Origin of the sequence: Neorhizobium sp. 2083, from assembly GCF_031455615.1 — a bacterium.
Classification (GTDB): Bacteria; Pseudomonadota; Alphaproteobacteria; order Rhizobiales; family Rhizobiaceae; genus Neorhizobium.
In genome coordinates this window covers 1-57,671 of the sequence record NZ_JAVDTC010000012.1, presented here as the reverse complement: position 1 = coordinate 57,671, position 57,671 = coordinate 1, and the positions used below count along the sequence as shown (strand labels likewise).

Genomic DNA, 57,671 nt, shown 5'->3' with positions numbered 1-57,671 from the left:
CATCGCCTCTGGGTTCGGCAGCAGCTCGAACTTGGCTGTGATGAAATCGCCGCCGAAGGCGCGGGCGAACATGACCGGGAAGACGGCGAGGTCGCTTGCCAGCACCATGCCCGCGACCGGCGTGCCGGCCTTGGAGGTGAAGGTGAGTTTCTGTGCCTGTTCCATCAGTTCTTCGAGTGTGCTCGGCGGGGCGGTGATGCCCTGTTCTTCGAGAAGCGCCTCGTTATAGAACAGGCCCTGGGTCGCATGGCGGACCGGGATGCCAATCAGCTTGCCTTCGACGGTCATGCCCTGGACGAGGCCCGGTGCGATATCACTGAAATCCTCGATCGCATCCTTCTTGAGATAGGCGTCGAGCGGCTCGAACATGGCGGCGATCTGCTTGGTCGGCCGGTTGTCGACGATGTAGCCGACGTTGAAATCGGTGGTGCTGAGGCTCGCCTCGCGGAACAGGCGGTCCTGCAGCGGATTGGAATCGAACGTCGTCCAGACGACGTCGGCATCGTTGGCGGCACGCCAGTCCTTGAGCAGATCACCGTCGCCGGTGCCGAGCACCGTCTGGTGCACCTTGTGGCTCAGCACATTGACGGTCTTGCCTGCGGCAAACGATGGCCCGGCGGCGAGCATCGCCGCTCCCCCCATCGCGGTGCCCAAGAAGCCGCGCCGTGTGATGTTGGTAAGCGATTTGTCTGACATGATTTCCCTCCCTTGCAGACAGTTGAATACCCTTGGTGACTAACCCTTGGTCGCGCCGGCGGTCAGGCCGGCGACGAGATAGCGGTTCATGAAGATGACGAAGAGCAGAACCGGTATGAGCTGGACCGTCGAGGCCGCAAACAGCACGCCCCAATCGACGCCGTCGATCGATCCGATCATCTCGGAGATCACCAGCGGCGCGGTCTTGGCCTTGGTCGCGGTGAAGATGAAGGCGAACAGGAACTCGTTCCAGGCAAAGACGACGACAAATACCGCGACCGCGAGGATGCCGGGTGCTGCGAGCGGCACGATGACGCGCCTCAGGATGGTGAGCCGCCCTGCGCCGTCGATCTGCGCCGCCTCGTCCAGTTCGCGCGGGATCTGGTCGATGAAGGTGCGCATCAGCACCGTGCCGAGCGACACGAAGAAAGTCGCATAAAGCACCATCAGCACGATATGCGTGTCGTTGAGGCCGATCGCATTGATGATCGGAAACAGCGGCAGCGTCACGACGATCGGCGGAATGAGGCGCACGATGATCAGGAACATCACGCTCGCACCCAGCATCCGGCTGCTGTAGCGCGAATAGACGTAACCCGCCGCCGTGCTGGTGGTGATCGCGATGATGGTCGCGCCTGCGGTGATGATCGTGCTGTTCAAAAGCCCGGAGAAGAACACACCCCAGCCGTTCCACAGCTGGACATAGTGCTGGACCGTCGGCGAAAAGACGAATTTCGGCGGAACCGCGAAAATATCCTGGCCGGGCTTGAATGACGACAAAACGATGAAGGCGATCGGAAACAGCGACCAGGCGAGGATGACCGCGACCGCGACTGTTTTTCCAAGGCCGATGGCGAGCTTGTCAGTGCGCATTGCCGGCCACCTGCTTGCGAAGAAGGAAGACATAACCGGTCGCCAGAAGCAGAGACGCGAGGACCATGATCCAGGCGGTCGCGGCCGCCGTGCCGAAGGCGTTGAAGCTGAACGCTTCCTGATAGAGATAGACCGCGACCACTTCCGTCGAACGGGCCGGGCCGCCCTGGGTCATCAGCCAGACTTCCGAAAAGATGCGGAAGGCAAAGATGTAGCGGAAGAGCAGCGCCACCACGATCGCCGGCCCGAGCAGTGGCATCGTTACGCGGCGGAAGGCGGCGAAAGGCGTCGCGCCGTCGATGCGGGCTGCCTCATAGAGATCCTTCGGGATCGCCAGGCGCGCCGCATAAAGAATGATGAAGGTGAAGGGCAGGTGCAGCCAGATGGTCAAGAGGCCGATCATGATCAGCGCATGCGACGGCTCAAAGGACCAGTCGAGCATCGGCAGGCGGAGCCATGTCAGCATCGCCGTCACCGGGCCGACATCCGGATCGAACAGGAAACGCCACATGGCGACTGCGATGACCTCGCTCACGGCATAGGGCGCAAGGACCGCGACGAGGAGAACGCGTCGGCACGGCAGGCCGCTTGCAAACAGCAGGGCCATCCCAAGGCCCAGCGCCAGTTCCAGATGCACGGCGAAGATGACGATGAGGACGGTGTTGCCGAGGGCCAGCAGGAAGGCCGGATCGGTCAGCACCTTGATGTAGTTCTGAAGGCCGACGAAGGTCGCGGACTGCCCGAAGCTGGAGGCATGCAGGCTGAGCCATACGACATAGAACGACGGTATGACGATGACACTGAGGATCAGTATCTGCACCGGCGCGAGGAATGGCACGACCTCGGTGATCTTGTTCAAACGCAAAATGCTCCTCCCATGCGAGCTTAGTCTTTTGGCTGACGTTCTTTTCCGACGCCTAGTGGATGCTGTTCGGCCGCTCCTCGGCCTTGTCCGGTGTGTCGGCCACCTGTTCCTCCGCGCCCTTGCGAAGTTCCTCCACGGGCGACGGCACGAGGCGGCGGGTGGAATCCCGCACCTGGAGACTGGTGTTGAGAATGCTCGGCGCAGGCGCCGAGACATCGCCCATCATCCTTTTCTGCAGTCTCTCCCAGGCAAGGTGGGCGATTTCGTCGACCGGCTGCCGGATCGCGGTCAGCGCCGTCTTGCGGGCGCTCATCCAGGTGTAATCGTCGAAGCCGATGATCGAGACCTGGTCGGGAATGTCGATCCTCTGCCTTGCAAGCGCGGTGAGCACGGCAAGCGTGGTGACGTTGGTCAGGGCAAAGACGGCAGAGGGGAGCGGATGCCGCTCCAGCCAGTGCGCGAAGATCTCGGCGCCCCGTTCGGCATTGGAGCCGAGCGCAATCGCTACCGGCTCGCGGCCGATCATCTTCTGCACGACCGAGGTTGCGCCGCGGACACGCTCGCGGATCGGCGCGATATCGAGATGCGATGCCGCCAGCACGATATCCGAATGGCCCATTTCGACGAGGTAACGCCCGGCGATCTCTCCCGCCTCGAAATTGTCGATCGTCACCGTATCGGCGGCGGCCGATTGCGGGATCACGCGGTCGACGAGGACGGTGGGCAGGTGCCCGACTTCGCCGGCAAGTGCTGCCGGCACCGTGTCGGAGCAGGGCACGGCGATGATGCCCGATGGCCGCCAGCCGAGCAGCGTCTGCAGGCGCGACTCTTCGAGCTGCTTGTCGTCTCGCGAGCTTGCAACGATGACGTCGTAACCGTCCTTCAGCGCCATCACCTCGACGCGCGAGATGAGCGAGGTGAAGAACGTGTCGTCGAGATCAGGCACGAGGACACCGACCACCCGTGCCTTGCCCGATTTCAGCTGTGAGGCGGCGCGGTCGATCTGGAAGGAAAGGTCCTTTGCCGCCTGCTCGACCTTTTCGCGCAGGTCGTCGTTCACCGGCTTGCGACCACTGAAGACGTTCGACACAGTCGCGATCGACACGCCTGCGCGTTCGGCGACTTCCTTGAGCGTTGCACGTTTGCGGGACACCGCAGCCTCACTGTTAAACGTTTTACCGTTAAACGTTTAACACATCTAGAAGCATTAGCAAGAGGCCGTAAACTTTGATATTCGATACAGTACGAAGGTCATCAAGGTGCAACTGTGTGAACCGAATTCGTCTGGGTTCGAGGGAGTCATCCTTGCTCCCCATTCATCTCGGTCGCATCAGAATTCTGGCGGCGGCCAGGACGAGGTCGTTTATCTTACCGGCCGTCCGGTGAAGGCGCTCTATGCCTGGCTGGCAGGTCAAAAATCGACAGCGCAATGCGTTTGGGAGGATCGATCGTTCCTCTTTCTGCTCGTTTGTTACTTTCTGATGTTCTGATCGATCGTTGCAGGAATGCACTCGACTCACACCTTGGACATGTTTCACTCCGCAACCGTGGCGTGAGGGAAACGACTATGGTTTACGAGTGGGATGTGCGTCGGGCACGACGGGCGAACGCGCTGAAAATGATCTCGGCGTTGCTTGCCGGCGTTATCGTGGCTGGCCTACCGGTTTGGATCGTCACCTTGGCAATCGATTTCTAGCAAACGGCGTCAAAGCTCGACTTGCTGTTAGAACCCATCGATCTGCGCTCAAAAAGCCTTGCAACACACGTGAATGACGATCTGAAGCAAGCGGCTCGGCTCCAACCGGTATTCGACCGCCTTCCGTTTTTCGGGGGATCGCAACCCACTTCTGCCCCTCTCGACTCTTTCAACATTCAGATGCAAAGTGGAACAATCTCGAACGCGGGCTGGATCCGAGATACTTTTCTCCATCGACTTGAATTCTCATGCTCAGTTTATTCCAGGAATGACATGAGACTACCTGGGGGATGAATTGGTTGACGGACAATTTTCGATCCGCTGCTGGATCGACCCGAACCCTGAGAAGCCTTGTGACGCCGAGGCTTATTTCGACGACATCGGCAGGTTGGAGCACTCGGTCGTGAACCTCCTGGAGCGCGGAAGATATAGGTTAATTGTCGTCTCCGAATGGGAGACCGCTACCCGAGAACACAAGAAGCTCGGCACTTACACCCTCGACAACATCAAAGACATCGCTTCAATCGGAAGGAAAGCTCGGGCTTAAACCGGCCGACCGAATACGAAACGCGGATCCGGAGCGCGCCATGAAGCAACGCGTCGTTCAACAAAAGCCCGCCGCGAGGACGGGCTGATGGGTGGGAATGTCGCTTGTGATGCGTTCAGGAACCCAGATTGTGGTCGGTTGTCCGCCTCGCAACGAGCGGCACTTCATCGATGTTCGCGAGCATGCCCTGCTTCATCAGGAATCGCCGCACGTTCTCCCGGATCGCAGGCAGTGGGAAAACCCCCTGGGCTGCCATCCGGCATGCCTTTAACAGCACTTCGTATGTGCCGTCCTTTTTCTCCGCCGGCCAATCCTCCAGCAAGTCGAAGACGTCTTCCAGACTGCCGAGTTCCTGAACATAGCGAGATTTCTTCACAAACAACGGGTTGTCAAAAAGTGTGTTCGCCATCGCTACCTCCTTTCTCAAGCGAGCGGTTGACGGCGCGAAATTTAGGAGCAGAAACAGAATATTCAAGATGGTACAGCCTCCCCTGAACACGGGCGGCTTCCTCGGTCGTGTCGGCAAGGACATCCAGGGAGAGTGCCACACCCGCGCCAGCCACGACCGCAGCGACGGGCAAAGCGACCGGAGCGGTCGCCAGAGCGACGGCGCCAGCTCCATAGAGGGCCAAACCGCCAAAAGCAGCTTCCGACCCGATCTTGAAGCCGCGGACGGATCTCGCGGCCGAGTAAAAACTTTCCTGTTTGGCCGCATACTCCTTGAGCGTCTGTTCTATCAGCACGCTCTGCCGCTCAGGCGGTAAATTAGAGCGCGGTACAGTCGTTTTGTTCGCGTTCAAATAGAGTTTCGCGCCCTCGACACCGGCCTTGGTTATGAGTTCAGCTGTGCCCTCGCATCGATTTCCGCCGCAGAAACCGGCGCCACCAAGAATCCCCAAAAGACACAGCAGTAAAGATGCTTCCTCATGACGCCCCCGCCCATCTGCTACCTATAGTTTTGTCAAAACCGTATGAAGCGCGAGAGAACAGACCATGTCCAAGTAAATGTTTCGACGATGCATGTCCTCGGGCCGTCCTCGCAAAATCCAAGACGGTTCATGCCAAGTAGGAATGCCCAATAGGATAGCAGCGGTTTTCACCTCGCATTTCTAAGCCGGAGAATCAGGATAAAGCCATGGGCGAGATTTCCGGAATACTCGTCACGCTAACGGCCGCCGCGGGAGTCGCAACATAGTGGCCGGAGTGGTCGGTGGGACCGACTGCCCCGCCCGTGCGTCCTTATGCTCTGGAGCAATAATAACCGGCTTCATAACATATCGTCGCTATCGACTCTGAGTTGTTGCCCGGCGTGGAGGACGCGCAGCACCACCACTTCGCCGTTCATCAACGATGAAGGCAATGCTGATACGCCGTTCGAAACCGACAATGCGCATGCCGTCGTGCTGGTTACGCGGACGCAAATCGGGCTATTGACGCCTTGGACTCGCTCTCGCCGCGCAGTGAAAGAAATTCGACCATTGCGGCACCTCAAGCACCGATTGCACGCGAAAAGGCGAGTCTCAGCATTGACTTTAAGTGACGAGGAATCAAAAGCTTGCCCGCCTGACAGAGGAGAACACTGATGGCCGACGAAACCACGATTGACACAGCTGCAACGACCGAAGCGCCGGCCGTAGCCCCCACTGAAAAGAAGACTCGCAAGCTACGGATGCCGAAAGCTGCTGCTGAAGCCAGCACCGTCGATACTACCGCTGCACCTGTTGAAAAGCCGGCCAAGAAGACGCGCGCGAAGCGTAGCTCCAAGACGGTCCCTGCCAAGGCCGAAAAGTCGGTTGCCGCACCGAAGACGACCACGCCTCGCGCCCCCCGCGCTGCTGCTGTATCCGCTCCGATCTCTACAGCTGCTGACGTCATCGACGATATCGCCGATCTCATCAAGCTCGAGGAAGAGAACAAGCAGCTTCGTAAGGAGCTCTCCGAAAAGCTGCGGGCAGAGAATGCGGATCTGCGCAAGCGCCTTGGAAAGGCCTGAGTTCCGGGCTTGAGCGGCGCCACGCATTTACATGCGGCGGCGCCGTCGATCTTTCGCCTGACTGAGCCGAGATCAATGCTGTCCGGGTGACAATAAATGACCGCGGCTATTCCCCGCCGCCATGCTTTGAAGGTAAAATGATGAGAACACCATGGAGATTTGTGGCTGACCTGGTGTCGCGTAAACCGAAACCACACAGCCTTGATCAGAGCCCAGCAGTCGCCCCGAAGACCATTGCGCTCGAATACAAGCCTGTTCCTGAAGAGGCCCCACCGGGCATCGAACCGGCAGCGGTCGACCGCTCCGTTGAGTCCAATGCCGAGGCGAGCCTGCTCCAACCAGATATCGGCGCGACGGACGCCGAGACAGAGGCCCAAATCGCAGGAGAACCTCCTGCGGTAGCCGCCAGTATCGAGGAGCTCGCAGCCCTCCCCACCTCGGAACAGCCTGAGGAAGAAGCGCCCGCTCCTTCGCAGAACAAAGCTGCCAAAACGCTGGTAAAGCGAGCGCCGGCACGCCGAAAGAAGGTCGAGCCGATCGCGGAGCCTGTGTTTTCCGTCGATCAAACAGATGATGTCGCTCCTGCCGTTTCCACCGGCCCGAAATCCTTCAGCGATCAGATGGCCGACCTTGACGCGGAGGTCGATGCGTTGCGGCGCCAGCTTGCGAAGAAGCTTAGCGAGCAGAACGCGCAATTGCGCAAGATGCTCGCCAGATTCGATCCGCGTTAATCGCGGGCCGCCACTCCGACAGAGGGGAGGCTCGGTCGGTAGCGGAACCTCGTGATGCAATCAGTCCGGGTTCGGCCGGGACTAGAGGAGATGGAGGCCATCTTCCCCTTCGACCTCGGCCAACCGATGATAGCCCTCAGTGTGTGCCTGCTGGGAACCTTGAACCAGCGCCGTGGTTAGCGCGGGTCGCATCAACAACGGAGAGACCAATGTACCGCCGCACCATGATCACGGCAGCTGCAGCTATTGCAGCCGTCCCAACTCTGCTTACTTCGACCGCATTTGCCCAGACCGGCCCTGCGATGGGCGAGGCGGAAAAGAAGCACGCGGAAGCGACAAAGAAGGTTGGCTCTCTGTCACTTGCCACCAGCCGCCTCGCCGTGGAGAAGGCGTCCGACCCGATGGTTAAGGCGTTCGCGAAGTGGGAGGTCGCCGAGCAGGAAACGATCGCCGGCATTTTGAAGTCGATGGAAATGGGCGGTAAGGCGGAAGGAGCCCTGAAGCCGCCATCAAGTCAGGAAATCGAGGCGATGCTCGACCCGGAAGGCAAGGCGTCGCTCGACAAGTTGAAGACCGCAAGCGGGGCGGAGTTCGACAAGGCTTACGTCACGGCGCAACTCGACGGACACAAAAAGCTCCTGGCGATCCAGGAAGACTATCTGAAGGTCGGTCAGGATCGCGAGCATCTGAGCGTTACCAAGCTCGCGCGTGGCCAGATCAAGGAACACATCGACCACCTCGACATGCTGAAGTCGAAGCTTGGTTGATCGAGCTGTAGCGGTGACCACGGATGTACTGGCACCCTACACGCCCGTGAGGCCGGCGACATGTCGGCCTCACGTCAATGGCGTTTGCCGAGGCAAATGAGCATTGAAGAACCTTGTGTGGTTTTGATCCGCTCGTATCCACTTAAGCTGTATGGGCCGCAACGCTCACGGAGGGCGATCCGCTCTGATGATTGACCCGCGCACCCTCCTGACCGCCCTCGCCTTTTTGGCCTTCATCAGTCTCGGGCTTCCAGACGGGGTGCTCGGCGTATCGTGGCCCTCGATCCGCTCGCAGTTTGGGCTTCCGCTGGACCGGCTTGGCCTCCTTGTCGCCGTCACGACCGCCGGCTATCTGACCGCAAGCTTCATGAGCGGCTATCTCTTGTGCATACTTTCCATCGGAACGGTGCTCGCCGTCTCAACCTTTGCGGCGTCGACAGGACTTTTGGGTTTCGCGGTCGCGCCTACGTGGTCTCTGATGATCGTACTCGGTTTTGTCGCAGGACTTGGCGGAGGCGCCGTCGATGCCGGGTTGAACTCCTATGGCGCGAGACATTTCAGCCCGCAGACCCTGAACTGGCTGCATGCCTTCTTTGGGCTGGGCACCACGATCGGTCCCGTCATCGTCTCTCTCGTTCTTGGAAGCGGCCGTGCCTGGTGGCTGAGCTACGCGATCGTCGGGTCGGCCCAGTTAGCCCTGGCAATGACGTTCCTCTTCCTGCGCCGCCGATGGGAGGAGGTCGGCGAATTGAGCGCTGGCAACAAGGAAGAGGCCGTTCCTGCACCAGCGCTGGAGACACTCAAGAGACCCATCGTGTGGCTTGGGATGCTCGTTTTTTTCTTCTATTCGGGCGTCGAGATATCGGCCGCACAGTGGAGCTACTCCCTTCTGCTTCTGGGCCGAGGCTTTTCGGAGGGCGCGGCCGGCACGGTCGTGAGCCTCTACTGGGGCAGCCTGATGGTCGGCAGGATTGCCTTTGGCTTCGTCGCGAACGCCGTTCCACTTATACGGACCCTGCGCCTCTGCTTGTCGGGAAGCATGGCAGGGGCGTTGTTGTTCTGGCTGGACATCTCGCCCGTGGCAACCGTCGCCGGCTTGATGCTCATGGGCTTTTTCTTCGCTCCGGTTTTCGCATCATTGATCAGTTTGACGCGGGACCGCGTCGGTCGTGACCATGCGGATAGTACCATCGGTTTCCAGATCGCAGCGGCAGGCCTTGGCGGCGCTGTTCTAACGGCTCTCTTCGGCATGCTGACGCGCTCGTTCGGGCTCGAAGCGATCGGAACATCGATTCTGGTTTCGACCGCGCTGCTGCTGGTACTTTTCGTAGGATTCACGACGGGGGTCGCCCGAAGGCCGTCCCAGTAGCTGCCATATCACCACCCGGATCCTTTGTCGTCGCGATCGAAATGGTCATGACCAGGGCTCAGCGCCCACGAATGCTCAGAAATGCTCGCGACACTCGTGGCGCGATCAGGATCCAGTCTGCGAGTGTGGAGCAGCTACCGGCTTCGATTCCGGTGAACCGCGAAAACGAAGAAAGATTGACAGGACCACGATCACAGCCGTCGAGAGGAACTCCGACTGCCAGTTCTGAAAGGATTCGAACCAGAATTGCGCGCTTGCGAGATGGTTTAGGATCGGCTCAGCCGGCTGACCGTGCTGAAGTGCTTCGGCGTTTGCTGCTATGGCGCTGTAACGAAGGTGAAGAATGAAGCTCGCGAAAAACAGGACGGCAAGCGCGATCCCAAGCGAATAGGAATAGACTATGCGCAGGAGCCCGCCTTTTCTGACCGGCGTCGGCGCGTCGCCGTCGTCGCTCCGATCGGCGGGGTTCTCATCCTGCGAAGCTGGCTCGTCAGGATCTTTTGATTCCGCCGAACCACGCTGGAATAGTATCGCCGTCAGCATGACGTAAGCGGACATCTGCAGGAATTCGCTCTCCCAGTTCTCGAATATAGCAGAGAGGAAGTGCCCAGAGACTGCGTAGCTGGTCAGTGCCAATGGGTCGCCTCCATGTTCAACGAGCTCCTCGTTGTTGACACTCCATCCTGTCAGGAGCATCCCGACAATTGTCCCTACGGTCAGGACAACAAGGGCAATCGTCAGACCATTGTCTCGCAGCAGTTTCATTGTTTCCTCCGATGCACAAAAGCCCCAGCCGCGTCACGGGCTCAGATGAGCTTGGCTGTGAAGACTGCTCCCGACAGTGGCGAACGCTGCCGATCTGCATCTTCCATCCCAGCGTAAGCCGTAGTGATGAACAGCGCGCCCTCCGGTCCAAGAGCGCAGCTCGTCACGTTCAGAGCGGGGACATCGACCTTGTCGATCAGGTCACCGCGATGCGAATAGATCTCGACGCATGCGCCGCCATAGACGGCAACAAGCACTCTGCCTTCCCGATCGGAAGACAGACCGTCTGGATGCCAGTCGTCTTTGCGAACGAATACGCGGCGGTTCGAAATCGTACCCGCCTCGCCATCATAGTCATACATCCAAATTGCGCCGCGGTGGGTGTCGGCATGATAGATAATCTTGCCATCGGGGCTCCAGGTCTTGCCATTGGCGTTTACGTAGCCGCCTTCGACCTCTTCGAGCACGCCATCGCGTAAGACATAAAGCGCCGCGGTCTCGGACGGCTCCTGCGATGTATTGATCGTCCCGCCCCAGAGCCTGCCTGAAGGGTCGAGCTTGCCGTCGTTCAGGCGATGCTGGCTTGGAAGGTCCAGTGTCGCGATCGCGGTCTCAACTCGCGTTGCGAGATCGAAGTCATAGACGCCATCGCTCATGCCAAGCAGCAGATGGCCCTCCTCATCAGCCGGAAAGACAAAACTGACCTGCTGAGACACCTGCCAGGACCTATGGGTCCGAGCACACGTATCATAAGAGTGGACCATTCGCCCCTCGATATCGACCCAGTACAGCGTCGAGGACGCATTGTGCCAAAAGGCGCCTTCCCCGAGCTTTGAGAGCGGAAGATTCGGATCGAGAAGATCGGCATTCATGACCTGTTTTCCTGTATCGAATAGATGGCGTGAAGGAGGGCGAGATGGCTCAAGCCCTGTGGCAGGTTGCCGAGACCTGCGCCGGTGGCAGGATCAATCTGCTCGTTGAGGATGCCGAAATTGTTGCCGAGCGGTCCGAACAGGTCGTGGAGCATCTGTTCGGCGCGGTCCACTTCGCCCAGGAATGCGTAGGCTTCGACCAGCCAACAGGAGCAGGCGACGAAAGCACCTTCCTCGTCTGCCGCCCCGGAATAGCGATAGACCAGCGGGCCGACAACGAGTTCCCGTTCGATGGCGCCGCGTGTCCTCAGTAACCGATCCTCATGTTCGAAACCGAAGCGGGTCGTGAGCAGCAGCGCCGCATCAAGCCTTTCAGTTCCTGGGTAGAACGTGTAAGCTTGTCTCGCTTCGGACCAGCAATGTTCATCGATCCAAGCCAGGACCAGATTCCTCTCCTGCGCCCAATTAGCCTTCTTTGCCCCGTCGATGTGACCACCTTCAGCGAGCTTCACCGCCCGGTCGAGCGCCAGCCAGCAGCCAATCTTCGAAAAAGTATAGTGCTGCTCGTCTGGAAGCTCCCAGATGCCAGAATCCTTGAGGTGCCAACGCTCGACGACCTGGTCTGCCAGCGCCACGAGCAGATCGGCAGCCGCGGGATCGAGCACGTGGCCCATCTTCGCGAACAATGATGCGGTCTCCAGCAGATCGCCATAACAGCTGAGCTGGATCTGGTCTTTTGCCCTGTTGCCACGCTTCACAGGATGCGAATTTCTGTAGCCGGGGACGTCGATGTCCTGCTCTTCCGGGACATCCTCTCCTCGCAGGGTGTAGACGACTTTTGGCTCGCTTCCGTCTGCGCCAATCGTGCGGACCAGCCAGCCGAAGGCCGCGATCGGCTCACCAAGCGCGCCCGCGCGCAACAGGGCCTTGATCGTATAGGCCGCGTCACGAACCCAGGCGTAGCGATAGTCGTAGTTCTTGTCGCCGCCGATGCGTTCTGGCAGGCCAGCGGTCGCAGCCGCAGCGATGGCTCCGGTCTCGGAGAACAGCAGGAACTTCAACGACAGTGCGCAGCGGGTGAAATCCTTCTTGAAGGGCCCATCGTATGTCAATTGCGCCGACCATCGTTTCCACTCGTCATCACTGAGGTCGATCCGGGCATCGATATCAGCGAGCTCCGGTATCGCCAGCGGCGCGCCGTCGGCGACCAGGAATGCCAGACAGGTTGTACTGCCCTCGGAGCTCACGTATGAAGCCACCGTATGTCCGTCTTCCTCCTGCACGATCCCCACGTCGCCATCGTGGCAGAACGTGGTCGTCAGGTCGCCGATGTAACGGACCTCGGCGTTGGGATGATCTATCCTTTTGATGTCGCCTTGAGCATTGATCGGCAGCAGAACGATTTCGAACTCGACTGTTCCCGACACACCCTCAATGCGGCGCGCCAGCTCGCACCACGGCAGCCGGCCAGACACGCCGCTGTTGAGCGACTCTGTCAGACGGGCCTGGCCAGTGTCCGTTATGAAGATCGTCTCCAGGACGTTGCTGTTGTCCCGATAGCGCCGCTCGATATGAAATGGCCGCGTCGGGGTGATTGAGAAGCGCCCGCCCTCGGGATCGTGCATCCGATTGAACAGCGGCGGAGCGTCCATTGCCGGAGCGCACCACCAGTCGATCGATCCATCGGCGCCGACCAGTGCGATTGAACGGCCGTCTCCAATCGCCGCGTAATGCTCCAAGGGAAGGAATCCGTCGGCGCGTTCGGGTGTCAGTGCATGAAGCATAATGGACCGGGCAATGAGGGGACTGCAAATCATCAGAAGCGCGTCGCAAAGGACGCAACATTGAGAAGCACCAAAGTGGGAAATAGTTCCTCTGCCTCATCGGCGTTTGGTGCGGAACCTTGTGCCGTTCCCAAGGTTTGCAGCCCGCTACAATCAATCCAGGAGCAATGCCATGACCAACATTCGTCGCCCCTCCCCTCCCTACGGCGAACAGCAGCAGGAGCCGCCGGGCACGACGGCGCTGATGGACCCCATCCCCGATCACGGCGAAAAATCCTACAAGGGGAACGGCAAGCTCGAAGGCAAGGTGGCCTTGATCACCGGCGCTGACTCCGGGATCGGCAAAGCAGTGGCGATCGCCTTTGCCCGCGAAGGCGCCGACATCGTCATCTCCTACCTCAACGAGAACGAAGACGCTCAAGATACGGCCAAATGGGTCGAGGACGCGGGACGCAAGGCGCTGGTGGTGCCCGGTGACATCAAGTCAGAAGACCATTGCAAGATGCTGGTGCAGCGCGCGGTCGACGAGCTCGGTGGTCTCGATATTTTGGTGAACAATGCCGCCTTCCAGCGGACCTATGCCGACATCGCAGACATTTACGCCGAGGAGTGGGACGAGACGTTCCGGACGAACATCTACGCGCCCTTCTTCCTGTCCAAGGCAGCGGCTCCGCACATGAAGCCAGGCAGCGCGATCATCAACACCACCTCGATCCAGTCGCGCCAGCCGTCGCCTCAACTCCTTGCCTATGCATCCACCAAGGGGGCGGTTTCGAATTTTACGGCTGGGCTCGCGGAAATGCTCGCCGAAAAAGGTATCCGGGTGAACGCGGTCGCGCCAGGCCCGATCTGGACGCCGCTGATCCCCTCGACCATGCCGGCGGAAAAAGCTGCCAAGTTCGGTGAGCAGACGCTGCTAAAGCGCGCCGGACAGCCGGCAGAGCTCGCCGGCGCCTATGTCCTGCTGGCATCGGAGCTCGGGAGTTACATGACCGGCGCGGTCATCCCCGTCACCGGTGGCGAGATCATGATTTGACACCCCCCGACGCCTCTTCGGAAGTCTGGCTGTGCCTATCGGGCGGCAATGCGCTTGGTGCGTATCATGCCGGGGCGTACAGCGCCCTGCACGCGGCAGGCATTCTTCCGAAGCGCGTCGCGGGGACTTCGGTCGGCGCGATCGTTGCTGCTGTGATTGCCGGAAACCGGCCTGAGGACAGGTTGGCGCGCCTGGACGAGTTTTGGCAACTGGCGGCCAGCGATGTTGCGATCGCCAACTTTGCTCACTTCTGGGACGGGTCGAAGATCGCCTCATCGCTCGGCACACTGCTCCACGGCCGACCGGGCCTGTTTCAGCCGTCCCTTGGCTTGTGGTGGCGGCGGCTGAGCGGTCTGTCGTCACCATCCCTGTTCGAGCGCTCGGGCATGCGAGCCACGCTCTGCCGGCTAGTCGATTTCGACTATCTCAACAGGGGAGAAGTTCGCCTTGTCGTCAATGCGACGGACGTGGAAACCGGGGAAGAGCAGGTTTACAACACCTCTCAAATGGAGGTCACCATCGACCACCTGATGGCGTCTTCGGCTTTTCCAGTGCTTTTTCCGTCCGAGCCATTGGGCGACCAGCATATGGTCGACGGTGGCCTCGCCGCAAATCTGCCGATCCTTCCGCTGTTTCGGGACCCACCGGCCTGCCCCGTCAAGTGTTTGGCCTTCGATCTGGTCCAGGCGAACGGACGTGTGCCGAATACCCTCGACAACGCGGTCCACCGCATGCAGGACCTGCTGTTGTCCAATCAAAGCAAACGGTCGATGGAGTTGCTGAAACACCGGGCATCAGGGTGGCCGGTGCCGATCACCGTACTTCATGTCTCCTACAAGGGTGAACGGGAAGTCGGCGGCAAGATGCTGGAGTTTTCCGCTGCATCAATGAAGCTGCGAACAGACGCGGGGAAGTCCGACGCCGAGATTGCAATGCGCTGGCTTGACGAAGCCGGCCTACCGGGGAGCCACGCCGATCATATTAAAGAGTATGAGTTTGGCGTAACAGGTTAGGTGTGGGAACGGGGATTGCATTGATGAACCTTGAAATCTTTTCCAGCGAGAGGCTCCTCCGTGACCGAGTCGGTAGCGAGTGATACAGGTAAGACTGATCAGGCTTCTGCCACCGCCTGGTTCCGCACGCTTCCCCCGTGCTCCCTACGGAGATGGTTGGTGTTTGGCGAGGAGAGGGTATTCCATCAGGCCATCCGTTGGATGGTGTCCTGGAGAACTTGAACTGGTTCGGTAAACGATTCCACGCCGATTTCCGGGCCGACGCCCTCCTGTTCCGGTGGCGGCCGGGCCGTCTAGTTCCAATCGAACCGTCAGTCGTTCCGATCAAAGTCGTTCTTCGCTTCGCAAGCTTCGGCAGGACGTTTATCGCAAGGAACTGGTTCTCCTACCTCCAGAAAGCGTTCCGCGCTAACGGGCCGACGGCGACCGTCAAACTACGCTCTGTCGATTTCGACGAGACAGCGGGAATGGTGTATGACCGCCAGCCAATCGTCGATTACTTCCGTCGGATCGATGACAACGAAGTGGCGGGCATGATGGTGGTTAAAGGCGACGACTGGCGTTACTTCTTCCGCCTTCACCGCGTCGACAATGCGGATGGTGAGGTTCGTTAGCGGTGAACAAAATTTGTCACTTCGCGGGGTTGTCGACTTGCTCTGGTTGCAGCCCGCCCATTCCGGGTTCCTCCTTGATTCCAGGAACGCCGGTTCGGTCCACCCTCGCAGCGCAAAGGAGCACGCGGCAAGATGATGTTGGGTTATCATGCGTCTCACGAGCAGTTCTCCCCGCGCGAGCTGCTAAATTATGTCAAGGCAGCAGAAACGGCCGGCTTCCAAGCAATCACGACGTCGGACCATATCGCGCCCTGGAGCAAGCGGCAGGCAAACGCCGGCAACAATTGGGCGTGGCTCGGAGCAGCGATGATGGCCACCTCCCTTCCATTTGGAAGCCTGGCTATTCCCGGAGGATGGCGATATCACCCTGCCGTTCTCGCACATCTGGTCGCGACGCTTGCCGAGATGTTCCCCGGCCGCCTGCGCTGGATCGTGGCGAAGCGTTGAACGAGCATGTTGTAGGACAAGGCTGGCCCGGCAAGGCCGAGCGCAATGATCGGCTTCTGGCCGGAACACAGATCATTCGGGCGCTCATGCGTGACGAGGAGGTTGACGAAGCTCATCGTTGGTTCAGCGTTGACAAGGCCAGGCTTTGGTCAGAGATCGCGCCATCGATCTACGCGGCGGCGTTGACGCCGGAAACCGCCCAATGGTCAGGAACATGGGCCAATGGTCTTGTTACCGTCCGCAAACCGCGCGCCGACCTTGAAGAGATGGTCGCACGCTATCGCGCCGGGGGAGGAGGGGGCAAGCCACTTGCTTTGCAACTGCAGATATCCTGGGCGCTGAACGAAGCCGACGCGCGAACTGCAGCATGGGAGCAGTGGCGCAATGCTGCCGCGCCATCAGACTGTTTGGCCGAACTCAAAACGCCGGAAGAATTCGATGCTGTGACGACGGCGGTGCGGCCGGAGGAAATCGATGAAGTGATCCCGTTGATCACCCGGGCGGACCAGTTGCTGGACATCATCCATCAATGCGCGTCCTGTGGGTTCGACGAAATCTACATCCACAACGTCTCGCTCGACCAGCACGCTTTCATGGGATTCGTGGGGAGAGCAGTCCTGCCGGAATTGAGGACGGTGAGCTAACGCAAATCTCGTGCTCCGTGGCGATTTCGAAGTGGCGTGATTGAACGCAGACCACTCACCATCACTGCCGCACGCCGAGGGATGTGAGTTGACGGTTCAAGGCGGCAACTGGTGGCATCCCTTGACCTGAAGCGGGTTGGTCGCGCTTACGCAGCTTCTTCTTCTGTGATTACTATCTCGCGGGCGATGCTGCCGCTGCCCTCCGCGGCGCGGGCGGCGAAGTCCTCGGACCCTGTCCGAACGAAGAAGCTGTCGCAAGTCTCCTGGAAGACGAGACGCCGACCCATGCCGTGCTTGATCTCAATCTGGGCGGCGGTGGACCACGCTTCGAGATCGCACGCGCCATGAAGGCGCGGCGTCCCCTTCGTCTTCATCACCGGCTACGATACCGATGTCATACGGGCTGAGTTCGCTGACGTCACACGCCTGCAAAAGCCCGTGCCGTTTCGGTCGCTTGTGGACGCGGTAAGTCGGCTTTAAGCGGGCCGCGTCTGCGAAACTGACTATCCGCCTTCCACCCAGCAGACACTTGCAAACCGGTTCTGGAACGTTCACTTCGGGCTGATTGCGGAGCAACGAGCGTAGTTTAGCGCCTTGAAGGGAATCGAACCAACGACACACTTCTTCCAGTCGGCATGCGCGTCTGCTTGCACTCAGAGCAGGCACCACTACTCGCCCTTCCGCAGGTGCGCCTATCTCCCCGAGAACACGAACACTGATCTCTTTGTTCGTAGGATATCATGGTGACACGGTGAACTTCGGGTATTTAACCCAGAGCCTGCCATCCCGCGCCTTCTGATAGCCAATGCCATATACCCTTCGCATATAGGTCTCGTTCAGTGGGTCCGTCATTGAATAAGGCACCTGCTCTTCAATCGAGGCGATGTCCAAGTCGATATCAGATCGCTGTGCGAAATTGAAAATCGCGATGAGACCCAGCTTTGTCTGCGATTTTAGCAGAGTAGCATATGCTCGCGCCATAATTGGCAGTGCTTTCCGAGGCGACATCGAAAACTCTGGTATCAGCGCGTTGTTGATGATCACGTAAATATGCAGGTCCTCGTTGCGAGAGCGACCCGGCGCGACGATCAACTGCTCGGGCAAGGTAAAGAACTGAGCCGAACTACCCCCGTCAGAATGCAACTCTTCAATCAACTTGCCGTCAACAACGGTCTTGATGGATACGGGCGGAAGGATTCCGGGAACGCTGGCGGAGGCAGTCAATATCTGGTGTACCAATGGGAGCGCATCCGCCCTACCGCTGCTGGCAATGGCTCCTACGTTCCAGACGACGGCCCGTTGCGTATCGAGATTCGTCGTCATCACAAGGAGGCGGCGACCGGCCTGATGCTCGTGGGCAATCCGGCTTAAAACGGCACCTGTGATGTTCTCCTCTACCATATGGCTTAGAGCGTCTCCCCGAAGAAGGCTGGGGGAGAAAACTCCAAGCCCTCTCCAATCGATGTCGACGAGACTGCTGGCCTGGTCAGAAAGATAAAGGCTTCGAAGCTGCTGATCATACCCAGGGCCCAGGAATGCAAATGGTGCGATCAGCGCTCCCGTGCTGACGCCAGTTACGACGTCGAACGTTGGGCGGTCGGCGCGTTCGCTCCAGGCGGAAAGAACACCCACCGAGAACGCCCCACCAGCGCCACCACCCGATATGGCCAGCATCGTGGGCTTATTCATGCCGATAACGGGTCGCCACGGGTCGTGGACTGACTTCACAGGTCGCGGGTCATCAGCGTGAGCTCTGATATTTTCGAAGCCGAGGATCTGCGCACGCCCGGCTTCCGCGACGGTATAATGCGGGCGGTTTGCTGCCGCGCACCCGCTCACAACGAGCGTCACCACGACACAAAACCCTGTCAGCCTCGACCACCCGTCGACGAAAAACGGCACGCGTCGCATCGTCACCCCTCGGGGTGCATATGGCGCGGGAGCCGAGCTAACGCGATAAGGGCACCGATTACCGCCACAGTTACGGCGATGCCGAGCCATACACTGTAGAGTGCATACCCCAGCATGAAACCGCCCACGACGGGTGCTATGATATCCGCCACCGCGACCAATGACTGTGCGGCACCCAGGATTACCCCCTGCCTTTGAGACGGAACGTGAATAGACAGCGCCGCCAGATAAGTCGGCTTTGCAAGCGCATCCCCGGTGCTGACGCACAGAACGGCGAGAACGAGCATGGGAATGGTAGTGGCGATGCCGGCCGTGAGAAACCCGACGGAGATGAGGAAGAATATCACCAGGATCAGATTGCGCTCGGTGAGGTGTTTCCCGAGCCAACCAAGCAGGAAGATTTGGGCGAAGACGTTGATCGCTCCGTCCACGATGATGAGATAGCTCAGTTCCTTCGCTCCGAAGGCATGACCGCTCCATACGAACGTGTCGCCAAGGAACACCGGCATTTGCGAGATATACATCCCATAGGCAAAAAAGTGACAGAGCATCACAACGACGAGAGCACGCACTAAGGGTGACGCGAGGATTGCACGTAACGAGATCTGTTCGCCCTGTGGCCCGCCCGTCGTGGGCGCTGTCGGCTTGCCGCCATCGAGACGGAGAGATGTAACGATGATCGAGGTGACGACAAGTCCCAGCGCAGCGAGAAGGGGTGTTGTCAATGATATGTCGGACAGGAAGCCTGAGAGCCCTGCACCGACGATTCCGCCAAGGCCTGCTCCCCCCATCAGGATACCCATGGCTCGTCTGCGGTTTCTAGCATCGGTGTGATCCGCAATATAGGCCGCGGTCACAGAGATATTGCCCGCTGTCAAACCAAAGAGCCCGCGGGCGAGCAGGATGAACGCGACGCTTGGTGCGAGGGCGAGCACCAGAAGACTGAACGCCGCAATCACCTGGCTCATCAGCAGGACATGTTTGCGACCGAAGCGATCCGAAAGCTGGCCGAGAGCGGGGGCAGAGGCGAACTGGCCGACAGCCTCTGCCGCAATGACAATGCCGAGAACAAGTGGCGAGCCGCCCAAAGCGCGAATGTGAAATGGCAACACCGGCAGGACGGCGGCGGTGCCCGCGGCATGGGCGCAGACAATCGCGAAAACCGGCAGGATAATTCGCCAATCAAGTGACTTTGCCGGGTCAACATCAGGCGCCATCTCAATCATTTTGTGCCCTTTCCGCATCCAGTGCAGGCGCGTCACGTTTGGAGGTCTCATTGAGCGGAGGTAGTCCAACTCCATCGAGATAGGTTTCGAGCTGAGCGATCCCTTGTGCGCTCAGGAGAAGGGTTGCGCCCACATAGCCATCGGGGCGGATCAGCACGCATTCATCGGGCGCCAACCCGTACGCGTCGTGAACGCACCCGAACACGTCGAGGATGTCGCCCCGCTCACCGAGGTGATGGATGCGCAGCCCGGGTCGTGAAGCAATTGTCCGTTGCCCGTTCACAAGCAGCGTCCAATGTGGCCCAGCAAATAAGAGGAAGAGTCGTGACGGCTGTCCCGCCGCGCCTTTGGTCGGTGCGTCCGGAGCGCGTTGCCCTGCCCGCAGGCCGTGGGTGCGGCCGGCCGCTTCCAAAGCGAGGGGTGATTGTGGATATCCGATATCGAGCTGGTGTACTTCGCGGCCGCGGCTAATCTCACCCCGTGTTCCGGCGTCCAGCAACCGACTCGATAGCCCGAGAACCTCCTCGGCCACGGGACGGCGTTCGATCTCATAGCTATCCAGGAGCTCGTGTGGGGCTCCCCGCAGAACAGCCGCGAGCTTCCAGCCGAGGTTGTAGGAGTCCTGCACACTAGTGTTTAGGCCTTGGCCACCCGTTGGCGGGTGGGTATGGGCGGCATCACCAGCCAGGAAAATGCGCCCGACCCGATAGCTATCGGCAATACGGGCATTCATCGCATAGGCCGATGCCCAATTAACCGAGTGCACCGCAATGTCGCTGCGATCTGTTCGCTCGGCGATCATCCGCTCCATTCCTTCGGCAGAAAGATCGACGTCCCCCTCCGGTGGAACGGGCGCCTGTATCTGGAAGAGCTCGGTTCCTCCGAGTGGGCAAATGGCGATCATCCGTTGCATGTCGCCGCTGTTGAACTGCCACCATATGTCTCGGTCGAGCCCTGTCAGCGCGGCATCGGCAACGATCGCCCGCACACCCAATGTCTTGCCGGGGAAAGCGATGCCAAGGGCGTGGCGTACAAAACTGCGCCCTCCGTCCGCGCCGACAAGGTAGCGAACGCGAACCCTTTCCTCACCGCTTGATCGGGTGAGATGGGCTGTGACACCGTCGTCGTCCTGCTCGAACCCTACAAGCCCGCATCCGAACTCGACCTCGCACTCAAGTTCGGCCAACCTTTCCCGCATGATCTTTTCCGTCAGGAACTGTGGGATCATCAACGGGATACGATACGGCTCCGCCGACGTCGGCTGAGATCGATCGCCCAAGTCTTTCTCGATGAAACTGCCATCACTGCGATAATCGCGCATCGGCGGATAAACACCGCCGGTCGCAACGACCTTGTCGAGGATTCCGAGATCTTCAAAGACCTCCTGCGTTCTTGGCTGAATGCCCTTACCCCTAGATCCCGGGAATGGTGCCGCCTTTCTCTCGATCAGTCGGAACGACACCCCTCGGCGTGCGAGCTCGATTGCCAGCGTCAGGCCAGCCGCTCCGGCGCCGCAGATGAGCACATCTGCTGCAAAATTGTTTGTCATAACGGTCTCCATGTGTGTAATATGCACATAATAGGAGAGGCGACATGACGTCAACAGAAAATGTGCAAATTACACATATTGGCAAAAAGATTCGCGAGCTACACGGCTCGCTAATCGACATCGTGACCTTGATGAATCAGCCGCAACGAGATGAAGCGCTCGTGCGCGAGGCTGGGATTGCGCTCGACAGAGCGCTGTTTCCACTCCTCGTCGGAATTGAGCGGCGTGGCCCGATCGGCATCGTTGACCTGGCTGCCGGGGTCGGACGGGATTACACGACAGTTAGCCGCCAGGTCGCGAAGCTGGAAAGCCTCGGCCTCGCCGAACGCCGCCAAAGTCCATACGACCGTCGTGTGAACGAAGCCGTCGTCACTCCCAAGGGGAAGGCGATGACCGATAAGATAGATGCCGCACGCGAGAGGATCGCCCTCGCCGTCTTTGCTAGCTGGGACACGGCTGATATTAACGACCTCGTCCGATTGATGCGGAGGTTTGCGGACGCGATGGGAGCGGAGACAGGGAGCCCGCCCCTTGGATAGTCTCTGGTTCGTCAGATGACGTTAAGCCTATGGCCCCACCGCTTTTGGCTGAAGACCACATCACCATGGGATCGAGGCAGTCAGCGCTGGGGTGTCCCCCTCCCCTTGCGCACGCCTACAGAACTCGATTTAGCTCTTGAACGGAATCGAATTGGCGACACGTTGATCCAAGACATGAAGTTCGGAGTCTAGCTGGTAGGAATAGTGTCTGGCCATTCCTGTGCGCCATGAAGTACGCGAAGAATGCGAACCGCCGATTGCGTTACGGCATAAGCCGCGACATATGGTGTACCGTTGATCACCAATTCGCGCGTCCCGGCAATTCTGCCAACACGACCACTCGCCGGAAAATCAATTAAGCGACGAGCAGCCGAGACGATCCGTTCGTCGACCATGATGGCAGCTGAGGGACTATCCGCCTCGATAAAGGTGAAGATGGCGTCTCGATCTGACAACGCAAACGCTGACCAGGTAAGCTTCACAACTTGCGCGCCGCTGCTTTAACGCGCGCTGCCGCTCGCCGTTTTTCGAAATGAGCCTCGACTTCATCGCCCGAAACGTCAGGTCGCGTGTCGTTAAGCGCTTCAAGGACCTTGCTGCGAAACCAAGCATCATGAGCTTCGCTGCCTGATATAAGTTCAAGCGGTAATGCTCCCTCGTTCGCCGTCCGGGTGAGTAAGATACGAACTGCGTCCGAGACCGTAAGACCCATGCTCTCAAGCACCGCAGAGGCACGATCTCGAACTTCAGCATCAATGCGAGTTTGAACGAGTGCGTTCGAAGCCATAGTTATCTCCAACTGAAAGATCAATCGTAATGCATATGAATTACAATATCTATAGAAGATTTCCGTGTGCGCCACGCCGCTGCGTTCTTAGCCTTGAGCGGAATCGAACTGACGACCCCTCGTCGTATCGGCAAAATCTACCAAACGGCTGATCATGCATTCATTTTCGCAAACTCGAAAACTGCATCGATCACTGCGCCCTGCCTGGCGATCTTCTCGCTGCCCCGACGCCAGAACACAACGTATTCATAAGTCACCGCCGGATGAAAGGGGATAGACTTCAGATCGAACATCGCACATTGCCGCGCGATAAACTCGTTCACCACCGTGATTGCAGAGCCGTAGGCGGCAAACGCGGCGACAAAGCCGACGGCGTCCGTGCGCACTCTGACATTCGGGCTGCGTCCCTTGTGGGTGAACGCGTTCAGCACCAGTAGGTTTGAAGAAAACTCGCGATCCAGCGTGATCATGTGCTCCGATGACACGTCCGCGGCGGTAAGCCTTTCCTTGCCCGCCAGCGGATGGTCCGGCCGGACCAGACAGACGCTGCTGCTCCTCGAGATCGTCTTCCATTCAAAAAACCGCTCGTCGAGCGGCAGTCGGGAAATGCCGATATCCGCCTCGCCCGTCAGCACGTGCTGAGCGATCTGAACGTAACCCTGGGCCCTGATGTAAAATTCCAGCGAAGGATTGGTCCGCTCGAACTCCGCCACGAGTTTCGGGAGCATGGAGAGGCAGACGATATGCGGCGCGGCGATGCTAAGGCTGTTGCGGGCGACGGCGAAGGATCCGAGGATTTCCCGCTCGATATGACCTAGCGTCTCGAAATACCGGTCGATCCGGTTGTAGATCTCGATGGCGCGCGTCGTGGGGATCAGGCCGCGACGATCCCGCACGAAAAGTTTTTCGCCGACCAGTTCCTCGAAAAGCTTGAGTTGCTGGCTGACGGCTGACTGGGTGATCTGGAGGGTTTTCGACGCACGCCGGGTCGATCCAGACCGGATGATCTCCCTGAAGATCTGGGCCCGCCTCAGCCCGATACCTGTCTCGTCCTGCATCCCGTCCATACCATCCTCGCCGCCGTGATCGTTTCTTCCGACATATATCAGTTCAACTAATAGGGCGTCACAAAAACTTAATAAATTGACGAGCCGCCGGGTTTTTCGAATGTTAGCGTCCAGGAATTTCCTGATGCAGCAGGCAACGACGCGCGCATAGATTGCTTACCGTTCGCAAAGACAAAAAGGGGACTTCGAATGACGTCGACAAAACGTTTTCTCTTCAATTGGATGGCGACGGCTGCGGTATTAACTGCACTGTTCACCATGACACCGTCTGCTGCCTCGGCTCAGGAACTGCGCATCGCCACGTCCTACAAGCTGATGACGCTCGACCCGCATTACTCTACCCTGAACGAAAATTCCTCGCTGCTGTCGCAGGTCTACGAGCGGCTGGTCTACCAGGACGAAAAGTTCGACCTGAAACCGGGCCTCGCCGTATCGTGGCGCCGGCTTTCGGATACGAAATGGGAATTCAAGCTCCGGGACAACGTCCGCTTTCATGACGGCTCACCCTTCACGGCGCAAGATGTGATCTACACCACCGAACGCATCCAGAACTTCCTCAAGCCGCCGAGCGGTGGTTTCCAGCCCTATACCAAGGCCATCAAATCGGTCACGGCGCCTGATCCGCTGACCGTCGTCTTCGAAACCAGCGGCAGCCAGCCGGCATTGCCGCTTTCGCTTTCCTCGATCTTCATCATGGCCAAGAGCGCGTCCGGCTTCAAAACCGCGGATGAACTGAACAGCGGCGCGGTGCCTAACGGGACCGGCCCGTACAGGTTCAAGAGCTGGCGCTCCGGCGAGTTTTTCGAAGTCGTCAGAAACGAAGACTACTGGGGTGGCAAACCTTCTTGGTCGGACGTGACGTTCCGCATCGTCGAAAGCCCGGCTGCCCGCGTTGCGGCCCTTTCCACCAATGATGTCGACATCGCCGATTTCATCCCGGCACGCGACGTACCCTCGCTCAAGCAGCGTGGGGCGAAGATCGCCAATATCGCTGCCGCCCGCGTGAACTTCGTGCAATTCGACATGGTGAACGACAAGGCGCCCGGCGTCACCGACAAGGCCGGCGCGCCGATCCCGAACCCCTTCCGTGACCCGAAGGTGCGGCAGGCGCTCTCGATGGCCGTCGACCGCGGCGTGATCGTCGAGAAGATCCTGTCGGGTTTCGGAACGGCCGCAGCGCAGGTCTTCCCGAACGGGCTGCCCGGCACATCCGCCAACCTGGTGGCCGGGCCGCCGCGTTATCCGGAGGCCAAGGCGCTGCTGGCGGAAGCAGGTTATCCGAACGGCTTCAACGTCGTGCTGGCCGGGCCTGCCGGGCGATATCCCGGCGACGCAGAGTCGCTGCAGGCGATCGCCCAGAGTTGGGCACGCGTCGGGGTCGGCGTGCAGCCGGTGGCGGTCCCCTTCTCGGTGTTCAACACCAAACGCTCCGCCGGCGAATACGGCATCTGGTATGGCGGCGGTTCCGGTGAATCTGCCGATATCGTGCTCGATGCCCTGCTGGCATCGGTGAATGCCGAGCGCGGCACCGGCGCCCTGAACTACGGCAAATATTCGAACCCGGCCTTCGACGACATGCTGATCAAGGCGGAGACGATCGAGGTTGGGCCGGATCGCGACAAGGCGCTTGCGGCCGCGACGGAATTCGCCATGCGCGACCAGCCGGTGATCCCGCTTTACCACTTCGACCACGTGTTCGGTTACGGCAGCCGCGTCGCGTCCTATGTCATGCATCCCCGCGGCTGGACGACGGCGATGCAGGCCACGCCGGTTGCGAAGTGATCGCCATGGGTCTCGTTTCCGTCATCACGGGAAGGCTTTCACAAGCCTTCCTCCTCATCTTCGTCATGTCGCTGGTGGGGTTCATCGGCATCCACAGCGTCGGCAACCCCGTCTACAACGTAGTCAACATCGAAACGGCCACGCCGGAGGACATCAGGCGAGCGACGATCCTGCTCGGCCTCGATCAGCCGGTATGGCGCCAATATCTCGTCTTCGTCCAGAACGTCGCGACCGGGACGTTCGGTACGTCCTATATCTACCACCAGCCGGCTTTCGGGCTTGTTCTCGACAAACTGCCGGCAACCTTCGAGTTGGCATTCTTCGCGATGCTCGTCGCGACGATCTTCGGAACGGGCATCGGACTGCTGGCCGGCACCCGGCCCGACAGTGTGTTCGATCGCGTCATTGTGACGTCCAGCGTCTATGCGCTGAGCGTCCCTGCGTTCTGGCTGAGCATGATGTTGATCCTTGTCGGGGCCGTCATGACCGGCTGGTTCCCGCCGGGAGGCCGCGGCGCGACCGCAACCCTCTTCGGTTTCGACTGGAGCTTCCTGACGGGCGAGGGGATCAGGCATCTCGTGCTGCCTGCACTCGCACTTGCCATTCCCAACATCGCGCTCATCGCCCGCCTCGCCCGTGCCGGCACGGTGGAGATTGAACGGATGGAATTCCATCGTTTCTGTATCGCAAAGGGACTATCGAGGCGGCGTATCCTGTTCAGACACACCTTGCCGAACATCAGCCTGCCGATCGTCACGATCGTCGGTCTCCAGTTCGGCGGCATGCTGGCCTTTGCGGTGGTGGTCGAATCGATCTTCGCCTGGCCCGGCGTCGGCAAGCTGCTAATCGATTCCATCCAGCTTCTGGATCGCCCGGTCGTGATGGCCACACTCACTTTCACGGCTATCGCCTTCGTCGCGCTGAACACGCTCGTCGATCTCTTCTATGCCGTGCTCGACCCGCGCGTGCGAATTTCGGCGTGAGCGGGGAGACATGATGAAGATCGCAACTCATAAATCGACAGGTTTCAAGATGCTGGAACGCACGCCCTATCGGCAGTTCCTCACGGTACCGAACATCGTGCTGGCATGTTACGTGGCGGTTGCCGTTGCCGCTCCACTAATCGCCCCGCAGAACCCCTATGACCCGCTGCAGGTCTACGGCTGGGAAGCCTCTTCGCCGCCCGGCACCGCAGGCTCGGGTGGCTTCACTTATCTTCTCGGCACGGACGGCCTCGGCCGGGATATCGCCAGCTCCATCATGTACGGCCTTCGGATCAGCCTGCTGGTGTCGATCGTCAGCGCGCTTGCCGCTGCCTTCATCGGTCTGACGGCCGGGGTCAGCGCCGCCTATTTTGGAAGATGGATCGACGCGACGATCATGCGGGTGGTCGACCTGCAGCTCAGTCTGCCGACGATGCTGGTGGCGCTGATCGCCATCGTCACGCTCGGGGCGGGCGTGGACCGCATCATCCTGGCGCTGATCATCGTCCAGTGGGCGACCTATGCCCGCGTGGTGCGCAGTGTAGCGCTCAGCGAGACGGGCAAGTCCTATATCGACGCGGTGCGGACCATGCCGCTGCCGAGGGCCCGGATCATCTTCCGGCATCTTCTGCCGAACAGCATCGCGCCCGCGATGACCCTGCTGCCCATCGAGATCGGCCATGCCGTCGCACTCGAGGCGACGCTGTCCTTCCTCGGGCTCGGCGTCCCGCTCGACCAGCCGTCCCTTGGTTCGACCGTCGCCAACGGCTTCCAGTACCTCTTGACCGGGCAATACTGGATCAGCCTGTTTCCCGGCTTCGCCCTGTTCGGGCTCATCGCAACCATCAATTTCGTCGGCGAGGATGTGCGCCGCATCTGGGACCCGAGGAGCAGATCGGTTTGAGCGCTTCGACCACCACGACCCCGCTTCTCGACGTACGCGACCTCACCCTTCGTCACAACGGTCGGAGCGACCAGACGACGATCGTCCGAAACGTCAGCTTCACCCTCGGCCGCGGAGAAGTGCTCGGCATCATCGGCGAATCCGGCGCGGGCAAATCCACCATCGGCAACGCGATCATCGGACTCATGGGAAAATCCTTCGAGCAATCCTCCGGCACGATCCGGCTGGATGGCACAGCACTCGAATCTCTTGGAGACAGGGAGCGCCGGGCGCTGCGGGGAAGGACGATCGCCAGCATCTTCCAGGACCACACGTCTTCGCTCGATCCGCTGATGACGATCGGCGCGCAGCTCGGCGAAACGATATCGGCGATCAACTCCAACCTGCCGCGATCCGAAATCCGTAGCCGTGCCATCGAGTTGCTCGGGCGCGTCGGTATCACCGATCCGGCCGGGCGCCATGACAGCTATCCACACCAGCTTTCCGGTGGACAGCGGCAGCGTGTCGTGATTGCCATCGCGCTCGCCGGCTCGCCATCGATCATCGTCGCCGACGAACCGACCTCGGCGCTCGACGCCACGGTGCAGAAGCAGATCCTCGAGATATTGCGGGGCCTGGTCGATGCCACAGGCCTCTCGCTGATCCTCATCACCCATGACATGGGGGTCGTCGCGGCGATCGCCGACAGGGTTCTGGTTATGAAGGATGGAGAGATGGTGGAGCAGAACGCCACATCCGCCGTTCTCGAAAACCCGGAGGAAGCCTATACGCGGCAGCTGCTTTCTGCCGTGCCGCGCCTGCGCGTGTCGCCAGCGGCCGGTCCGAGTCCACAGGAGGACACCGCGCCGATTCTCGTCGTGGAAAACCTTTCCCGCAGCTTCGGCGGCGGCAGTTTCCGCAACCTCTTTGGCAGGGCCTCGGCGAAATTCGCGCTGGATGACGTCAGCTTCAGGGTCCAGCGCGGCAGCGTGCTCGGGATCGTCGGCGAAAGCGGCAGCGGCAAGACGACGATCGGCCGGATATTGGCCGGGCTCGAGACGGGGGATGCCGGAAATGTGGCGCTCGACGGAAGGGCGTGCGACATCTCCCGCAAAGGCCGTGGCGGATTGCTCGGCCATGTCCAGATGATCTTCCAGGACCCGTCCCTTTCGCTCAACCCGCGCATGACCGTGGCGGAGACGCTTGGCGAATGCCTGTGCTACACCGCAAAGGAGGAAGGCCAGCGGAACCCTGAAGAGATCACCGCGATGACCGACAGGATGGGGCTCGCGCGCATCCTGTTGTCCCGCTATCCGCACCAGCTTTCCGGTGGCCAGAAGCAGCGGGTGTGCATCGCCCGCGCGCTGCTTGCCCGGCCGGCGCTGATCGTCGCGGACGAGCCGACATCGGCGCTCGACGTCTCGGTCCAAGCGGAAATCGTTGCGCTTCTCAAGCAGACGGTCAGGGAAAACGCCCTCTCGATGGTCTTCATTTCCCATGATCTGGCGATCGTCCAGGACATCTGCGACGCCGTCTGCATCATGAAGGACGGCCGGATGGAGGATTTCGGGCCATCGGACTTCATCTTCGGGCGGTCTGAGAACGCCTATACGCGGCGCCTGATCGACGCCCGGCCGAAGATTTTTACGCATTGAGCGCCTGCGAGAAGGTGCAACCGGGCCAGCGTCTGCCGCCGACCCGCAGGATATCCGTGCCCTCGCAACAGTTTTCCGAGAGGCATGCATGCCAACCAAGACGAGGAATTCCGGATGAAAGATGACTTTATCCTGGCCGTCACCGGTCAATCGCTCATAAAGCGCGACACGCGAAAGGTCGAGGCACCGGCCTTCGAGGACGTGAAGCGCCTCCTCAAATCGGCCGATCTCGCCTTCACCAATTTCGAAAGCACCGTCTTCGGCGATCATCGCGGCTGGCCGATGAAGGGCTCCTATTTCGGAAGCAGCGAGCCGGAAATGCTCGATGCGCTGCATGACATAGGGTTTCGGGCACTGTCTTTGTCGAACAACCACGCCTTCGACCTTGGGCCGTCCGGCGTGCTTTCCACCCTGGAGGAAGTCGAGCGGCGCGGCTTCCTGCACGCCGGCATCGGGCGCAACCTGTCCGATGCCGGCACCCCCGGATCCGGCCGCATCGGCGGGCGCTCGATTGCCATCGTGGCGATGGACGGCGGACCGGGACCGGATTTCATGTATGCGGCCGACGTCGCGGACAGCCGCCCCGAACGCCCGGGCGTCAATCGGCTTCACCTTTCGCAGATCCTCGAGGTCGACAACGACGCCTTCCGGCAGCTCGGCACCATCAGGGACCGGATCGGCTATACCCCGGTCGACCTCATCAACGACAGCCAGCCGGACGACGGGCCGGACATCGATCCCGAGAACGAGATCGGCATCGGCCGCGCCATCTTCCGGCGTTCCGACCGGTTCGGGAAAACCGTCCGAATGGACGAAGCCGATCTGGCGCGCAACCTGGGCGCCATCTCGGCCGCCGCGGCCTCCGGCAGTCTCGTGATCGCCTATCTCCACCACCATCACTGGGCCTCGGACTGGCTGGAGGTTCCCGGCTGGGTCGGCGCCTTCGCGCGGCAATGCATCGATGCCGGCGCCTCGGCCTTCGTCAGCCACGGAGCACCGGTGCTTCAGCCCATCGAGATCTACAATAGGCAACCGATCTTCTACAGTCTCGGCAATTTCATCTTCCACACTCGCTCCGACATATCGACCTGGCGGCGGACGGAGGTGTGGGAAAGCGTCGTCGGGCTCTGCACGTTCGGCCCCGACAACCGGCTGACCGGCATGAAGCTCTACCCCGTCCTGATCGGCGGAGAGGAAGCCTTGCGGGACCCGACCGTCGAGCGGCGCATCGCGCCACATCTGGCGACCGGAGAAGCGGCGGAACGAATCCTGCGCAGGCTAGCCGACCATTCGGACAGGCTCGGGTCCCGGATCGATATCGCAGATGGCGTTGGCAGTCTCAGGCCAAGCTGAGCTATCCTGCCGATACCGCGCTTCGCCCAATCCTTCGGCCGACAGGACATGCCCATGGATCTTCGCGACGAACTGACCGAAAGGTTCTTCCGCTATCTCGCGATCGAAAGCCAGAGCGACGCGAAGTCCCCTGCCCTGCCCTCGACACCGGGGCAGGCCCGTCTTGCGGCGCTTCTGCACGACGAGCTGCAGGCCCTCGGTCTCGCGGACGTCCCCATCGACGAGCACGCGACGGTGACCGCCGTGAAGCGTGGATCGCTGCCGGACGCCCCGCGCATCGGCTTCATCGCGCATCTAGACACGGTCGACGTCGGCCTGTCGCCGGCGATCAGGCCGCAGATCCTGCATTTCACGGGAGAAGATCTCTGCCTCAACCACGAGAAGGATATCTGGCTTCGGGTCGGCGAACATCCGGAAATCCGCGGCTGGGACGGCGAAGACATCGTCTTCGGCGACGGAACTAGCGTGCTCGGCGCCGACAACAAGGCAGCGATCGCCGTCATCATGACGCTGCTTGCGCGCCTCGACGCATCGGGCCCGCATGGCGACATCGCCGTTGCCTTCGTTCCGGACGAGGAAATCGGGCTGCGTGGGGCGAAAGCGCTCGATCTGAAGCGTTTTCCTTGCGACTTCGCCTATACGATCGACTGCTGCGAACTCGGCGAAGTGGTGTTCGAGAACTTCAACGCCGCGATCGGCGAAATCAGGTTCACCGGCGTCAGCGCCCATCCGATGTCCGCCGAGGGCATGCTGGTGAACCCGCTCCTGATGGCGATGGATTTCATCGGGCAGTTCGATCGCTCCGAGACGCCGGAACGGACCGAAGGCCGCGAAGGCTATTTCTGGTTCAAGGACCTCGCTGCGAACGAGACTGACGCCCGCCTGACGGTGATGATCCGGGATTTCGACCGGGCCAGTTTCGAAAGCCGGAAACGCAGGATCGCCGAGGTGACCGAAGCCATCGGCGCGCTGTACCCGACCGGACAGATCATATCAAAGGTCAGCGATCAGTATCACAACATCTATGATCATCTAGGAGACGACCCGCGACCGGCAGGATTGCTCCTCGCCGCGCTGGAGGCCTTGGGCATACAGGCAAAGCCCCTGCCGATGCGCGGCGGGACGGATGGGGCGGCATTGTCATCACGCGGCCTGCCGACACCGAATTTCTTCACGGGCGCCTATAATTTTCACTCCCGGTTCGAGTTTCTGCCTTTAGCCGCATTCGAAAAATCGTACGAGGTTGCCCGCATGATTTGCACTCTCGCGACCGACAGCAATAAAGTTCACGCGGCCTGAAGGTTTAGAAAGGGGCCGAATGGGCGACCGAGCAGTTTCCGAGGCATACGCCTTGAACCGATACGAACCGCTGCCCTCTCACCTCAAGCAGCTAAGCCATTAAAAGATACATGGAATATCGTTGATTTCTGGACCCTTAGATATTCAAGGGTGATTGAGTCGGTCAGGTGGGCACTGCCGAATTCCCACTACTGCGCTCTCGGGCGAGTTGCGCTACTTGATGCTTAGCATCAACTGCGAAATGTCGCCCACATAGGCTTTGTTCATGGCCACCAGAATTTCGTCCTGATGATTCGCAGTCAGGGAAAAGCGCGTTGCGGCACGAAACTTGGCCTCGAGTTCCGCTGACGACAGGGGATCACTCGCCTCCCCTTTCGGAGCGGTGACATCCGAAACGAAATGCCGCCCCTTCACCGTCACCGTGACTCGAGCCAATGTTTCGCTGGGAAACCGCGCATCGAAATCCGCGTTCACTGACAGCGTGACTTTTCGCGCCAGATCGACGACTGCGCTTTGCCCCAGTACTGCTGGCGTCGGCGGCAGAAGCGCTTGAGGCCCCTGAAGGGTCGCAAGCGCAAGGCAATACGGTATGCTGTATTGCACATCGACAAGATTTGTCGGGTTATCCCGGTTCGAGATGCGCAATGCACCGCTGGTGCTCTCGACCTCGATGGCGTCGATTGCATGCGGATCGATCGAATACCGGCCTACGACTTGAAGCATGGCGTCAAGCGGCGCGTGTATGTGACGGCAGCATGCGTAGAGCTTGAAATAGGTATTGCAGATATGCGGATTGACGCCGAGCCGTAGATCCTCGGAAAACCGATAATGTCGCGTGCTGTCGAGGATGTTGCGCGGTCCTGTATGTCCCGCTTCGGCGAGGCTCAAGGCGACCAGCCCCGTCACCACAGACCACGGTATGCCTTCTTTCACATCGCTCCCTTCAGGAGCCGGATTTCGAGGCGCCGGCGCGCTGGCAAACAACTGGTTGGGTGAACTTTCGCCGGCAATCGCCATGGCATGCGCCAGTATCTCGGGCGCGGTGCCGCGCAGAACGGCTGCCGTGGCGACCACAGCGTAGGACGACCACGTCCCGGTATTGCCGTAAGTGGTGCGAGCGGCACCGATTGTGACACCGACCTCGTAACCTATGATGATCGCGCGCAGGATATCTTCAAGCGAAGCTCCAGTCTCAATAGCGACGGCAAGCGCCGCGGGAATGACCGCCGCCCCCGGATGACCGCGCGCCAGTCGGTGCCCGTCGTCCAGGTCCAGCGCTGCCGCCGCGGCACTGTTTGCCCAGGCCGCGCCGACAACTGAACTGGTCGTACCGGAAAACCAGACCGGCACATCACCGGCCGCCATCGTTGCCAAAGCCGTCTTTCGAGCCGCCAGCACGCCGGGCTGGTTGATCCCCGAGGCGGCAGCGCCGAGGAGATCGAGAACGCATCTTGAAGCGGCCTGACGGGGAAGAGCCCCCACCGGCTGTCGCCGCGCCGCGTCGACGTAGGATACAATGCGCGCCACGATGCTGCTTTGGTGGAAATCGTCATTCAGCTCGTCGAATGTCTCGCTCATTGTGATGCAGCTTCTTTCCACATGCCTTCAGAAGAGGAACCGACAGGGTAACCTTCCAAGACCAGCCGCCGGAGCCGGTCACTGTCCAATGCGCCAAGTTCGCCGAGGATATCGTTCGCCGCGGCAAAATCGCGCCCGTAGCATGCCTCGAGCAGCTCAACTCCGCATTCATGCAGCCGCGCGCTTGCCCCGGAAATGCGCGCGAGATGCAGCATCGGCATAAGACCGAAGGGCAGGTCTTCGAGGACATAGCGTGTATTGATGTCCTTCGGGCCTTGTGGATCTTTGCCGCTGGCTGCCAGATTGGCATAGATTTCCGCCACAGAGTCTCCCGAAACGCCGTGCGACAAGGCCGAATGATCGAAGATGGTGCGCACCGTCTTGCCGAATGCCGAGGCGATGGCGATCCGTTCCTGATCCAGCCGCTCCAACAGTCTCGCGACGGCAGGTGTCATGTTGGAGTTCTGACCCCACGTCTCTCCCCGCTCGATCCGCGTCAGATTGCAGAGCGCGATCCCCATGTGGTTCTGCGGATTGAGATTGCTGAGTGCGATCGTCAGCAGGTCGTCCTTGAGCAGGAACCTGTCGCCGAAAACCTCGGCGCATACCCTGTAGGCATCATCCGCGCTCCGAACAGGCACGACCGCCAAATCGACCTTCGAGCGGATTGCGCCGACCCTGACATGCAGTCTCGATTGCGCCTTGGCCGTCAGCAGTGTCGTGTTCCACACAGCGATCGAGATCTGAAGCCCACGCTCGCTCAGCTTCTTCGCAAGATAGAGCGCGGCGAATGAGAGATGGGCGCTGATGACGACGGTATGGCGGGCTTCCAGATAGTCTACGAGTTCGTCCAGAACGCGCCGGTAGCCATAGGCGGGCAAGGCTAGGACGATGACATCGCACTTGGCCAGATCCGCGGCCTCCTCAACCACCTGAGGATGGAACTCTCCTTCGATGGCTCCGGAAACCTGCAGGGCTTTGCCTTCGCGAAGTTCCCTCGTACCATTTCCCGAAGGAGACCACAGCCATGCCACATGCCCGTTCCCGGAAAGAAATGCCGCATATCCCATGGCGATAGCGCCGGCTCCGGCAATACCTACATGCATTGTGATTTTCCTTTTTACTCAGCCTGATAGGACGGCCGAAGCGGCCTTCGATTTCCGGCCCGATCAACCGGACCGTCGTGTGTCCAGAGACTTCAATCGACCCGATAGAGATGACCGGGCGAGGCTTCTCGATACTGCCGCACCGCCGGCTGGTATCCGACGGGCCGGACAGGGCTCTTCAGTTCATCGACGACCATGTTGCGTTTGATCCTGCGCCTTGCCGGATCAGGGACGGGGACGGCCGCCATCAGTTTTTTGGTGTAGCCGTGCTGGGGGTTGTCGAATACCGCCGCGCGCGGACCGATTTCGACGATCTCCCCGAGATACATGACAGCAACGCGGTGGCTGACCCGTTCAACAACCGCCATGTCGTGGCTGATGAACAGGAAGGCGAGATTGAGACTCTGCTGCAGATCCAGAAGCAGATTGCAGACTTGCGCCTTGATCGAGACATCGAGCGCGGACACCGCTTCGTCCGCGACGATCACCTTCGGGTCAAGCATCAGGGCGCGGGCAATGGCGATACGCTGGCGCTGGCCACCTGAAAACTCATGCGGGAAGCGTGCCATCATATCGGCTGATAGGCCCACTTTTTCCAGAAGCATCGCAGCCTTGTCACGGGCCTCGCTCTTCGTTCCGAGACGGTGCTGGAGAAAGGGCTCCATGATTGCGGCGCCGACGCCCATGCGCGGGTTGAGCGACGCATAAGGATCCTGGAAAATCATCTGGATGGACCGGCGCATCGCGCGAAGCGCCGACTGGCTAAGTTTCATGACGTCCTGGCCGTCGACCGTGACCTTGCCGCCGGTCGGCGTGATGAGCCGCGTGACCGAGCGCCCGGTCGTCGATTTGCCGCAGCCTGATTCCCCGACGATCGACAGCGTCTCGCCTTCGAAGAGTTCGAACGAAACATTCTCGACCGCATGCACCGCCCCTGTCTTTCGGCCGAACGCGCCGGACCGGATGTGAAAGCGGGTCGTCAGATCCTTGACTTCGAGGATCGGCCTCTTCGTGCGTGCGACCGTATCCGATACCTCTGCCAAGGGAACCTGCTGCCCCGTCGTCATGTCAACGGTGGGAAACCGAAGCGGCAGGTCGCGTCCACCCATCGAGCCCAGCTTCGGTACCGCCGACAGCAGCGCGCGGGTATAGGGATGTTGACCACGATGGAAGATGTCCTCGGTCTTGCCGGCCTCGACCGCATCGCCGCGATACATCACGATGGTACGATCGGCGACCTCGGCCACCACGCCCATATCGTGCGTGATGAAGAGCACCGCCATGCCTTCCTCGTCCTGAAGCGTCTTTATCAGATCGAGGATCTGGCCCTGGATCGTCACGTCGAGCGCGGTGGTCGGCTCGTCGGCGATCAGCACCTTGGGCCTGGAAGCTAAAGCCATGGCGATCATGACGCGCTGGCGCATGCCCCCGGAGAACTGGTGCGGATATTCGTCGAAACGGCTCGCGGCATTCGGAATGCGGACCTTTTCGAGCAGGCGGATGGCTTGCGCCTTTGCCGCGGCCTCAGTAATGTCCGTGTGGACGATGAGCGCCTCGGCGATCTGCTTTCCGACCGAAAAGATCGGGTTCAGCGAGGTCATCGGCTCCTGGAAGATCATCGAGATGTCGTTGCCGCGAACGCGGCGCATTTCCTCTTCCCGCAACGAAAGCAGGTCGCGGCCATTGAGCATGACCTGCCCTTCGATCCGGCTCGATTCCCCCGCCAGCAGTCGCATGATCGAAAGCGAGGTCACGCTCTTGCCGGAGCCGGACTCGCCGACGATCGCAACCGTCTCCCGCGCGGCGATATCGAACGAGATGTTGCGGACCACGTTCTTCCATCCGTCGCCGGTCCTGAAGGACGTATTGAGGTTGCGAACCGACAGGACCGGTTCGCGAGCCGGTGCGGTGAACCCTGTTTCCTGACCAGAATAATACATCGGGCTTTCGCTGATCAGGTTCATCCCTGGCTCCTTGTTTTGGGATCGATCGCATCGCGGAGCGCATCACCAAGAATGTTCAGTGCAAGCACCGTCAGAAGAATGGCGAGCGACGGGAAGACAACCAGCCACCATGCGCTCAGGATATTGTCGAACCCCTCACGGATCATCCCGCCCCAGGTCGCCGTCGGCGGAAGGACACCGAGACCGATAAAGGCCAGCGATGCTTCGGTACGGATCGCCGATGCCATCCAGAGAGACGCCACGACAACGATGTCCGACAGGATATTGGGGAGAATATGCACCCGCATAATGTGCAGGGGCGTATAACCCAGTGACCTGCCGGCCTCGACAAAATCACGGCGTTTCATGGCGATTGTCGGTGCCCGGGCGACACGTGCGAACGGTGCCGTCTCGGTAATCGCGATGGCGATGATGAGGTTTTCGAAACTCGCACCCAGCATCGCAGCGACCATGAGCCCCAGCAGGAGCGTCGGGAAGGAAAGCATCACGTCGACGATGCCCATCAGGATCTGATCGAAAACGCCGCCGATATAGCCGGCCAGGATTCCGAGCGCCGATCCGACAACCATTGCAATCAGCACGGACAGAAAGCCAATGGAGAGCGAGATCCGCGCGCCATAGAGCAGACGCGAGAGAACGTCGCGGCCGTAGCTGTCGGTGCCGAACCAGAAATCCGCTGAAGGCGGGCTCAGGCGATGAAGGATGTTCTGCTTGAGCGGGTCATAGGGTGCGATGACCGGGGCAAAGATCGCCACCAGAACGATCAAGGCAAGCAAGCCGATACCGATCCAGGCGAAACGATTGCGGCGGAGAGCCCTCAAGACAGGGCTGGATTGCCTGGCCGGCATGCTTTGGGAAATGGCAAAGTCGGTCATTGCGCATAACTCACTCTGGGATCGACGAGAGCGTAGATCAGGTCGGTTGCGGTATTCACGAGGATCACGAATGTTGCGAAGACCACCATCAAACCCTGGAGAAGGGTGTAGTCGCGCGACTGGAGGGCGCCGAGAATCAGCTTACCGAGGCCGGGCCGCGTGAAGACGATCTCGGTCAGCACGGAATTGCCGATCAACGTGCCGAAATACAGTCCGACCACGGTCACGATGGGGATCAGGGCATTGCCGAGAGCATGTCGCATGATGAGCTTGCTCGGCCGCACCCCCTTGGCTCGCGCGGTTCGGATGTAATCCTCACCCATCACATCCAGCATCGACGAACGGGTCACCCGCGCGATGTAGGCCGTCATGATCAGCCCGAGATTGAGGGCCGGAAGAGCAAGGCTGCGCAGATGGCTAAGCGGATCGGTGGAGGCCCTGCTCATGACCGGAAGCCATTGCAACCACACCGCGAAGGCGAGGAGCATCAATATGCCGGAGACGAAGCCCGGGAAGGACAGGCCGACGAGAGACAGGATCCGGCTGACATAGTCCGGCCAGCGATTGCGCCTGACAGCAGCAACGACGCCGAGCGGAATGCCGAGGAGTGTCCCGATCAACATCGCAGCCAGCGCCAGTTCCAGCGTATAGGGGAGGACCAGCGCCACCTCTTCCAGAACCGTGCGCCCACTCGTCATCGAGCGACCGAAATCACCGCTGAGCATGTCGGTGACAAAGCGCACATACTGAACCGGAATGGGCTGATCGAGACCGAGTTGCGCCCGAAGGTTCTGCAGTGTCTGCGCGCTTGCCCGATCGCCCAGCATGGCGACGGCGGCATCGCCCGGAACGAGCCGGACCAGAATGAAGACCATGGTCAGCATTGCAAGCAATGTTGGAATGGCCAATAGAAGTCTCCGTATCACATAGCCGATCATGCAACTGCCCTTTCCTTGGCAAGGCGTTCGACGTCAAAGGCACCGAGGTCGAGATTGGTCCGGCCTTCGCAGACGAGATCGGCAACCACCCTGCCAACCGAGGGTACAAGCTGGAAACCATGGCCGGAAAATCCAAAAGCATGAATAAGGCCGGTCGCCTTGCACGAGAACCCGATGACCGGGAGGTGGTCTTCCGTCATGGCCTCCATGCCAGCCCAGGTCCGAACAATGCGCAAGCCCTTCAGCGCCGGAAACAGACGGACAGCGGCGCCGACCGATGCTGCCAGCGCCACAAAATCGACGCTCGCCGATTGCCGGTCGCTGGCAAGCCGTCCCTGCGATCCACCGCCGATCACCATCGTCCCTTGAGCGGTCTGCTTGAAGGAGAGCTTTCTCCCGAGCGAACTGACGACCGGCTTGACGCGTGCCTGCGTGCGCTCCGTCACCACCATCATCGAGGTGCGAATGGATTGGCGGACAGGTTCCCCGGCGAGTTCTGCGACCCGGTCTGCCCAGGCCCCGCCGGCATTGACGACGGTCCCCGCCTCGATGACGCCGGCTGATGTCTCGGCGATCCATCGACCGGAACGCCGTTGCAAGCCGGTGAGCAGGCATTGTTCGACGATCTTCACGCCCGCGCGCAGCGCCGCATCGCGGAAGGCGATGATCGTGCGGTGCGGGTCGGCGGAACCATCGCCGGCAACCCAGGCGCCACCAAGACAGTGAGGTGAAAGATCGGGTACGAGTTCCCGCATCTCATCGCCGCCGATGACCTTCTCGTGCGTAAAGCCCTTGGCTTCCAGGCCACGAACGCGGGCCTGGATCTTGGCCAGCGCAACTTCGTCCTCCGCGACCTGCAACTGCCCGCAGGCGATGAAACCGCAGTCGTCGCCCACCAGTGCGTTCATCTCGTGCCAGGTCTTGGCAGCCTCGAGGCTGAGCGGCAGTTCAGCCGAATCCCGCCCGAGCGTGCGGACCCCCGCGGCAGTGGCGCCGGAAGCATGCCGGCCGAGAAAATGCCTCTCCACAAGAATGACCGACACGCCGCGCCGCGCCGACTGCAGGGCCGCCGACAGACCGTGCAGCCCTCCGCCGATGACCAGAAGATCCGCATTCATGATACGTCTTCCAGATCACCGAGCGCCGCGATCTCGCCGAGCGTCACAGGCTTGAGCGGTGGGCGAATGTTGAAGAAGCTGACGTCGCGAGGCGGGATGCCGTGCGTCTCCGCGACCAGCGCCTGAACCGAATATCCGCATTGCCGGCCCTGGCAAGGTCCCATTCCGCAACGGGTCGCAGCCTTCACCGCATTGGGATCCGGCGCACTGACCTTCGCGACGGATCGGATCTGCGCAGCGGTTACCTCTTCGCAGCGACAGACAATCACCTCGTCTGCAATGCTGGCCGTTGGCGGCGGATAGAGCGCATCGAGAAACGGGCGCAGCGCACGCGCGCTAGCAAGGCGCTTGTCCAGACCGGCTTTATGCCGCTCACCTTCCGCATCGAAGGATGCATCGAGATGCTTGGCGATCCCAAGTCCCCCGATTTCGCCCGACAACGTCGCCGCCAGCCAACCACCAATGCCGCCGGCGTCGCCTGCAACGAACAGTCCAGCCTTGCTGGTTTCGCCCCATCCGTCGAGACGCGGAGTGAAATAGTTCTGCAGCTCATTCCATTCATGGGCGCATCCGAGCGCCATGGTCTCATGGATGCGCGGCACGACACCCTCATGTACGAGGAGAACGTCGACCTTTACCTTGCGTCGCTCGCCCGCCGACTGCCATTCCAGATATTGCAGCCGCCCATCGCCCACAGCGTGGAGGTCATGGAAACCGCGCACCATCTTGCCGCTCTTGCGCAAATCGCGAAGCCAGCGGGCTCCCTTCAACAAGCCGGGGATGTCGCGCCACGCACCGGAAAGCTTGGTCAAAGCCGCAATACCTGGCTTGCGCGACGTATCGAGGAAACCCGCAATACGTCCTTCGAGACCGAGGAGCTGGGTCGCATAAAGCAGCGGCAGCGGCCCTGCGCCTGCAATCCAAACGTCGCCTTGCGGCAGCATCCCTCCGGACTTGAGCAGGATTTGCGCCGCTCCGACCGTCATCACGCCGGGAAGCGTCCAGCCCGGGAAAGGTACCGGCCTTTCCTGTGCGCCATTCGCGAGCAGAACGACGCGCGCGCCGATGCGGCGCGCCCTTCCTCCTGAAGTCAGGAACAGGTTCCAGCCTTCTTCGATCTGCCAGACCTGGGTCTCGGGCATATAATCGGCGCCGCAGGCACGAAAGGTCTGCACCAGCGCGGCTCCCTTGCGATAATCGGTACCCAAAGCCTCGGCTACCGGCCCGGAATTGCGCTCAACGCCGCGCCAGATCTGGCCGCCCGGTGCGGGCTGTTCGTCGATCACCGCAACGGAGGAACCGTTTTTCCGGAGCCGGATTGCAGCCGACATGCCGGCAGGCCCGGCACCAATTACCACCACATCGTATTTCATTTCGAGATCTCCCGCGGCCCGTGCTGGCTTTCGATCCTCATGCCCGGCGCGACCGGAACGAGACAGCCCTGCATCGAGGCGTTGCCATCGACGATCACCAGACATTCGAAACAGACACCCATCTGACAATAGGGTAACCGGGGTGTTCGGCTGACTGTCGATCCTCGTCCGGCTCTAGGAGCACGCAACAATACGCTCGCCACCGTCTCGCCATTCCAGGCGCCGATTTCGACGCCATTGACGAGGACGGTCATGTCCGAAGCCTGTCCAGGCTTTTCATGCACACTTTTGAACATTGAATCTTCCATTGGAAAAAGCTGCGAGATCGTCGGGCAGATGACCGCCGGCCATGGCCGGCGCGATGACCGCGGCATGGACCGCAGCAAGCGTCACACCCGAATGGCAGGCTGCCGCGAAGAGCCCCGGATAGTCTGTCGATTCCGCATAGATCGGCGTCTTGTCGAGCGGAAGGACACGAAGACCCGCCCACTGCCTGACAAGCCGGGCCGACCCGAGCGCCGGGATGATCCGCGTCGCCCTTTGCGCCAGTTTGGTTGCCGACACCGCCGTAACGCTCGTATCGGCAATCTTCTCGTTCGTGGCGCCGATCATCACCGTGCCGTCGGCACTCTGTCTCAAGCCGCTACCGGGAAAAGGCAGGATGGGCGCGATGCGCTCCGTGACAAGGATCTGCCCCCGCTCCGATTTCATCGGCATGGCCAATCCAAGCGGCTCGGTCAGCGCTGGCGTTGCAAGCCCCGCGGCAACGACGACGCGTGGCGCCTGCCACTCGCCATGCGGTACGATCACGCGGAACCCGACGGAGACTGGTGAGATCGCTTTGACCGGACTACGAAATTCGATCGTCCCGCCGAGAACCAGGACCGCGCGGTGCAAAGCCGCCAGAAGCTGCAACGGGTTCACATGGCCATCGAGCTTGCAGTAGCTGGCACCAACGACATCCGGCCCCAGGCCTACCGCAGGCAGCATGCGCTCCAGCGCACCGCGCTCGATCATTTCCGTGTCGGCCTGCGCCCCTTGATTATGGGTTCGTTCATTGATGGCGGTCCGGTTCGCATACTCCGTTTCGCTCAGACAGTAGACCAGCCCTCCGGGCCGTTCATAATCGATACGATCCGCGGCAATCTTCGAAAGTCCATCCCTGAACCCGGGCCAGAGATCCGAGCTCTGCCGGGTCAACGCACTATAGGCAGGCGCGTCGGACCCCTTGCCCTGAACCCAGACCAGGCCGAAATTTGCGCGGGCAGCACGCGGGTCGCGATCCGCTCCGTCCAGAACGATGACGCGCTTGCCTTTCAGCGCCATTCCATATGCCAGTGCCGCGCCGACCACGCCCGCGCCGATGATGATGACGTCTGCGTCCAAGTCGTTTCTCCCCTTCTTTCTTGTCACAATCAGCGCCGAGAGGTAGAAAGTCAAAGTCGCTTATTTTGCCATGGTATTCGGGAGGGTTATACCAATGAGAAATCCCAGCTTGAGGCAACTAGAGGCGCTGATGGCCGTGGTCGAGGCCGGTACGGTGAGCAGGGCATCAGAAATACTGCGCATCTCGCAACCGGCCGCGAGTAAATTGATCCAGGATCTGGAGGCAGATACCGGACTACAACTTTTCGAACGCGACAGCGGCCGGCTGGTGCCGACAGGCCGCGGAATGCGGCTCTACGAAGAGGTTGAACGCATCTTCGGTGGAGTTCATCAGCTTGCGCGCGCAGTGGAGGCCATCCGCCGCGAAGAACACGGACAGCTGGTCATAGGAACGATGCCGGCGCTGTCAGGGCCGTTCATAACCAGGGTCCTCAAATTGTTTCGAGCCCGCCACCCAGATGTCTTCGTGTCGGTCGAAGCGAGGAGTTCACAGTTTCTGACCGAGGCTGTCCTCCTTCGCCGGCTCGACGTGGTGATGGTCATCAGCGGGCTGGAACATCCGTCGGTGGTCGGTGAAGCTCTCAAGAGCCCGCCGGCGGTGGCGATACTCCCGAAAGGGCACCGCCTTTGCGAGAAAAAGGAATTGACCCCACCCGACTTTGCAGACGAACCATTCATCGCCTTCGGACCGACAAGCATGATGCGCAGGAAGGTGGATGCAGCGTTTGACGCTTATGGGCTGAGGCCCAGGATCGTTATTGAAGCGACGACAGCACCGAATGTCGCCGAATTTGTAGCCGCCGGGCTCGGTGTGACAATCGGCGATCCCCTTTCCATGGAAATCGTCGCCGACCGCGTGGCCATCCGTCGCTTCATTCCCGAAATCGCGTTCGAATACGAGATCGTCCGGCCGGTTCGCGCCCGCAACAGCAGCCTCGTCGCGGATTTCGTGGCCGCCGCACATTCCGCTGCACTGAGCACGACGATCGCTCCATGACAAAAAGGCCTCGGACTGTGCCATCCGCACGGATGCGGACGCCCAGGCCGAGGCCAGACAGAGGAGTTTGATCGTTCAGCGTTTCAGCGTCGTCTTTTCGGTGATCGGCGGAGCGAGATTAAGCGAGCCCTTCAATTCATAGCCGTAATCGAGCGCCTTGCTGTGTACCCAGACCTGCATCAGGCTGAAAAGCGGGACCCCGCATACCTGTTCGAAGATCTTCTTCTGGGCCGCCGACCACTGCTTCAGCCGCTCGTCATCCGAGGTTGCCCGCCGCGCCGCGGTGATTTCGGCATCGGCCGCATCGCAATGGCCGAAGTTCGTGACGGCGGTCGGTTTTCCGATCGCGGCATCCGAATGGTAGAACTGACTGAGATAACTATCCGCTACCGGATATCGCGCAGCGCCATAAAACACGACATCGCCCAGATCCTTGCGGATCTGTTCCTGGTATGTCGGATGATCGACCACCTTCATCTGCAGATCGATTCCCGCCTCGGCCAGTTGGGCCTGGATGACTTCCATGATCGGCAGCTGGGACGAATTCGAGGACACGACGGCCGAAAGCTGCACGCCCTTGGGGAACCCGGCCTCCGCAAGCAGCTTCTTCGAAGCGGCGGGATCGTATCTATAGGTCCAGCTGCAATCCTCTCCCAGATAGCCGGAGGGAACGACCGAACACCCTTTCGGGCCAACGCCGGCGCCGACGAACTGCACGATCTGGTCGACATTGATGGCTTGCGCGACGGCCTGGCGGACCTTCACATTGTCCAGAGGCGGACGAGACTTGTTGAGGAATACCGTGCGATATTCACCGGGTGCGAAAATATCGACGACCGCACCATCCCATGCTTTAGCCTGGTCGACCCAGCGTTGTTCGCGCTTGCCGTAAATGAGATCGAGCTCGCCGGAGCGGAACGCCAGCTCGCGGCTGGAGTCTGTCGGGATGAGGTCAAACCTGATACCGTCGAGCTTCGGCGCGCCCCTGAAATATCCGGGAAAAGCCTTCAGGTTGACGGCCTGCTGCGTGATCGCGCTTTCGAACATGAAAGGCCCGGTCCCGATCGGCCGGCTCTTGAAATCCGCGCCGAGCTTTTCAAACGCCTTTTTGCTGATGATATTGCCGCCATGATAATTGGCGATGAGACCGAGAAAACCCGGCACCGGCTCGCTCAGCGTAATTCTGACCGTCATCGGATCAACAGCATCGATCGATTTTACGCCGGCGAAATCGCTCGAAAACGACGACGTTTTCGGGTCCTTGGCACGCATCAGGGAAAAAACCACGTCCTCCGAGCTTAGAGTGCCGTAGTCCCCATGGAATTTGACATTCGGACGAAGCTTGAAAGTCCATACCAGCCCATCGGTCGACGAGGTCCAGCTTTCAGCCAGATCAGGCTCTATCTTGGCCGGGTCGCCACTTCCCGGCGGAAAACGCACAAGCCCGTTAAACATCCACGACACGAGCGTTACATCCGCAGTTGCGGTCGCCCGCGTCGGGTCGAGGGTTGAAATATCCGGCGCATTGATGCCGACCTTGAGCGTCTCTGCTGCCGCAAGCTGAGGCGCGAGCGCAAGAGTGGTCAGCGATATCGCAAAGACAGCCGCATACTTCGTTTTATTCTTCAGTTTCATGTTCACCTCCTTTTTTGTAGGCGAATACGGCCATGTTTCGATATAACTGTCAAAGTCGCTAAATTTGCGGATGTATTCTGGAAGGTTATACCAATGTCGAAAACCGCGATTTGATGAAGGTAATTCAATTGTCACGCGGGCTCGCAAACGAGCGACGCCTTATGCATGATGTGCGCCAATGGTGAGCAGCCGAGCAGAGCTTTGCAGGTCTTGAAGGGATTCGAACCAGTGCTCTGATTGTACCAAGTTCTATGCTCTTGAAATTCCTTAGAAGTTCTCGGAACTCCGAGTCACACGTTTTGATCATTTCTGCTAGCGCAAACTACTCGTTCGCCCCACCTCTCCAGTCCGATTCAGACATGAACGGATGGGACCAAGACTCATCGGGCACTGCTTCTACGATGAGCTCGGGATCCGCCCGCATCGTTGCGGACCTCATATCGGGCCGCAACCCAGAGATCGACGCAGTCGACCTAGGAACTGCGCGGTACGGTAATTCACGAGTTACTCGTTTTCGCCCAGATAGGCTCTATTCTTTCTGATCGCCGGCAGTAAGGCCGAGCAAAGGGCGATCCCTATCACGCTCAAGGTTAGGAGTGTGAGTGGTTCGCCGATGAAGGTTCCGATCGAGCCCTGGCTGAGAATGAGTCCTCGGCGAAGATTGTCCTCAAGCATCCCGCCGAGTACGAGCCCCAGCAGCAAGGGCGCGGCCTCAAATCTTAGTTTCGAAAGCAGATATCCGACAACGCTGTTGGTTTCCACGCAGAACTGAGCCGGTTAGGCGCATAAGGCTCAGTTCCGCGTGGAAACCAACAGCCAAACGACATCCAGTCAAAGGAGGCCCATCTCCGCCGAGGAACTTCTCAGCTCGCGGCCGGCCCTCAAAATCACTGGCTGAGCTTCGCTAACCATCCGGTGCGACGAGTATCAAATCCAAAGGCATTTAACTGCGCCAAACAAATAGAGTATCCCGTTTACCGCAAACGATATTTTCTCTAACCGCTCTCCAGAACCTACACAACGCTGGGAATAGATTGTCAAACCTATGCGCTTACGTCGTCGTCTGGTTCCTGTTTCATCGAGATCGTTTCACACGAGGCTTATGCTTCGCGTTAAAACGTTTCTCTCCACAGACTGAAACCGCGAAGCTCGCGGCCATGTGTTCGAGGTTGCGAGCGGCATTGAAATTGTGCCTCGCAACATATCCACAATCGTCGCAATGATAGAGTCGCTGCGACAGCGCCAGCTCAGTTTTCACTGAGCCGCAGCGAGAACACATCTCGCTTGAAGGAAAAAACTCGTCGGCAATAACAATGGTTGTGCGGTAATATCGCGCTTTGTAATCCAGTTGGCGCCGGAACTCGACGATAGAGTAATCCCTTATGGAACCCGAAAGACGATGATTGCGCGCAATCGCGCGGACAATCGAATGGCTAATACCCACCCGGCGATAACTCTTCGTCAGCTTCGAAGTTGTCTTGTGTAGTACATCCTGGCGTATGTTGCTGATCCGAATCTGCAGCCGGGCCAAGCGACGCTTTGCCTTCTGGGCTTTCTTAGAGCCGCGCAGTTTCCGCGATAACGCTCGGCTGTTGCGCTTCAGCCGCTTCATTAAAGCGACATGATCTTTTGACCCTGCCACATCGGTACCGTCGCTCAGAGTCGCAAATGGCGTCGTTTTTAAATCGACGCCCACGGCGTCAAGGGGCTGCTGAACAGATTTCTCGTCCTCAATATCGACCATGATTGAGGCAAACCACCGGTCGGCTTCACGACTCACGGTAACGCGCTTCAGTTTACCCTTGAAACGGACCTCCTCACGCATGCGCACCCAACCAACGACGGGAAGCTTAATCCGCCTACCATCGCAGCGAAATTTATTCGCCTCGTTTGCGGCACAGAAACTATCGCGCTTTCCCCTGGTTTTAAATCGCGGATATTTCCCGCGTTTTTCAAAGAAGGCGCGAAAGGCCAAGCCGAGATTGATGATTGCTTCCTGAGTGGCGCATTTTGTTACATCAAACATCCATGGGAAAGTTTCGCGCTTCATCCCATTCAACTGCCGACGCAACGAAATTTCCGTTGGAAGAGGTGAAGACGGATCGTCTTTACCTATCAGGTACTGCCTCTTCCATTCAGCTAGTGCCCAATTGTAGACGAACCGCGCCGTTCCCGCTGCACGAGCAAAATAGGTTCGCTGCACATTTGTCGGATCAAGAGCAATCTTATGTGCAATGAGCATTACTGGTATTCACCGCTTTGCCGGCACCGGCGGGTGGTTTTCAGTGCTTTGCGCAACTAGCTACTATAGGAATGGCGGCCGGAAAAGAGGCGAATGATACTTCGCACATATTTTGCGAGGCCTGTCTTCAGACACATTGCTTCGCACGTAGGCTCGAGAATGCTGCGCTGATTTGAAGGCACTGCCAGGCTCGGGCGGCTCCCCTAAGTCGCCGATTTCCAGCCCAACTGAGACTCGAAAAGAATCATACGTGGCAGCTGCTGCGTAAAACCTATCCATCGCCGAACATGGCTTTCTCATGGTTTGCAAGGGGGCCTGAGTATTGATGACGAGTGTCGAAGCCGCGAGTGGAAGAACACTTTGAAGCCAAGCGCCTCACGCGCATGAGGTGACTAGTGAGGCGGTATGTCCGTCTTCGCGCCTGAGGTGGTTCGCCTACGCTGGTCTTCCGAGGTGCTCGGACAGGCCGTGCCGATCCTCACCACAGGGGCAGGAGCCATGGCAGATTATAGAGGAGCTTTTGTCGCAATCGGTCTTGGTCGAGCTTTACGTCGAGCATCTTTTCCTTGCCAATCCGTTACTGTCGGATCGGCGCCAGGAGATCCATGGGCATGCCAGCCTTTTGAAGGGAGTCAATTTCGACATAGCCAGGATTCGTGACGCCACCCGGGACAGTGAACTCTTTCCGGGCATACGCCTCAGCCTGGCCGACGGGCTTGAGCTTCATCGACTGAAGCAGACTGCCTGATGCGGCCAAGATCTTGTATTCGGCGAAAAGCGAAGCAAATCGTGCGGTTTCCGCAAGAATGCTGGTGTTGAAACGAGTATTCTGGGCATCCAGAACGTCGAGAAGCGAACGCTGGTTAACCTTGAACTGCTCGCGATACGAGGTGACGAGGCTGCCGTTCGTTGAGGACTGCCGCGCCAGGATCGCGGACAGTTCGCCGCGGCCACTGCGTTCGTTCCATGCGGAGCGAATCGATTCTTCAACCTCGCGATGGGCCTGCGCCAAACCGTAACGCTGTTCGCTGGCGCGACGGATCTGCTCCTGCTCGCGCGCCTGATCGATACCGCCGCGATAAAGGTTCCAGCGGGCGGTCAAACCGACCTGAACGTCGTTGGTATTACCCTGGTTGCCGTCGATGTCGTTGCCGACACGGGCGCTGCCCTGAAGATCGACCTTCGGAAGATAATTGGCGCGCGAACCACGAACCCCGGCATCCGCCGCATCCACATCGGCATCGGCCGCATGAATCTGCGGGCTGTTTTTCTTGGCGATGAAGATCGCGTCATTGAGCGTCTTCGGAATGAATTTCGCGAGCGATACCGGCTGCTTGACCGGACCGATCGGCTCACCGACCGTCTTCAGGAAACGGATCTTGGTAAGTTCCAGCTCTTCCTGGGCTTCGCGCAACCGGGCCCGGGCGGCTTCCAGTCGCTCACGGCCCTGCAGGCGGTCGGCATCGGTCAAGGCACCACCCTGGATGCTTGCGCCGATATCGCCGAGAATCTGATTGTGGGCGGCGACGTTCTGCTGTGCAATACCGACGATCTTGGACTGCAGGATATACTCGAGATAATCTTGAGTAACCTGAAGGGCCAGGGACTCGGATCGCTCGACGACACGGAAGGAAGCGCCATCAACGCGCGATGCCTGCTGCTCGACCTGCGAACGGCGACTGCCGCCGTCAAACAACGTTTGAGTAATTGTCAGGCTTGCATCGGACGGAGAATAGGTTTCGTAGTCACGGGTAAGTGTACCTGTACTGCTGTTGGACAGTCGTCGACGACCAACTCCGGCCTGCAGATCTATCGAAGGAAGATAAAGACCCCGCGCCTGCCGCAGTTCGAACTCCACGGCTTCGCGATTTTCTACCGCCTGCATGATTTGCGGGTTGGTTTTCAGGGTCTTTGCTACTGCTTCATCGAGCGTCATCGCATTGGCAGGCGCGTTAAACACAACCCCCAAGGCTACGGTCGCCAACAGTGTCGCCCAAATTCTTTTGCTCTTAAACAATCGGAAGCCCCTCGCCGATTTAAATCCTACGCCGAAGTCCATATACCGGTGGCATTTCCGTAGAAAGTGTTTTTGAACATCACCAGCCAGAATTTTACGCTTATTTTATTGATCAGCAATTGCTGAAACAAGAAAAGGCGCTCGCGCGCCTTTCCCGTTGTTTCGATTTTGAGCAAACGTCACTTAGACGTGAGAGATGTTTGCCGAGTGCTTGTCGTCGTCGAAAAGGATCTTGACCGCTTCGGTGTGATTCTGGAGCACGGCGACATCCTTCCAGCTGTCAGTCGCGACCTGAACACTGACGGTCGTGTCGTTACCGGCAATGGTGGTGCGGACATTCGCGGCAGCCTCTTCACCGGTTGCCTGGTGACCAAGCAGGGTATCGAGGAGCTTCGAGACATCGACCGCATCGCCTTCGCTCGACTTGTAGTCGGTGATGACGTCGGCCATGTCGAGTTCGTGCAGGGCCGAAGGATCGAGCACAAACGTATCCGCGCCGGCACCGCCGGTCATCTGCGTCAGACCCGGCAGGGCGGTGAGGATATCATCACCGTCCGTACCGACCAGGACGTGGTCAGGCTCGTCGCTGAACAGCGTGTCGAAGCCGACTTCCACGAAGGAACCCGTCGAACCGTCAGCGTAGTTGAACGTGCCCTGGGCAAGCAGCGCCTGGCCGTCGATATAACCTTCCGCGCTGTGGGCATCGAGCGAAATGCCGGTGATGCCGTAGTCGTGGAGGCCCTTCAGCTCGCCGGCGTCGCTGATGCCGTTGCCGTTTGCATCCTGCCAGACCAGCAGCTTGTCGAAGCCGGTGTCGGAGGCATCGATCTTGCCGTCATGATTGACGTCAAGCGTCGAAAGCGCCGCCACACCGCCGGCATGCGTGCCGCCGCCAAAGTTCGGGGTGAAGATTTCCGAACCATTGTCGATCTTGCCGTTGCCGTCGACATCGAAGGCAAGGATGCCGTCGGTCTTGGTCCAGGCCACCTGATCGAGTTTGCCGTCAGCATTGATGTCGAACTTCACACCGTCTTCCACCGAGGTGAAGGTGAGGCCGTTGTGATCGAGATCGAGGATGATTGGGTCGACGGCGCCGCTTGTGAACAGGTCATTCAGGTTAGCGATCGTTCCCTTGACGGCGATAAGGCTTACATTTTCGCCTTCGTTGCCGCCTCCCTGCTGGTAGATGAACGTATAGGCTACACCAGCGAGAGTAGCATGGAACCCGACAGTAGCCCCCCCAATCCCAATGTCATTCCTCGTCAGATATTGATAAGCAGCGGCGACTTCCTCGTTACTATCCAGAACCACAGCCGAGCTATAGGTTCCAGTATCGTCAAAACTGACGATCCCATTCGATATCGCATGCGAGCTTATTTGGAGGCCGCTATCCCACGTGGAAGCCGAGTTGTCGCCATTCACGCCGTTAGTGTTAGTAGCGACGACGGGGGCAACGGCCAAATCGATCTTGTCACTTGCCGAGTTGAAGTCGGTAATGGTGTCGTAACCAGAAACCCCAGTTATAACGCCTAAGAAGGTAGAAACCGTCGCGGTCGCGTCGCCCGCCGCAAAAGCGAACGTATCCTTGCCCGCGCCACCAGTCATCGTATCGCTGCCGCGACCACCCGCAATCCAGTCATTGGCAGAACCACCGGTTATCGAGTCATTGCCCCCAAAACCGTAGATGACCTGGTCGTGTGTAGTGCCGGTACTGTCGATCGTGTCCCCGTTGTTGTTGGTGCCCAACCGTAACGTGACCGTTTCCGTTCTGCTCGCTCCATCCGGATCGACAGATTTGGGCGTGAGGATAGTAATCGTCTGCACGTTATCATAGTTGAACGTGCTGTTCGATGTCACCAAACCTGAGGAGGAATTCACCAACAGAGATTCGGAATCTCCGTCCACGGACACCGCTTGAGTAGCCTGACCATTAAAACTGTAATTGAACCCAGATGTGTCATCGGGATCAACAGTCGAAAGGGTAAACAGCGCGGAGTTGTTATTGATATGCGTATCTGGATTCCAACCACCCTCCGTAATTGCTGCCAGATTGGCGTTGCCGGTAAATCGGATATCGGATGGCGTCGCATTCACAACGGTATTGATCGTATAATTCCCGCTCACCGCGCCGCCGCCCAAATTGCCCGCCGTATCGGAATAGGAGCCTGCCGTCAGGGTCACGACATTGATCGTATCGCTGATATTGGCAGTAGGCGTGAACGTACCGGTCCAGGTGACACCGCCGTCTGACGTAGTCAGCGTGCCCAAAGTACCGTTCTGCACGGCGATATCGCCATTGTTGAACCCTGTCACCGCCTCCGAGAAGGTGACGGTAACCGTCGACGTTTCGCCAACCGTCAGCGCGCTGTCGCTCATCGAGATGGTCGCGGTCGGGGCAGCCGTATCGATCGCGTAGTTCCCGCTCACGGCACCGCCGCCCAAATTGCCCGCCGTATCGGAGTAAGAGCCCGCCGTCAAAGTCACGACATTGGTCGTATCGCTGATATTGGCAGTTGGCGTGAACGTACCTGTCCAGGTGACGCCACCGTCCGACGTCGTCAGCGTGCCCAAAGTACCGTTCTGCACGGCGATGTCATTGTTATTGAATCCTGTCACCGCCTCCGAGAAAGTGACCGTAACCGTCGACGTTTCGCCGACTTTCAGCGCGCTGTCGTTCATCGAGATGGTCGCGGTTGGGGCAGCCGTATCGATCGCGTAGTTCCCGCTCACGGCACCGGCGCCCAAATTGCCCGCCGTATCGGAGTAAGAACCCGCCGTCAAAGTCACGACATTGGTCGTATCGCTGATATTGGCAGTTGGCGTGAACGTACCTGTCCAGGTGACGCCACCATCTGACGTTGTCAGCGTGCCCAAAGTACCGTTCTGCACGGCGATGTCACTGTTGGTGAATCCTGTCACCGCCTCCGAGAAAGTGACCGTAACCGTTGACGTTTCGCCGACTTTCAGCGCGCTGTCGCTCATCGAGATCGTCGCGGTCGGGGCAGTGTCGTCGACATCACCCACATTGATTGTGAAGGCTTGGCTCTTGTGCTCACCACTGCCGTCGGTCGAAGTGACCGTCACACCGACGGTTGCTCCACTCTCGTAATCAAGCGACACTCCGTCCTTGAGCTTAAGTTGACCGTTCAGCACCTCGAAACGGTTGTCACTGACCGTATAGTTGTGCGTATCGCCAAGATCGACATCTGTCGTCGCCAAGTTGCCGATAACAGCGCCCGTCAGGTTCTCATTTACGGAGTTGCCGTCGAGCACGATCGCAGTCGGTGCATCGTTGACGCCGTTAAGGGTAACCACGACGTTCTGCGTTGTCGTTCCGCCTTCACCGTCATCGATCGTCACTACATAGGTCTGTTCGATCGACTCGCCGGCTGCCAGGAACTGCAGATCGTCGTTGTCGACACTGAAGTTCCAGGAGACGGAGCCACTGCCGTTCGCTTCTGTCACGGAGCCAAGGGTGAACTGACCGATATAACCCGCACCGCCGGCGAGAGCCGCGAAGCTTGCCGTATGCGTGTCGGCAACCTCGACATCGGTGAACGAGATCGTACCGCCGGTCGTCTGGCTCTCCGGCAGGCCTACAGCGGGGCCAGTTACGCTGATATCATCAACATAGTCCCAGCTCGGGTTGTTGCGGAAGCTGAACTGCAGCAGAGTCGAACTGTCCGTTGCGGTGAACTGATATGTAAACTGCTGGTAACCGTAGCTTTGGTTGAAGGAGTGGGCAAGCGTGACGTCCTCTACCTTCAGGATGAATTCGTTGTTGGTATTATTGCTCACGCTCATCCAGAACGTCAGGGTATAGTTTTGGCCTGCAATCGTCTCGATTGCCTGGCTCATGGTTTCCAAAGTATTAACCGGACCGCTCTGCAGGGCGTACTGTCCGCTGTGGACATTCACCGTGTTCACGCCGGACCAGTTCGTCGCATTCCAGCTCCACCCGGAGAAGTTGCCAGTCTCGAAGCCGCCATTGGTGACGAGCTGCTTCGTGACAAGGCCCATAGCGTCCTCGGTAACACTGCCATTCGCTGCGGTGACGACCGGAGCATCGTTGACCGGTGTCACCGTCAGGCGGAACGTGTCGGATACGGTGAACGAACCGTCCGATGCTGTCACCGTCACATCGATCAAGCCGTTATAGTCAAGCGGAGCCGTGCCGCTGAACGTCCGGGTCGCCGCGTCGAAATGCAGCCATGCCGGCAGTGCCGAACCATCGCCGAAGGTGGCTGTGTAGGTCAGGGCCGAGTCCACATCCGAGAACGTGTCTCCCGGAACCTGGAAGGAAATCGTTCCTTCCTCTGCAATGCTCTGGTCAGCAATCGGGTGGGCGAGAACAGGCGCTTCGTTGACGTTAGTCAACTGAACGCTGAGGGTTTCGGAATAACTGCCGTTCTTGCTGTCTGTTACCAAAACGGAGACGTCGATTGACGGGGTTGTCTCGTAGTCGAGAACTGCACCCGCAGCGACTGTGATCTCGCCGGTCGAGGCGTTGATCACGAACCTGCCGTCCGCCGACGTCAGCGACGTCGAGCTATCGGCGAGGATAAAGGCATAGCTCAACGGATCGATTGAACCGTTTGAATCAACGCCCTGAACGGTGCCGACAACCGTGCCCGCGGCTGAATTCTCCGCAACGGCAAGACCCGAAGTCGTCAAATCCGTTGGTGCCTGCTCGATCAATTGGGCTGCAGTGACCGTACCATCGGCAAACTGGAAACTCTCGACGCCGGTCGCCTTGAGGACAGGCCCGCCATTGGGCAGCGAGATCGTAAACTCACCACTCACGGGATCCTGCGTGACCGTTACATCCTTCCAGACGCTTTCGCCCGCCTCGTCACCGATGACAAGCACGTCGGTTCCACCGGCACCCTTGACGACGACGCTGTGGCCTGAGGTCAGTTCCGAGACGTCGAACGTTTCATCGCCCTCTCCGCCTTCGTAAGTGATGGTCGAGGTAAGTAGCGAAGTACCCGTAAAGCTGCCGTTGACGGCAAGAGTATCAGCGCCACCACCGCCCTGGATGACAATATCTTCAATCTCATTGACCTCGGCGGCCAATGCTCCGTTCACGGTCAGCAGAATTTCGGCCGAACCGGCATATGGAGAACCCGGGTGAGCGGCGTTATAAGCCGCGACACTCCAGATCGCATACTGCTCGCTCGCAGCTGAACCGACGACACGCAGCAGGTCACGACCGCCTGCGAGTTCGGTACCGCCGTCAATGACATCCAAGCCGTCGCCGACGGACCACTGGATCGTGTCATTGCCATCGCCACCATTGATGATGTCGTCACCCTTGCCGCCGATCAGCGTATCGTTGTCTGCACCCCCATTGATCTGATCGTTGCCCGCGCCGCCCCAGATTTCGTCACTGCCGGCGCCGCCCTCGAGGATGTCATTGCCGCCGAGGCCGGAGATCAGGTCGTTGCCGTCGCCACCGAGGATGTGGTCTGCTTGGTTGTCCGAACCCTGCAGGGCGTCATTGCCCTTGCCGCCGTCGATCAGCAGTTCCGAAACGTCGCCGGACGTGTAGGACTTCGGCAGAAGGATGACATCGTCTCCGTCCGTGCCGATGAACTCTTCCACACCCGACAGAGTGCCCGGATAGTTCGCCCTGTCGAAGACAAAGCCCCTGGCGCCTGCCGCTGCCACAAACTCGGCCCGGTCGATGCCCGTGCCGCCCGAGAGAGAGTCGCTCTCGCCCGAAAGCTGGCTCAGCGAGACCTGTCTCGTCGAGCCGTCGCCGAGCGTTACCGTGCGGGTACCCTCGCTTGTGGCGTCGTCGATATCGGCGTTCAGGATGAACTTGTCGTTGCCGGCACCACCGGTCAGCGCATCGCCGCCCTTGCCCGACGTGACGACGTTGTCGCCGTCATTGCCCTGGACCGCGTTGTTGAGGCCGTTGCCGACAACGTTGATCGGTGCATTGCCGCCAAGCGTGAGGTTCTGGACGCCGTTCAGCGTCAGCGTGATGCCGGTATCGTCGGCACCGCCGACGACCGTCAGGTTCTCCTTGGTGATCGTCGCACTCTCGCCGACGATCGTGCCGACGAGCTCGATGCGGAACCCATCCTGCGTCGAAGCTGCATCGTTCGCGGCCTGGATCGTGTCATAGGTTCCGACGAGGTTTGCCCCGTCGAAGACGCGAACCGGATCCGTCAGATCGAGCACGACGCCGTTCGAGAACTTGATCAGTTCGATGCCGTAAAGGTTGTCGGTATCGACATTGACGTTGCTGCCCGTGTATTCCGGTGCGCCGGAGAGCGCTTCTACTCTCCAGATGCCAAGCCCGCCGCCGAGTACCGTCGTGTCGAAGTACACATGATACTTGTCCGATGCAGCGCCGTAATTGGCACTGTCCGCCTCGCCAGCGGTCGGATCAAGGTCAGAATCCGTGTTGCTCGTACCGTTGCCGTAGAGGCTATCGGCGTGCTTGCCGCCCCAAAGAGCGTCGTTGTCCGCCCCGCCGATGATGATGTCGGCGCCGTCTCCGCCGGCAAGGGTGTCGATTCCCTGACCGCCGTAGAGTACATCATTGCCGGCACCGCCGACGATCGTGTCATTGCCGAGGCCGCCTTCGATGGTCACGCCGTGCGCGACGAGGTCATCGCTGACGTAGTCGGACCTCATGACGATCACGTCGTCGCCGTTGGTGCCGACGATCCGTTCGACGCCCTCGATGTTGTTCTGGTAGCCATCGAGCACGAAGCCTTCGGTACCAGCCTTGAGGTAGATCGTATCACCGAGGTCGAAACCGCCGTTGATCGAGTCGAGCGTACCGGCCTTGCCGGAAATATCGACGTTGCCGGCTGTCAGGCCGACCAGCGGAACGCTAAGAAGCGTCCCCGGATCGTAGCTCATGTCGGCCGTCACATTGATGGTATCGCTGCCTGCGCCGCCATGGATCGTGTCGGCGCCGAGGCCACCCCAGATCACGTCATTGCCATTGCCGCCGGACAGGGTGTCGTTGCCACCGAGACCGGAAATCAGGTCGTCGCCGTCGCCGCCGTTGAGGATATCGGCCGAGTTCGAGCCGCCGAGGACATCATTGCCCTCGCCGCCTTCGATGGTGATCGGGCCGCCGTCCGCGGTAGAGCCCGCAGCCAGGATGATGACGTCATTGCCATCGGTGCCGACGATCTTTTCCACGCCGGAGAGATAACCCGGAGCCGTGTTATAATCGGCCACGAAGCCCGGCTTGCCATCCCGCTCGAGAATGATGGTATCGTTTCCAGCCCCGCCGATCACTTTGTCGGAGGTGCCGGCCAGGCCATCGATGTCGATCGCAAGCACGCTGCCGTCGCCGAGTTTTATCTCGCGATTGCCGGAACCGGTCACGTCCGCGCCGAGAATGAAGGTGTCGGCGCCTTCGCCGCCATCGAGAATATCGGCGCCGAGGCCGCCATCAAGATAGTCGTTGCCGCCATTGCCGGTGAGCTTGTTGGCTTCGCCGCCGCCGATGAGAACGTCGTCGGCAGAACCACCCAACGCGTCGTTGATGCCGGTCATATTGTCGATGCCGACAACCTTGTCGGTGACCAGAGCACCGTCGGTTGCACGGTCACCGGCAACATTCTGGCCGAGAACGGTATGCGCGGTGTCGTCGAGATTGACGAAAACGCTCGAGGAAAGGTCGGAATAGTTGATCGAGTCGATCGAGCCCGCAGCATCGACACGAACCACGAAGGTCTGCTCGGCGGTCGTGTCGTGATCCGAGTCCGTTGCATGATAGGTGAAGGCAAGATCGATGTAATCGGCTGTACCGACGGGCGCCGGATGATCCAGCGGCTGCAGCAGGTTGAACGTGTAGCTGCCCGAAGCGAGATCCGAGAGCAATACGTTGAAAACCACAAGATTGGCGTCGGTCGCACTCGCTGGAGCAGTCGAGCCGATATAGGCCACGAGATAGGCGCCAACGAATGCGAACTGTACCTGATTTCCATTCGAGGTCAGGTTGGGAAGGGCGCCCGCAGGACCTGAAACGGTTACGTTGTTGGCGGCAACCGGCTTTGCGAACGTGACCGACCGATCATTGTTTCCAATGTTCGGATTGGCGTCGTCATTACCCCACGATATGGAGAGCGGCACGGCGCTGAGCGTCCGGGTGCCGTCTTCGAACACCGTCTGCATCTCCGGCGCGGCACCCACGGTCGCTACACCATCTGCCACGTCAATGTGGAACGGCTGATCGACGAAATCGCCATCACCGTCATAAACGCGGGCGACGAGATCAAGCGTGAGATTATCGCTGCCGGCGGGATGATCGAGATTCTGATGGAGAGTGACGATAAAGCTGCCGGCATGAACCACCGACACTATAAAGACCGGACTATCGACCGTATCGCCATCCTTGAAGGCAACGAGCTGCTGATCGACGCCGTTTGTCGTCAGGATGGCATACTTCAATGCCACGCCATCCGAGGTGAGGCCTGCATTGATTATCGGATCGCCATGAACGTCCGTGCCGATAGCGACATGGTTGTTCTTGTCGGCCCCAATCTTCACATTCAAACTGTCGAAGTCGACGGAAACCGAAGGCAGACCAACTTCGGATACATTGCCCGAACCGGCAGGACCGGCGATAACCGGGCTATCGTCGATGACGTTGACCTGGAAGTTGTTCTTGACGATGTCGCCATCGCCGTCGCGGGCGGTTGCCGTGAAGGTGAAGGTCAGCA

At 59.7% G+C, this 57,671-nt stretch carries 46 protein-coding genes and 2 pseudogenes (1 of these 48 running past the window's edge); 19 read left to right on the top strand and 29 right to left on the bottom strand.

Translation table 11 applies throughout. From position 1 onward, the window contains the following. The 4 genes in view from J2X76_RS29775 to J2X76_RS29760 are tightly spaced (at most 58 nt apart) and all read right to left on the bottom strand, a layout consistent with a single transcriptional unit that may run on beyond the window. Positions 1-696: the 5' portion of an extracellular solute-binding protein gene (locus J2X76_RS29775; protein WP_310221269.1), read on the bottom strand. It extends 600 nt beyond the left edge of the window; 696 of the gene's 1,296 nt are visible here — the first part of the coding sequence; it begins with the start codon at positions 694-696; its stop codon lies beyond the left edge, outside the window. A gap of 39 nt (positions 697-735) precedes the next feature. After that, positions 736-1,569 (bottom strand): carbohydrate ABC transporter permease, encoded by an 834-nt coding sequence (locus tag J2X76_RS29770; protein ID WP_310221266.1) that lies wholly within the window; start codon positions 1,567-1,569, stop codon positions 736-738. After that, positions 1,559-2,428, bottom strand: coding sequence for a sugar ABC transporter permease (locus tag J2X76_RS29765; RefSeq protein ID WP_310221264.1), 870 nt, complete (start codon positions 2,426-2,428; stop codon positions 1,559-1,561). Before J2X76_RS29765 ends, J2X76_RS29770 begins: the two co-directional genes overlap by 11 nt. A gap of 58 nt (positions 2,429-2,486) precedes the next feature. Beyond that, a complete protein-coding gene (locus J2X76_RS29760) occupies positions 2,487-3,587 on the bottom strand; it encodes a LacI family DNA-binding transcriptional regulator (protein WP_310221262.1) in 1,101 nt (366 codons plus the stop codon). A 155-nt stretch (positions 3,588-3,742) separates the two neighbouring features. Between J2X76_RS29760 and J2X76_RS31695 the strand changes: the two are divergent. Then, a pseudogene (locus J2X76_RS31695) lies at positions 3,743-3,852 on the top strand (integrase); the annotation flags it as partial. A gap of 940 nt (positions 3,853-4,792) precedes the next feature. Here the strand turns inward: J2X76_RS31695 and J2X76_RS29755 are convergent. Together J2X76_RS29755 and J2X76_RS29750 are read right to left on the bottom strand one after the other, a co-directional pair. Then, the gene (locus J2X76_RS29755; protein WP_310221260.1) at positions 4,793-5,086 is read right to left on the bottom strand and encodes a DUF982 domain-containing protein; all 294 of its coding nucleotides are present in this window, start codon (positions 5,084-5,086) and stop codon (positions 4,793-4,795) included. Beyond that, positions 5,067-5,477, bottom strand: a complete 411-nt coding sequence (locus tag J2X76_RS29750) for a hypothetical protein (RefSeq protein WP_310221258.1) — start codon at positions 5,475-5,477, stop codon at positions 5,067-5,069. The genes J2X76_RS29755 and J2X76_RS29750 overlap by 20 nt, the downstream gene beginning before the upstream one ends. Positions 5,478-6,259: 782 nt before the next feature. Between J2X76_RS29750 and J2X76_RS29745 the strand changes: the two genes are divergently transcribed. From J2X76_RS29745 to J2X76_RS29730, 4 genes are all read left to right on the top strand, one after another. After that, complete coding sequence (locus tag J2X76_RS29745) at positions 6,260-6,670, top strand: hypothetical protein (RefSeq protein WP_310221256.1); 411 nt, start codon at positions 6,260-6,262, stop codon at positions 6,668-6,670. Positions 6,671-6,807: 137 nt separating this feature from the next. Further along, the gene (locus J2X76_RS29740; RefSeq protein WP_310221254.1) at positions 6,808-7,401 is read left to right on the top strand and encodes a hypothetical protein; all 594 of its coding nucleotides are present in this window, start codon (positions 6,808-6,810) and stop codon (positions 7,399-7,401) included. A 209-nt stretch (positions 7,402-7,610) separates the two neighbouring features. After that, entirely contained in the window at positions 7,611-8,168 is a 558-nt protein-coding gene (locus tag J2X76_RS29735; RefSeq protein WP_310221252.1) for a DUF4142 domain-containing protein, read from the top strand. 187 nt (positions 8,169-8,355) lie between these two features. After that, positions 8,356-9,537: an MFS transporter gene (locus J2X76_RS29730; protein WP_310221250.1), complete on the top strand. Its 1,182-nt coding sequence runs from the start codon at positions 8,356-8,358 to the stop codon at positions 9,535-9,537. Between the two features lie 105 nt (positions 9,538-9,642). Here J2X76_RS29730 and J2X76_RS29725 read toward each other — a convergent pair whose 3' ends face one another. Genes J2X76_RS29725 through J2X76_RS29715 form a run of 3 tightly spaced genes read right to left on the bottom strand, consistent with a single transcriptional unit; the run spans position 9,643 to position 12,913 of the window. After that, positions 9,643-10,302 (bottom strand): DUF6766 family protein, encoded by a 660-nt coding sequence (locus tag J2X76_RS29725; RefSeq protein WP_310221248.1) that lies wholly within the window; start codon positions 10,300-10,302, stop codon positions 9,643-9,645. Positions 10,303-10,343: 41 nt separating this feature from the next. After that, complete coding sequence (locus J2X76_RS29720; RefSeq protein ID WP_310221247.1) at positions 10,344-11,174, bottom strand: SMP-30/gluconolactonase/LRE family protein; 831 nt, start codon at positions 11,172-11,174, stop codon at positions 10,344-10,346. Beyond that, the gene (locus tag J2X76_RS29715; protein ID WP_310221246.1) at positions 11,171-12,913 is read right to left on the bottom strand and encodes a glycoside hydrolase family 15 protein; all 1,743 of its coding nucleotides are present in this window, start codon (positions 12,911-12,913) and stop codon (positions 11,171-11,173) included. Before J2X76_RS29715 ends, J2X76_RS29720 begins: the two co-directional genes overlap by 4 nt. A gap of 217 nt (positions 12,914-13,130) precedes the next feature. Here J2X76_RS29715 and J2X76_RS29710 point away from each other — a divergent pair, with 217 nt between their 5' ends. The 5 genes and pseudogenes from J2X76_RS29710 to J2X76_RS29690 all read left to right on the top strand — a co-directional run bounded on the left by J2X76_RS29710 (position 13,131) and on the right by J2X76_RS29690 (position 16,712). After that, positions 13,131-13,994, top strand: coding sequence for an SDR family oxidoreductase (locus J2X76_RS29710; protein ID WP_310221244.1), 864 nt, complete (start codon positions 13,131-13,133; stop codon positions 13,992-13,994). Beyond that, complete coding sequence (locus J2X76_RS29705) at positions 13,991-15,007, top strand: patatin-like phospholipase family protein (protein ID WP_310221242.1); 1,017 nt, start codon at positions 13,991-13,993, stop codon at positions 15,005-15,007. The genes J2X76_RS29710 and J2X76_RS29705 overlap by 4 nt, the downstream gene beginning before the upstream one ends. A gap of 60 nt (positions 15,008-15,067) precedes the next feature. Then, positions 15,068-15,621 (top strand): annotated as a pseudogene (locus tag J2X76_RS29700) (GXWXG domain-containing protein). Between the two features lie 132 nt (positions 15,622-15,753). Beyond that, complete coding sequence (locus tag J2X76_RS29695; RefSeq protein WP_310221240.1) at positions 15,754-16,068, top strand: LLM class flavin-dependent oxidoreductase; 315 nt, start codon at positions 15,754-15,756, stop codon at positions 16,066-16,068. Further along, positions 16,065-16,712, top strand: coding sequence for an LLM class flavin-dependent oxidoreductase (locus J2X76_RS29690; protein WP_310221238.1), 648 nt, complete (start codon positions 16,065-16,067; stop codon positions 16,710-16,712). Before J2X76_RS29695 ends, J2X76_RS29690 begins: the two co-directional genes overlap by 4 nt. Before the next feature lie 146 nt (positions 16,713-16,858). On the opposite strand, the gene J2X76_RS29685 is transcribed toward J2X76_RS29690, so the two are convergent. The 4 genes from J2X76_RS29685 to J2X76_RS29670 all read right to left on the bottom strand — a co-directional run bounded on the left by J2X76_RS29685 (position 16,859) and on the right by J2X76_RS29670 (position 21,398). After that, positions 16,859-17,089: a hypothetical protein gene (locus J2X76_RS29685; RefSeq protein WP_310221236.1), complete on the bottom strand. Its 231-nt coding sequence runs from the start codon at positions 17,087-17,089 to the stop codon at positions 16,859-16,861. Positions 17,090-17,450: 361 nt separating this feature from the next. Next, positions 17,451-18,623: a patatin-like phospholipase family protein gene (locus tag J2X76_RS29680; RefSeq protein ID WP_310221234.1), complete on the bottom strand. Its 1,173-nt coding sequence runs from the start codon at positions 18,621-18,623 to the stop codon at positions 17,451-17,453. Between the two features lie 2 nt (positions 18,624-18,625). Then, the gene (locus J2X76_RS29675; RefSeq protein ID WP_310221232.1) at positions 18,626-19,849 is read right to left on the bottom strand and encodes an MFS transporter; all 1,224 of its coding nucleotides are present in this window, start codon (positions 19,847-19,849) and stop codon (positions 18,626-18,628) included. Beyond that, a complete protein-coding gene (locus tag J2X76_RS29670) occupies positions 19,842-21,398 on the bottom strand; it encodes an FAD-dependent oxidoreductase (protein WP_310221230.1) in 1,557 nt (518 codons plus the stop codon). The genes J2X76_RS29675 and J2X76_RS29670 overlap by 8 nt, the downstream gene beginning before the upstream one ends. Before the next feature lie 44 nt (positions 21,399-21,442). On the opposite strand from J2X76_RS29670, the gene J2X76_RS29665 reads away from it, so the two are divergent. Continuing rightward, positions 21,443-21,937: a MarR family winged helix-turn-helix transcriptional regulator gene (locus J2X76_RS29665; protein WP_310221228.1), complete on the top strand. Its 495-nt coding sequence runs from the start codon at positions 21,443-21,445 to the stop codon at positions 21,935-21,937. A 188-nt stretch (positions 21,938-22,125) separates the two neighbouring features. Here the strand turns inward: J2X76_RS29665 and J2X76_RS29660 are convergent, their stop codons facing one another. From J2X76_RS29660 to J2X76_RS29650, 3 genes are all read right to left on the bottom strand, one after another. After that, on the bottom strand, positions 22,126-22,419 hold the full coding sequence (locus J2X76_RS29660) for a type II toxin-antitoxin system RelE/ParE family toxin (RefSeq protein WP_310221227.1): 294 nt from the start codon (positions 22,417-22,419) through the stop codon (positions 22,126-22,128). Next, positions 22,416-22,724, bottom strand: coding sequence for a type II toxin-antitoxin system RelB/DinJ family antitoxin (locus J2X76_RS29655; RefSeq protein WP_310221225.1), 309 nt, complete (start codon positions 22,722-22,724; stop codon positions 22,416-22,418). The genes J2X76_RS29660 and J2X76_RS29655 overlap by 4 nt, the downstream gene beginning before the upstream one ends. A 152-nt stretch (positions 22,725-22,876) precedes the next feature. Further along, positions 22,877-23,782: a LysR family transcriptional regulator gene (locus J2X76_RS29650; RefSeq protein WP_310221223.1), complete on the bottom strand. Its 906-nt coding sequence runs from the start codon at positions 23,780-23,782 to the stop codon at positions 22,877-22,879. Between the two features lie 231 nt (positions 23,783-24,013). On the opposite strand from J2X76_RS29650, the gene J2X76_RS29645 reads away from it, so the two are divergent. The 6 genes from J2X76_RS29645 to pepT all read left to right on the top strand — a co-directional run bounded on the left by J2X76_RS29645 (position 24,014) and on the right by pepT (position 31,746). Further along, on the top strand, positions 24,014-25,573 hold the full coding sequence (locus J2X76_RS29645; protein WP_310221360.1) for an ABC transporter substrate-binding protein: 1,560 nt from the start codon (positions 24,014-24,016) through the stop codon (positions 25,571-25,573). A gap of 5 nt (positions 25,574-25,578) precedes the next feature. Then, entirely contained in the window at positions 25,579-26,556 is a 978-nt protein-coding gene (locus tag J2X76_RS29640) for an ABC transporter permease (RefSeq protein ID WP_310221221.1), read from the top strand. A gap of 49 nt (positions 26,557-26,605) precedes the next feature. After that, on the top strand, positions 26,606-27,460 hold the full coding sequence (locus J2X76_RS29635; RefSeq protein WP_310221358.1) for an ABC transporter permease: 855 nt from the start codon (positions 26,606-26,608) through the stop codon (positions 27,458-27,460). Next, positions 27,457-29,094, top strand: coding sequence for an ABC transporter ATP-binding protein (locus tag J2X76_RS29630; protein ID WP_310221219.1), 1,638 nt, complete (start codon positions 27,457-27,459; stop codon positions 29,092-29,094). Before J2X76_RS29635 ends, J2X76_RS29630 begins: the two co-directional genes overlap by 4 nt. Positions 29,095-29,208: 114 nt before the next feature. Continuing rightward, a complete protein-coding gene (locus J2X76_RS29625) occupies positions 29,209-30,447 on the top strand; it encodes a CapA family protein (protein WP_310221217.1) in 1,239 nt (412 codons plus the stop codon). A 54-nt stretch (positions 30,448-30,501) separates the two neighbouring features. After that, positions 30,502-31,746, top strand: a complete 1,245-nt coding sequence (pepT, locus tag J2X76_RS29620) for a peptidase T (protein WP_310221215.1) — start codon at positions 30,502-30,504, stop codon at positions 31,744-31,746. Between the two features lie 213 nt (positions 31,747-31,959). Here pepT and J2X76_RS29615 read toward each other — a convergent pair whose 3' ends face one another. From J2X76_RS29615 to J2X76_RS29575, 9 genes are all read right to left on the bottom strand, one after another. Continuing rightward, entirely contained in the window at positions 31,960-33,324 is a 1,365-nt protein-coding gene (locus J2X76_RS29615) for an MmgE/PrpD family protein (RefSeq protein ID WP_310221213.1), read from the bottom strand. Then, positions 33,321-34,430, bottom strand: a complete 1,110-nt coding sequence (locus tag J2X76_RS29610; RefSeq protein WP_310221211.1) for an NAD/NADP octopine/nopaline dehydrogenase family protein — start codon at positions 34,428-34,430, stop codon at positions 33,321-33,323. Before J2X76_RS29610 ends, J2X76_RS29615 begins: the two co-directional genes overlap by 4 nt. A gap of 92 nt (positions 34,431-34,522) precedes the next feature. Next, complete coding sequence (locus J2X76_RS29605; RefSeq protein WP_310221356.1) at positions 34,523-36,370, bottom strand: ABC transporter ATP-binding protein; 1,848 nt, start codon at positions 36,368-36,370, stop codon at positions 34,523-34,525. Between the two features lie 20 nt (positions 36,371-36,390). Beyond that, on the bottom strand, positions 36,391-37,269 hold the full coding sequence (locus J2X76_RS29600) for an ABC transporter permease (RefSeq protein WP_310221208.1): 879 nt from the start codon (positions 37,267-37,269) through the stop codon (positions 36,391-36,393). Continuing rightward, on the bottom strand, positions 37,266-38,207 hold the full coding sequence (locus J2X76_RS29595) for an ABC transporter permease (RefSeq protein ID WP_310221206.1): 942 nt from the start codon (positions 38,205-38,207) through the stop codon (positions 37,266-37,268). Before J2X76_RS29595 ends, J2X76_RS29600 begins: the two co-directional genes overlap by 4 nt. Then, a complete protein-coding gene (locus J2X76_RS29590) occupies positions 38,204-39,325 on the bottom strand; it encodes an FAD-dependent oxidoreductase (RefSeq protein WP_310221204.1) in 1,122 nt (373 codons plus the stop codon). Before J2X76_RS29590 ends, J2X76_RS29595 begins: the two co-directional genes overlap by 4 nt. Then, complete coding sequence (locus J2X76_RS29585) at positions 39,322-40,698, bottom strand: NAD(P)/FAD-dependent oxidoreductase (protein WP_310221202.1); 1,377 nt, start codon at positions 40,696-40,698, stop codon at positions 39,322-39,324. Before J2X76_RS29585 ends, J2X76_RS29590 begins: the two co-directional genes overlap by 4 nt. Beyond that, positions 40,695-40,994 carry a (2Fe-2S)-binding protein gene (locus J2X76_RS29580; protein WP_310221200.1) on the bottom strand — a complete coding sequence of 100 codons (300 nt, stop codon included), beginning with the start codon at positions 40,992-40,994 and terminating at the stop codon, positions 40,695-40,697. The genes J2X76_RS29585 and J2X76_RS29580 overlap by 4 nt, the downstream gene beginning before the upstream one ends. Continuing rightward, positions 40,975-42,084: an FAD-dependent oxidoreductase gene (locus J2X76_RS29575; protein ID WP_310221198.1), complete on the bottom strand. Its 1,110-nt coding sequence runs from the start codon at positions 42,082-42,084 to the stop codon at positions 40,975-40,977. Before J2X76_RS29575 ends, J2X76_RS29580 begins: the two co-directional genes overlap by 20 nt. A gap of 70 nt (positions 42,085-42,154) precedes the next feature. Between J2X76_RS29575 and J2X76_RS29570 the strand changes: the two genes are divergently transcribed. Further along, positions 42,155-43,081, top strand: coding sequence for a LysR substrate-binding domain-containing protein (locus J2X76_RS29570; RefSeq protein WP_310221196.1), 927 nt, complete (start codon positions 42,155-42,157; stop codon positions 43,079-43,081). 75 nt (positions 43,082-43,156) lie between these two features. On the opposite strand, the gene J2X76_RS29565 is transcribed toward J2X76_RS29570, so the two are convergent. From J2X76_RS29565 to J2X76_RS29550, 4 genes are all read right to left on the bottom strand, one after another. Next, positions 43,157-44,716, bottom strand: coding sequence for an ABC transporter substrate-binding protein (locus tag J2X76_RS29565; protein WP_310221195.1), 1,560 nt, complete (start codon positions 44,714-44,716; stop codon positions 43,157-43,159). A 1,075-nt stretch (positions 44,717-45,791) separates the two neighbouring features. Beyond that, complete coding sequence (locus tag J2X76_RS29560) at positions 45,792-46,958, bottom strand: transposase (protein ID WP_310221193.1); 1,167 nt, start codon at positions 46,956-46,958, stop codon at positions 45,792-45,794. A 577-nt stretch (positions 46,959-47,535) separates the two neighbouring features. Further along, entirely contained in the window at positions 47,536-48,894 is a 1,359-nt protein-coding gene (locus J2X76_RS29555) for a TolC family outer membrane protein (RefSeq protein WP_310221353.1), read from the bottom strand. A gap of 264 nt (positions 48,895-49,158) precedes the next feature. Further along, positions 49,159-57,498 (bottom strand): Ig-like domain-containing protein, encoded by an 8,340-nt coding sequence (locus J2X76_RS29550; protein ID WP_310221192.1) that lies wholly within the window; start codon positions 57,496-57,498, stop codon positions 49,159-49,161. Here J2X76_RS29550 and J2X76_RS29545 point away from each other — a divergent pair. After that, the coding region (locus J2X76_RS29545) for a hypothetical protein (RefSeq protein ID WP_310221191.1) at positions 57,469-57,671 on the top strand (203 nt) is incomplete at its 3' end. The genes J2X76_RS29550 and J2X76_RS29545 overlap by 30 nt on opposite strands.

Bases quoted from the DNA above. Each gene is read 5' to 3' on its own strand.
- J2X76_RS29610 (WP_310221211.1), bottom strand. From the start codon at position 34,430: ATGCATGTAGGTATTGCCGGAGCCGGCGCTATCGCCATGGGATATGCG.
- J2X76_RS29565 (WP_310221195.1), bottom strand. From the start codon at position 44,716: ATGAAACTGAAGAATAAAACGAAGTATGCGGCTGTCTTTGCGATATCG.
- J2X76_RS29645 (WP_310221360.1), top strand. From the start codon at position 24,014: ATGGCGACGGCTGCGGTATTAACTGCACTGTTCACCATGACACCGTCT.
- J2X76_RS29655 (WP_310221225.1), bottom strand. From the start codon at position 22,724: ATGGCTTCGAACGCACTCGTTCAAACTCGCATTGATGCTGAAGTTCGA.
- J2X76_RS29595 (WP_310221206.1), bottom strand. From the start codon at position 38,207: ATGATCGGCTATGTGATACGGAGACTTCTATTGGCCATTCCAACATTG.
- J2X76_RS29625 (WP_310221217.1), top strand. From the start codon at position 29,209: ATGAAAGATGACTTTATCCTGGCCGTCACCGGTCAATCGCTCATAAAG.
- J2X76_RS29590 (WP_310221204.1), bottom strand. From the start codon at position 39,325: ATGAATGCGGATCTTCTGGTCATCGGCGGAGGGCTGCACGGTCTGTCG.
- J2X76_RS29570 (WP_310221196.1), top strand. From the start codon at position 42,155: ATGGTATTCGGGAGGGTTATACCAATGAGAAATCCCAGCTTGAGGCAA.
- J2X76_RS29755 (WP_310221260.1), bottom strand. From the start codon at position 5,086: ATGGCGAACACACTTTTTGACAACCCGTTGTTTGTGAAGAAATCTCGC.
- J2X76_RS29615 (WP_310221213.1), bottom strand. From the start codon at position 33,324: ATGAGCGAGACATTCGACGAGCTGAATGACGATTTCCACCAAAGCAGC.
- pepT (WP_310221215.1), top strand. From the start codon at position 30,502: ATGGATCTTCGCGACGAACTGACCGAAAGGTTCTTCCGCTATCTCGCG.
- J2X76_RS29675 (WP_310221232.1), bottom strand. From the start codon at position 19,849: ATGATTGAGATGGCGCCTGATGTTGACCCGGCAAAGTCACTTGATTGG.
- J2X76_RS29680 (WP_310221234.1), bottom strand. From the start codon at position 18,623: ATGCGACGCGTGCCGTTTTTCGTCGACGGGTGGTCGAGGCTGACAGGG.
- J2X76_RS29720 (WP_310221247.1), bottom strand. From the start codon at position 11,174: ATGAATGCCGATCTTCTCGATCCGAATCTTCCGCTCTCAAAGCTCGGG.
- J2X76_RS29665 (WP_310221228.1), top strand. From the start codon at position 21,443: ATGACGTCAACAGAAAATGTGCAAATTACACATATTGGCAAAAAGATT.
- J2X76_RS29745 (WP_310221256.1), top strand. From the start codon at position 6,260: ATGGCCGACGAAACCACGATTGACACAGCTGCAACGACCGAAGCGCCG.
- J2X76_RS29560 (WP_310221193.1), bottom strand. From the start codon at position 46,958: ATGCTCATTGCACATAAGATTGCTCTTGATCCGACAAATGTGCAGCGA.
- J2X76_RS29555 (WP_310221353.1), bottom strand. From the start codon at position 48,894: ATGACGCTCGATGAAGCAGTAGCAAAGACCCTGAAAACCAACCCGCAA.
- J2X76_RS29710 (WP_310221244.1), top strand. From the start codon at position 13,131: ATGACCAACATTCGTCGCCCCTCCCCTCCCTACGGCGAACAGCAGCAG.
- J2X76_RS29600 (WP_310221208.1), bottom strand. From the start codon at position 37,269: ATGACCGACTTTGCCATTTCCCAAAGCATGCCGGCCAGGCAATCCAGC.
- J2X76_RS29770 (WP_310221266.1), bottom strand. From the start codon at position 1,569: ATGCGCACTGACAAGCTCGCCATCGGCCTTGGAAAAACAGTCGCGGTC.
- J2X76_RS29635 (WP_310221358.1), top strand. From the start codon at position 26,606: ATGCTGGAACGCACGCCCTATCGGCAGTTCCTCACGGTACCGAACATC.
- J2X76_RS29695 (WP_310221240.1), top strand. From the start codon at position 15,754: ATGATGTTGGGTTATCATGCGTCTCACGAGCAGTTCTCCCCGCGCGAG.
- J2X76_RS29580 (WP_310221200.1), bottom strand. From the start codon at position 40,994: ATGTTCAAAAGTGTGCATGAAAAGCCTGGACAGGCTTCGGACATGACC.
- J2X76_RS29730 (WP_310221250.1), top strand. From the start codon at position 8,356: ATGATTGACCCGCGCACCCTCCTGACCGCCCTCGCCTTTTTGGCCTTC.
- J2X76_RS29585 (WP_310221202.1), bottom strand. From the start codon at position 40,698: ATGAAATACGATGTGGTGGTAATTGGTGCCGGGCCTGCCGGCATGTCG.
- J2X76_RS29640 (WP_310221221.1), top strand. From the start codon at position 25,579: ATGGGTCTCGTTTCCGTCATCACGGGAAGGCTTTCACAAGCCTTCCTC.
- J2X76_RS29735 (WP_310221252.1), top strand. From the start codon at position 7,611: ATGTACCGCCGCACCATGATCACGGCAGCTGCAGCTATTGCAGCCGTC.
- J2X76_RS29650 (WP_310221223.1), bottom strand. From the start codon at position 23,782: ATGCAGGACGAGACAGGTATCGGGCTGAGGCGGGCCCAGATCTTCAGG.
- J2X76_RS29725 (WP_310221248.1), bottom strand. From the start codon at position 10,302: ATGAAACTGCTGCGAGACAATGGTCTGACGATTGCCCTTGTTGTCCTG.
- J2X76_RS29740 (WP_310221254.1), top strand. From the start codon at position 6,808: ATGATGAGAACACCATGGAGATTTGTGGCTGACCTGGTGTCGCGTAAA.
- J2X76_RS29670 (WP_310221230.1), bottom strand. From the start codon at position 21,398: ATGACAAACAATTTTGCAGCAGATGTGCTCATCTGCGGCGCCGGAGCG.
- J2X76_RS29605 (WP_310221356.1), bottom strand. From the start codon at position 36,370: ATGTATTATTCTGGTCAGGAAACAGGGTTCACCGCACCGGCTCGCGAA.